We start from the raw sequence: 57671 nt of genomic DNA on the forward strand, positions 1-57671 counted from the left end.
GATAGTATGGGGCGGGCCGCACCCCACGATTTTGCCGGAAACCGTGGAAGAGCCTTACATTGATTTTCTGATAAGGGGTTACGGCTCAAAACCCCTGGCGGAGCTTATTGGAAAGCTGAGAGACGGCGAGGACGTTTCGGGAATAGACGGTTTATCGTACAAGATGGACGGCAAGGCCCTCCACAACCCCAGGGTCAAAGAGTTCGAGATACTCCATTACAGCGACATTCCCTACGACCTGATAGACGTGAACGCCGCCAAGTATATCCGGACCTACAACGGCGCCCGGAACTTCCCGATTTTCACCAGCATCGGGTGCCCATATCAATGCTCCTTCTGCGTCCACCCGGCCATCTACAAGGAAATTAACGGGCCCAAATGGCTGGCGCTGGAGGAGGACGAGATATTGGGCCACATCCAGCACGTCATGGCCCGCTACAACGTGAACCACATCGTGTTCATAGACGACACCAGCTTCCCGAAACTGTCGCGCATGAAAGAGCTGTTCACCCGGATAATCGAGAAGGGGCTCAACATTACCATGGAGTTCCGGGGCGCCAGGATAAACGAGATACAGAAGATGGACGACGAGTTCCTCAACCTCCTCGTCAAAGCCGGGGGCAGGCTGATGATGGTGGGGGTGGAGTCCGGAAGCGACCGGGTGCTGAAAGGTTTCCAGAAGGGAATCACCCGGGAGCAGATATTGAACGCCAACCGGAAACTGGCGCGGTTCCCGCAATTGACGGCTTACTATAACTTCATCTACGGCACGCCCGGCGAAACTTACGAAGACCTGCTGGAGACCAAAGACCTGGTGTTGACCATATTAAAAGAGAACCCCAACGCCTATTTCGGGTTCGGAGGCGACTGGAAGCCCATACCCGGCACCAAAACGCTGGAAGTGGCGGAGAAGGATTACGCTTTCAAAGGCCCCAAAACGCTGGACGACTGGATACAGATAGACTCCTCCGACGCGGAGGAAAAGATAACGCATCCATGGTACACCCCCGAGCACAACAATCTCATAAAGCTCATGCAGGTGGCCTCTTTCGTTATAGACGACAAGATCATCAAGGAGTCGCGGGGGAATAACAACATGTTCTTCCGCCTGCTCCGGCTGATGTCCCGGGTTTATAAACCCGTCGCCATGTTCCGCCTCAAGTTCAACGTCCACCAGTTTATGGTGGAGTACGAGCTGTGGCGGATGATGGTGAAAATAATGCCCCGGTTAAGGGCGGCGTTGAGCTGAAAATGGCCGGCAAAGGATTGGCCGAGTCCGCCAGGGTTTGGGCCAATGTGTACAGGCGCATACGCTTCTTCAAGAAGATGTATCCATTATCCGCCATAGTAAAAGACCTGTTCCTTTTCCCGGTGGATTATTTCATGGACGGCAAGGATGTCCACGCCGTCCGCAACATCACTTTCGCCATAACCCACGTGTGCAACATCCGTTGCGAGATGTGCTATTTCCACCTGGAACTGGGCAACAAGCGGTCGTTGCCTCTGGAGTCATACTCCCGCGTGATAGACGCCGCCGTCTCCAGCAGGCCGTGCGTCATCCTTTCCGGCGGCGAGCCGTTCGCCCACCCGGATATCCTGAAAATGGTGGAATACGCCAAGGGGAAGGGCCTGCCGGTGCAGATTTTCACCAACGGCACGCTGGTCACGCCGGAAAAGGCCGACAGGCTGGTGGAACTGGGGCTGGATTACATAGACTTCACCCTGTTGGGTGACGAGACCACCCATCCGCTGGTGGCCCACGCGCCCAAAAGCTACGAGATGCTCAAAAAGAACCTGGAGTATTTCGCCAGAAACCGTGGCGCAACCAAGATAATACTGAACTACACCATAACCCCCCGTTCCCTGCAAAGCATAGACCACGCTTTAAAGCTTGCCAACGAGCTTTCGCTGGACGGCATAAGGTTCCAGCACTATAACTTCCTGCTTGCCGGGGAGATGACCGCGCAGGAGCGGGCCATGCAAAACCTTTTCGGCGTGGAGTCGGGCGTGAACGAGATAGAAGGGGAGGAAGAGCTGGCTGGCGCCGCGGAATTCATCCGCGGATTCATGCGGCGGCTTAATGCCGGGGCGCCCCGGATGCCGGTCCAGTGGGCGCCCACGCTTACCGAAGCGGAGTTGGACAACTGGTATTCCAAAGATAAATACACGACAGCGCGCAAATGCCTGTACCCGTGGCGGGGCATTCTGGTGGACGCCGACGCCAGGGTTTATCCATGCTCGAAAATATATCTTGAGCTGGGCTCGCTGGACGACAAAGATCTTTTCGACATCTGGAACAGCGACCGTATGAAACTGTTCCGGGGGCATCTGAAAAACGGCGGTTACCCCGCCTGCTCCCGCTGTTGCAAGCTATGACCCAACAGGCCCATCCTTTACGCTATTCGGTCCACACCCGGCTCCGCCAGTTCCACCTGGGCCAGCTGATGCCCAAAGGGGGCGGCAGGCTGTTGGACGTGGGATGCGGCGTGGGCTATATGATGAGAGCCTTGGGGAACGGGTACGAATGCGTTGGGCTGGAGTATGATTTCGAGGCGCTAAAATCGAACCGGGAGAACGGCCTGCCAAACATGGCCCGGGCCAGCGCCGGGGAGATACCGTTCAAGACCGCTTCGTTTGATGTAGTGGTCTGCTCGGAATTGCTGGAGCACATGCCGGGGGACGAAGACGGAAAAGTTCTTTCGGAAATAGGCCGAGTCACCAAACCCGGCGGCAGGGTATTCATAACAGTGCCCGCGCTGGAAGGGCTCCGCGCCACAACCCCGTTGCGCAACCTTGGCCACGACATCCCCGGCTCAGGCGAGTATCACCACAAAATCGGATACTCATGGGACCAGATGAACCGGCTCATAGCGGATACCGGGGTCTTCCGGGTGGTGAACCGGCGGTATTCAATGGTTATCCTGTCCGAGCTTTTCATGGACCTTCTCAAGCTTGTTTACCTGAAGAAGAACAAGATGAAAGAACAGTCGGACCTGATGAAAATGAACGACTCGCCGCTGTTTAAAATATACAGGCTGGCGTTCCCCTTCCTGCACGCGGTTTTCGTGGCCGAGGATTTTATAGCCAGCCCGGCATTAAAAGGCCATATACTTGTGGTCGAGGTCGAAAGGGTATAAGCCTTAAGGGCGCCGGAATGAGCGATTTCCTGAAAGTAATCTTTAAAAACTACTCTATTAAAGACGCCCTGCGCGCCGAACTGGAGGAGGACATCGGTTTCCTCGTGCGCTCCATCCCGGGCGTGTTCGGGTTCCTTCTCCGCTACGCATGTTACAAAATGCTCTTCGGCAGGATAGGTTCCACCCCGTACATTTATCCCGGCGTCCGGTTCGTGTTCATGAAAAACATCCAGCTGGGCAAAGGCGTGCTGATAAATTCCAATACCTACGTTTATGGCAAGGGGGGGCTGGAAATAGGCGATAAAACGCTGATCTCGCCCAACTGCTCCATCGTGGCGGGGGACCATAACATGTCGCTTGCGGCGCCGATAATCGAACAGGCCTCCAAGGCGGATAAAATCGTTATCGGCAAGAATTGCTGGATCGGCGCCAATTGCGTGGTGGTGGGAGGGGTTACCATAGCGGACGGATCCGTCATAGGCGCTGGGGCCGTGGTCACCAAAGACACGGAGCCGTATTCCATCAACGTGGGCGTCCCCGCGAAGAAAATCGGCGAAAGAAAATAGACTTCCCTTCCATGCCATTATCACTTCTCCGCGACCTGGCCGATAAGCTCCTTCGCCTGCCGGAACTTAAAGGGTTTGAGGGAAAAGATTTCGACAGCGCCCGCGCGGCGGAAATAGAGCGCCAGGTGCTTCGGAAAAAACCGGCTCTGGCCACCCTCTACAACGAGTATTGCCGCCCTTTTGTGGAATCGGCCAATCGCGCCGGGCCTGGAGCGACAATGGTGGAAATCGGCAGTGGCACAAGCCCTTTGAAGGATAAAGTTCCGGGCCTCATCACCAGCGACGTGACGCAGGTGGGCTGGCTGGACCTTTCGATGTCCGCGTTTGAAATGCCCTTCAAGTCTTCCTCGGTGGACCGGCTGTTCCTGATGTTCGTCTGTCACCATCTGGGCCGGTTCGAGGATTTTCTAAACGAGGCCCGGCGTGTGTTAAAACCCGGTGGTGAAATGGTGATAGTGGATCCTGCCATAACGCCATTCTCGAAGCTGTATTACAAAATCCACGTGGATAAGATGGACGTTACCGCCAAAGAATGGGGTTTTGAAGGCGATGGCAGGCTCACCGACAGCAACATAGCCCTGGCGTGGATGGCCTTTTTCCGGGACCGGGAAAAGTTCCAGCGGATGTACCCTGAATTCAAAATAGAAAAAGTGGAATACAACACCTGCCTTTCGTTCCTGCTCACCGGCGGGTTCAGGATCCGCCAGCTTCTGCCAACCTTCGCCATCAACGGCCTGTTCGCGCTGGAGAACTGGATTATCCGGAACGTCACCAGCAAGATAGCGGTGACCATGGCCGTAACTGTTAAAAGGGTGTGATGTTTCAATAAATGTGCGGCATAACAGGGTTCATTAATCCCTCCGGCGCGGACAACGCTAAAGAACTGGCGCGCAAGGTGGAAGGCATGGCCGGGGCCATGATAAAACGCGGCCCCGACGCGGGCGGAGCATGGGTGGACGAACCAATGCAAGTGGCCCTGGGTCACCGGCGCCTGTCCATCATAGACCTCTCGCCCGCCGGGGCCCAGCCCATGGAATCCGCGTCCGGAAGGTACGTCATCGCCTACAACGGCGAGGTGTACAATTTCGCCGATGTCCGCCGGGAACTGGAAACTAGCGGCCCCGTAAAATGGCGCGGCCATTCGGACACCGAGGTGATGCTGGCCGCCATGGAGCGGTATGGGGTAAAAAAAGCGCTGGAGAAATTCAACGGCATGTTCGCCTTCGCCCTGTGGGACAGGCAAGAACGGACATTGACGCTAGCCAGAGACCGCATCGGCAAAAAACCGCTCTATTACGGCTGGATGAACGGGGCCTTCCTGTTCGCCTCGGAAATGAAGGCGCTCATGGCCTGGCCCGGCTTCCGCTCGGAAATAGACCGGGGCGCGCTGGCCTTGTTCCTGCGGCACAACTATGTGCCGTCGCCTTATTCCATATTCAAAGGCATCCACAAGCTACGGCCCGGCCATATCGTCACGTTTGAAAATCCGTTTTCGCAGGCGGCCGCCCCGGCTCCGGAACCGTACTGGTCGGCCAAAACCGTGTTCGACTCCGCCGAAACCTGCCTGTTCGACGCGCCGGAGAGCGAGCTTTTAGATAACCTCGAAAAGCTCCTGTTAGACGCGGTGAAGATAAGGATGATAAGCGACGTGCCCCTGGGCGCGTTTTTGTCGGGGGGTATAGACTCGTCACTGGTGGTGGCGCTGATGCAGGCCCAGAGCGCCCAACCGGTGAAAACCTTCACCATCGGATTTAACGAGGAAGGTTACAACGAGGCGGTTCACGCCCAGGCCGTGGCCCGGCGCTTGCGCACGGACCACACGGAATTATACGTCACGCCGGAAGAGGCCATGGGGGTGATACCCGATTTGCCCTCAATCTACGACGAGCCTTTCGCCGATTCGTCGCAGATACCCACATTTCTTGTATCAAAACTGGCGCGGCGGAAAGTAACCGTGGCCCTCTCCGGCGACGGGGGGGACGAAAGTTTCGGCGGGTACAACAGGTACATCTGGGCCATGTCCATCTGGCGTAAAATGCGCTTGGCTCCCCGGGGGGCAAGAAAAGTAATGGCCGGGATCATCGCCTCCGCGCCGCCGGGCGTCTTGGGGGCTTTATATGGCATGGCGGAATTCATCCTGCCCAAAACAGCCCGTGTCACAAACCCGGTGGACAAACTGTATAAACTGGCGGACATTTTGTCCCTCTCCGGCCCCATGGATATATACCGCTGGCTGGTGTCCCATTACAAAAACCCTGCGGAAATAGCCATCGGCGCCACGGAACCGCCCACGGCTTTGGATGACAGTTCGAGTTTCGTCAACACGGCGGATTTTACGCGCCAGATGATGTATATGGACATCATCACCTATTTGCCCGACGACATCCTGGTGAAAGTGGACAGGGCCAGCATGGGCGTAAGCCTGGAGGCCCGGGCGCCTTTGCTGGATCATCGCGTGGTGGAGTTTGCCGCCAGGCTTTCCACAGCCGCAAAGATAAAAGATGGCAATGGCAAATGGCTTCTGCGCAAAGTCCTTTACCGCCATGTGCCGCAAGAGCTCATCGAACGCCCCAAAATGGGTTTCGGGATGCCCATAGACGTGTGGCTTCGCGGGCCGTTGCGGGAATGGGGCGAAGAGCTGTTGAGCGAAAAGAAGTTGAGGGAAGATGGTTATTTCAATCCGGGGCCCATCCGCCGCCAGTGGGAAGAGCACGTTTCCGGCAGGCGCAACTGGCATTACGCCCTATGGAACATTCTTATGTTCCAGGCGTGGTTAAACGGTTATAATCACCACGTAAAATAAACTGGCCGGGCGTTTCTTGCCCTGGTCTAAACCAACTGCTGTATTTTCACTGTCTATACTCATACCGTTTTAAGGGCGCTTACTATGCGAGTGATGATTTTGGGCGGGGACGGTTATCTTGGCTGGCCCACGGCCATGATGTTCGCCAATAACGGGCACGACGTAGTTGTCATGGACAATTACCTCCGCCGTAACATGGCGCGGGAAACAAGCTCCGAAGCGCTCATGCCCAACCCGAACCTCAACGCCCGGGCGGACATTTTTAAAAGCGTCACCGGGAAAAGCGTAAAAGTGGTAATCGGTGATTGCGCCGATTACATGGAGCTGTCGCGGGTTTTCGCCGGGTTTTGCCCGGAAGCGGTGGTGCATTACGCCGAGCAACCCTCGGCCCCCTATTCCATGCTGGGGTTCAACGAGGCCCGGCGCACGCTGAACAACAACGTGAACACCACGTTCAACCTAATCTGGTGCGTTATGAAGCACGCGCCGGACTGCCACATAATAAAGCTGGGCACCATGGGGGAATACGGCACCCCCAACATAGACATCGAAGAGGGCTGGATAGACATTGCCCATAACGGCAGGAACGAAAAGTTTCTGTACCCCCGCCAGGCAGGGTCGCTCTATCACACCACCAAAGTGCTGGATACGGACCTGCTGTGGTTCTACGTGAGAGCTTACGGCATCCGCGTTACAGACCTTATGCAGGGGCCGGTTTACGGCCTGTCAACGCCGTTGGCGGACATGGATGAACAGCTGATACCCAATTTCCATTACGACGATATTTTCGGCACCGTGGTGAACCGGTTCATCACCCAGGCCGTGGCTGGCATACCGCTTACAATTTACGGAAAAGGTGGCCAGACCCGTGGGTATTTGAACATAAACGACACCCTCCAGTGCGTGGACCTGGCCATGGCCAATCCGGTGGGCAAAGGGGAATTGCGCATACTAAACCAGTTCACCGAGCTTTTCTCGGTGAACCAGCTGGCGGAAAAAGTGGCCTCGGTGGGGAACCGGCTGGGGCTGAACGTGAAAGTGGCCAACATTGAAAACCCCCGTAAGGAAAAAGAGGAGCATTATTACAACGCCAAACACAGCGGCCTTCTGGAGCTTGGGTTACAGCCCAATTACATGACCGACGATGTGGTGGCCGGAATGCTGGAACGGGTAGCCAAATACAAGGACAGGATAGACAAATCGAAAATCATGCCGCGCATGAGATGGTCGTGACCAGTATTTTTCCAGTCCGGCTTTTCTGGCGCCTGGCTCCGGGTGGATTTTAGGTTGTGTCTCAGTTTGCATCTCAAATAATGGACAGATCCTTCACTTCGCTTGCGCTTCGCTCAGGATGACAATGTTATCAACGGCTTTTATATTGTCATTCTGAGCGTAAGTGAAGAATCTCCCCTGTACTTTCAAACTGAGACACTACAATCATTAATAAATCATGAACACAAAGGCGCTTTTAATACAAAAACGGGATGACATCCTCCGGATAGCCCGGGAGCATGGGGCGCGCGGGATCCGCTTGTTTGGGTCGGTGGCGCGGGGGGAGGAGCTACCCGACAGCGATGTGGATTTCCTGGTGGAGCTGGAAGAAGGGCGTAGCCTGCTTGATCTTGGCGGAATGCAAATGGATCTTCAGGATTTGCTAGGCCGGAAAATTGATATTGTCACCGAAAAAGGGGTGCGCCCCCGAATAAAGGACAGGATTTACAGAGAAGCCGTTCCCATATGAGAGATGACCACCAGCGTTTATTGGATATTCCGGAGGCCATGGGAAAAATTGAAAAGTATTCCGGCGGTGGAAAAACGTCTTTTGAAAATAACGAACTGATCCAGACTTGGGTTATTTATCACCTGCAAATAATGGGTGAAGCCGCCAGCAATATATCAGACACCACAAAGGCAAAGTATCCATCCATCCAGTGGCGTAATATTACCGGTATGCGGAATATCCTTGAACACGGCTACTTCGGCCTTGATAGCGACGTGGTATGGTCTGTCGTGGAGAACGACTTGGCTTTATTAAAGGCAAATCTGCAATCCTGATTTATTTTAAACCGCCGAAATCCACTGTTTCTTCTTAAATGAATTTATTCCGCCTCCTTAAAAGCATCTACCGGAGCGTTCCCCCCTCGTTGCAGGACACGGTTAAGTCCTGCTATTTCGCGGCGCAAGATATGCGTCACGAACGCGCTCTGGGGGCGGGTTTGTTCGAATCCGTTTCAGGAAATAAATCCATAGCCATCACGCTGGCCGCTAAAAAAATAGCGCAGGATAACGCCACCCGGCATGGCGCAAGCCTTAAATACCCGGCGGAACTCGTCATCGTCAATTACATCGGCCAGCTTGGTTGCGGCGGGGCGGAGAAACAGCTTTTCTATCTGGCGGAAAGACTCACAGGGCTAGGTTCAAAAATAACAACCCTAACATCGTCGCCGTTATCGGGGCCAGCCGCCCATTACAAACCCGCGCTGGAAAAGCTTGGTGTGGAATGCCGCATGCCCCGGCCTGTTTTGGCGAAGGAGCTTTCATCCATCGCCGATGATTGGGTAATGCTTGTTCCGCCGTATCTGTCCAAATACGTTTACGCGCTGGCGCTGGAGCTTGCGCGTATAAAACCCGATGTCCTGCATTGCTGGCTGGACGACGCGAATGTCATCGGCGCTCTGGCGGGGCTCATGACTGGCGTTCCCAGAATCGTCATGAGCGCCCACAGTTTAAACCCATCCCACTTTCCGCACATCCGCGCGCCATGGCATAAACCTTGGTACAGCACGCTCCTGCAAAGCGGCCGGGTGACATTCACCAACAACTCCAGATGCGGCGCGGAGGATTACGCCCAATGGCTGGAAATTGACGCCGACAGGATAACCGTTATCCATAACGGGATGGATTTTACAGCCTTAAACGATGTGGATGATAATAAGTCCGCGCGGTTCCGGGAATCCATAAATGCCAAAGCCGGTGAGCCACTGATAGGCGGGGTGTTCCGCATGTCTCCGGAAAAACGCCCGTTCGATTTTCTTAACGCCGTAAAAAAAGCGCGGGAGCTGGTTCCCGTCGCGCGGGCGGTTGTCTCTGGCACGGGGCCGCTGGCGGTGGATTTTTCAAAAGCCATCGTCAGCCAAGGGCTTCACGACGTTGTGATGTATCTTGGCTGGCATGACGACGTTTATTCCCTCATGAAAGCCTGTGACGCAGTGCTTGTGGCCTCGGAAATGGAGGGTATCCCCACCGTCATTCTCGAATCGCAATATATGGGCACGCCGGTGGTAGCCACTAGCGTAGGCGGCATACCGGAAGTAATCGAAAACGGCGTAACCGGCATACTGGCCCCTGTGGGCGACAGTAACGCCATGGGCGAGGCGCTGGCGAAAATATTGAAAGACCCCGGTTTAAAACGCCGTCTGGGTCAGGAAGGGGCAAAATCCGCCGCAAAATTTTCCATTGAGAAGATGACGGAGACGGTTTTACGCATTTATAATGGCGAAGGCTAGGACTGCCGGAGGAACGATTGAAAAATAAAAATGTATTGGTCACCGGGGCTGGCGGGTTCATTGGAAGCCATCTGTGCGAGGCTCTGGTGGACGCCGGGGCCAGCGTAACCGCCATGATCCGCTATACCTCACGGGCGGACTGGGGGAACCTGGAGTTTCTGCCCGCCGATAAAAAGGCCAGGCTCCACGTGGTGGCCGGGAATATCGAGGATGGGGATTTCGTCTCCCGTCAAGTGGCCGGCAAAGATATCATCTTCCACCTGGCGGCCCTTATCGCCATTCCATACTCATACGTGGCGCCTCGAAGCTATATGCGAGCCAACGTGGAAGGAACCCTGAACGTTCTGGAATCAGCGCGGAACCATCAAGTGGCGCGGGTGGTTCACACCTCCACATCGGAGACATACGGCACCGCCCAATACGCTCCCATAGATGAAGACCATCCTCTGCAAGGGCAATCCCCCTATTCGGCATCCAAGATAGGGGCGGACAAGCTGGCGGAGAGTTATTTTCTTTCGTTCAACCTGCCGGTGGCCACCATCAGGCCGTTCAACACCTTTGGGCCGCGCCAGTCGGGCAGGGCCGTCATCCCCACCATAATCAGCCAGGCGCTTTACCGTGATGAGATACATTTAGGGTCGCTGGATCCTGTGCGGGACCTGACATTTGTGAAAGACACCGTTCGCGGCTTTATCAGCGTGGCCAAATCCGACGACGCCGTGGGACAGGTGATAAACATCGGTATGGGCTCCGGCATCACCATTGGCGACCTGGCGGCGGAAATACTGGCTATCATGGGGCTGGATAAACCGGTAATAGAGGACAAATCAAGGATCCGCCCGGCGAAAAGCGAGGTTTATAAATTGATCTGCGGCAACGCCAAGGCCGAAAAGCTCACAGGCTGGAAACCGGCATATTCCCTGAAACAGGGTCTTGCGGAAACCATAGAATTCGTCCGGGCCAACCAGAATTTTTACCGGCCCGGCGCCTACATGCTATGAGGGTGGATAGATGCAAGCCATAATTTTAGCGGGCGGGAAGGGAACACGGCTACGGCCATACACCACGGTTCTTCCCAAACCGCTTATGCCCGTGGGCGATTACCCGATTCTGGAGATTATCCTGCGCCAGCTCAAGCAGGCCGGGTTTAACGAGATAATCCTGGCGGTGGGGCATATGAGCCATCTGTTCGAGGCGTTTTTCCAGGACGGTAGCCGGTTCGGGGTGAACATCCATTACTCCTTCGAGGAAAAAGAGCTTGGCACCGCAGGCCCCATAGCCATGGCGGCGGACAAGCTGAAAGAAGATTTCCTGGTGATGAACGGCGACGTGCTGACAACGCTGGATTACGCCCGGCTTATGGGCAATCACAAGGCCCGGAAAGCGGCGGCCACTATCAGTACCTTCAACCGGGAAGTGAAGATAGATTTCGGCGTTCTGGAAGGGGGCAAGGACAACCGGCTGGAACGATACATAGAGAAACCAACCTATCATTTCACCGTGAGCATGGGGGTGAACGTTTTATCGCGGGACAAGGTTCTCCCCCATCTGCCTGTCAACCAGCGGATGGACATCCCTGAGCTGATGATGAAACTTCACGAGGCGGGGGAGCCGGTAATGCTCCATCACGAGCCCTGTTTCTGGCTGGACATCGGCCGTGTGGACGATTATCAGGCCGCCACGGAGATTTTCGAGTCCCGCAAGGCGGAATTTTTCCCCAACGGGAAATGAAAGCCCTGGTAACCGGCGCGGGCGGGTTTTGCGGACGGCGCCTCGTCAAAAGCCTCCAGGGCCGCGGGCTGGATGTTTACACCGCGGGAACGCGAAGGACCGGCCCGGAAAAACATTTCCATCTATCCGATGTGGCCGACAGCAAGGCCGTGGAGGCAATGTTGCGGGCCATCGCGCCGGATTACGTGTTCCACCTGGCGGGAGTGGTGACAGCCGGGGATCCCACGCTGTTTTACAAGGTGAACTGCCAGTTCGCCGTGGCGATCCTTCACTCCATGGCTTCTCTGGGAATGAATAGCGCACCCATCCTTCTGGCGGGCACATCCGCTGAATATGGCAACGTTACGGCGGATCAACTGCCCATAACAGAAGATACCGCGCCAAAACCTTACAACCATTACGGCATAAGCAAACTGGCCCAGACGTTGGCCGGGTTGTCGGCGGCGCATAAGCTTAAGGTTGTTGTGGCCCGGCCATTCAACATAATCGGCCCCGAAATGCCGGGCCATATTGTGGTACAGGCGTTCGCCAGCCAGATAGCGGAAATAATAAAGGGCCGGAGAGAGCCTGTTATCAAGGTGGGCAATCTGGCCAGTTCCCGGGATTTTATAGATGCGCGAGACGTGGTGGATATTTACTGGGAGTTGGCCAATAGCCCAAAAGCTTGTGGGCAGGTTGTAAACGTCTGTTCGGGCTCGGCGGTGAAAATTGCCGATATGTTGAAAACGCTTCTTGAAATCGCCGGGAAGAAAATTGAAGTGGTGGAAGACCCGGCGCTGTTAAAACCCGTGGACGTTCCGGCCCATTACGGCTCCACAAAAAAACTTTTCGGCGTCATTGAGCCCCGGTCGTTGCGGACAGTGAACGATACCCTGGGGGATATTCTTTCCCATTTGATAAAATGAGCGGGATTTTTACTGGCGAAAAACGCTACACCGGCAAAATGCTGTTTAGCCAGCAAATTACATATAACTTCCGATAAGGTGCATTATGTTAACTTTGGTTTCCGTGTCTAACGTAATTGATGGCAATGGCTGAGAACCCTCTCGTAAGCGTGGTCATCCCGGTTTACCGGGGTGAAAAAACCATCGGCCCTCTGGTGGAGCGGTTGATATCGGTTTTCGCTGGCAGACGGTTGCAGATAGTGTTAGTTAACGACGCCAGCCCGGACAACAGCCACGCCGTATGCCTGGAGTCCCACGAGAAACACCCGGACACCGTAAAGTATATACGGCTGGCCCGGAATTTCGGCGAGCACAACGCCGTGATGGCGGGTTTGAACCACGCCGGCGGCGATTACGTCATCATAATGGACGATGATTTCCAGAACCCCCCGGAGGAGGCCCCCAAGCTGTTGGAAAAAGCGCTGGAGGGGGATTTCGACATCGTTTATTCCCAGTACGAAGATAAAAAACACCATTGGTTCAGAAACCTCGGAAGCCGGTTCAACGACGCTGTGGCCAATTACATGCTGGACAAGCCGAAAGACCTTTACCTCTCCAGCTTCAAATGTTTAAGCCGGATGGCCGTGCGGGAGATAATTTCCTACAAAGGCCCATTCCCTTACATAGACGGCATCGCCCTCAACATCACCCGGAATATCGGCGTGGTCATGGCGCGGCACGAGGAGCGCGCCAGCGGCGAGTCGGGCTATACCTTCAAGAAACTTGTGCGTTTGTGGCTCAGCCTGTTCTTCAACTTTTCCATCATCCCGTTGCGTACAAGCCTCATCATGGGGTTTTTGCTCAGCGGATTAGGTTTCATCTTGTGCGCGGAGATAGTAATCGAGAAGATTTTTTACCCGGGTACACCGCTGGGATGGGCTTTCATCGCCACCACCATCCTTATTTTCTCCGGCGTACAGCTCATCATAATAGGCGTGCTGGGGGAATATGTGGGCAGGATTTTTCTGACCATCAACAACATCCCGCAGTATGTGGTAAAAAGCGCCCATGGAACCGGCAAGCGACCTTAAAGCCCGTTTCGGGGGTAAAAACGCCCTTATCACCGGCGGCCTGGGCTTTATCGGCGGCAACCTGGCCGTCAAGCTTGTGGAGCTGGGCGCGCATGTCACCATTCTGGACGCCATGCTGGACGGCCACGGCGGCAACCTGTTCAACATCGAGCCGGTTAAGGATGACGTTAAGATAAACTTTTGCGACATCAGGGACGAACACACAACCAAATATCTTGTGACCGGCCAGGACTATATCTTCCACCTCGCCGGGCAGAACGACCATGTGAAAAGCCTGCAAGACCCATTTTCCGACATAGACATAAACATAAAAGGCGCGGCGGTCTTGCTGGAGGCCTGCAAGAGCCACAACCCTTCCGCCAGGCTTATATATACCGGCACCCGGGGCGAATACGGCCCCGCCACCCATTTGCCGGTGGACGAGAACGCGCCGCTGAATCCCAAGGGCATCTACGAGCTGTCCAGCCTCACCGCCCAGCAGTTGTTCAAGATATATAACGATAACCACGGCATAAAATCGGTAACGCTCCGGCTCACGAATATATACGGCCCCCGGGCCCAGATGCGTCACAACCGGTTCGGCGTGGCCAACTGGTTCATACGTCTTGCCATAGACGATGAGACCATACAGGTTTTCGGCGACGGTTCGTTGAAGCGGGATTTCCTGTATGTGGACGACACCGTGGAGGCCATATTGATGTGCGCGGCGCTGGACGAGGCTTACGGCCAGCTTTTCAACTTGGGGAGCGACGAGGTAAGCTGTTTCCGCGACCTGGCGGAGGCGGCGGTAAACGCGGCGGGGAAAGGCCGGTGGAAGCTCACCCCCTTTTCCGCCGAGCGTGCAACCCTGGAGCCGGGCGATTTTTACTCGGACATCGGCAAGATAAAAAGAGTCGTCGGCTGGAGCCCCAAAACACCGCTTAAAACCGGGGTTCAAAAAACCGTGGAGTATTATATGGAACATAAAGGGATGTACTGGTGAGCCAGCCAACCATCCCTTTCTTTGAGCTTTCCCGGCAATACAGTTCGTTAAGCGGGGAGATAAATTCCGCCATCCAAACAACCTTGGCCCGGGGCCGATATATATTGGACCAGGAGGTGGCCTCCTTCGAGCGGGCTTTCGCCGGATACAACGGCGCCGCCCACGCGGTAGGCGTGGCTTCGGGAACCGAGGCTCTGCAAGTCGCCCTGTTGGCCCTCGGCATAAAACCCGGCGACGAGGTGATCACCGCTCCCAACACCGCCACCCCCACGGTTTGCGCCATAGTATCCGCCGGGGCCACGCCCGCGTTCGTGGATGTGGATCCCGGAACTTTTCTTATGGATCCGGCAAAGCTGGAAGAGCGCCTGGCCAACGGCAAAGGCCGCAAGGCCAAAGCCGTCATCCCCGTGCATCTCTACGGTCGCCCGGCGGATATGGAGCCTATCAACACCCTGGCCGCCAAGTACGGCCTGAAAGTGGTGGAAGATGTGGCCCAGGCCACCGGGGCGGAATTTTTAAACCACAAGGCCGGCGCTATGGGCGACGCCGGTTGTTTCAGTTTCTACCCGACAAAGAACCTTGGCGCCTACGGTGACGGCGGAATGATAATCACCAATGACGATGAAACCGCCCGGCTGGCCCGGATGATCCGCAATTACGGCGAGGAATCCAAATTCAACAACGTCATGCCCGGCATCAACAGCAGGCTGGACGAGATTCAGGCGGCCATCCTGAACGTGAAGCTCAAGCGGCTGGACGGGTGGAACGCCCGGCGGCGCAAACTGGCGGCGCTATATAGCGAGTCGCTGGCCGGTCTGGACTGGATAACAACTCCCGCCGATGACGGGCGCGCAAAAAGCGTGTATCACCTGTACGTGATAAAAACCGCAAAACGGGACGCGCTGGCGGTCCATCTGTCGGCCCACGGGGTCCATACCATGATCCATTACCCAAAACCTTGCCATTTGCAGAAAGCATTCGAGGGGCTGGGGTATTCCGCCGGGAGTTTTCCGGTGGCGGAAAAACTGGCGGGCGAAATACTGTCGCTCCCCATCTACCCGGAATTGGAAGAAACGGATGTGGCCTATGTGGCCGATACCATCCGCTCTTTCCGGTAAACCCGCGCCATGGAAGTAAGAGAGTACGAAACCATGTTCCTCGTGGAGGAGGGACACTGGTGGTATCAGGGGCTCCACAACCTGGCGGAGACCATGATACGAAGCGAGGCTCCCATAAAAATGCTGGACGCGGGATGTGGAACCGGCAAACTGTTGGACATTCTGGCCGACCTCAAACCTGTTGGATTCGATTTCTCCCCCGACGCCATAAAACTTTCGAGAAAAAGAAACGCCCCAAACCTGGCGCTGGCCTCGATAACGGACATTCCTTTCAAAAACGCATCTTTCGACGCGGCGGTCTCCATGGATGTGCTTTGCAACCTAAACGAGGCGGATGGCTTAAAAGCGCTTAAAGATATGCGCGCCACGCTAAAACCCGGCGGCCTGCTTTTAATAAACCTGCCCGCCTTCGAGTTTATGAGGGGCGATCACGACAGGGCCGTGCATATAAAACGCCGGTTCACCAAAAAAGAGCTGGAGACCATGCTGGAGGCGGCCGGGTTTAAAATAGATATGATCACTTACAGGAACATTTTCCTGTTCCCGCCCGCGTTCCTGGTGCGGACGTTCCAAAGGTTTTTCCCGGCCAAAAACCCAAAGTCCGACCTGGGCCTGCCGCCCGCGATAGTGAACGGATTTTTCAAAAACATCCTGTTCTTCGAGAACCGGCTTATCCGGCTCGGTGTGACGTTTCCTTTCGGCCTGTCGGTGTTCTGCGCGGCAAGGAAGGGATAAAACATCATCCCGCCAGTAGCCGGTTGAACATGGCGCCATGACGCGCCAGCCACTCGCCTTTACCAAACCGTTCCACCGCCCGAGCCCGCGACTGTTTCGACAAGACCTCGATATTGCCCGCTACCTTCTCTACCGCCGAGGCCAGTTCGCTGGCGCCGGGGAAGTAAGTTCGCTCCCAGCTTTGCGGGACATCTATCAGCGCGCCAGCTGAATCTCCCACCAGCTCACCCATCCCGCCGCTGGCGGAGCCTATCACCGGCAATCCGCAGGCCATGGCTTCTATCACCACCGTCGGGCAAGGGTCGTTGTATTTTGAATGAACAAGGATATGGCAGGAACGGTAAATATCCGCCGCCTGATTCTGTGTATATCCCCCCAAAAACTTCACGCGCCCATCGAGTTTCAGGTTATCTATCAATTTCCGCGTCTCCTGCTCCGCCCCCGGCCACTTAAGCCCACCGGCCACCCAGATTTCCACCTCCAGCCCCTTTTTCAGCAGCAACGCCCCGGCCGCAAGCAGGGAAATCACGCGGTAGTCCTGGTAATGGCTTCCCGCCGCCAATAGCCTTATGGGCCTGGCGGGTAGCGGTTCCGCCGGGGGGGTGAAAACATCCGTGTCCACGCAGTTATAGATAACCTCCACAGGGCACGAAGGTTTCATCAGCCATTTATCCGCGCTTTGCTGGCAGAACCGGCTTTGATAAGCCACATAATTGGCTTTGCCCATCACCGCCCGCATGGGGATATTAATCTCGTCATAATCCGGTCCGGCCCAGCCGGGATACCCCACGCCGTTCTGGTTTAGCGCCACCTTCGCGCCGCAATCCGCCGCCCAGTCCGCCAGAACATGGGCGTGAGGCGGCAGGGCGGAACTGACCAAATAGAGTATGTTGAAATTGTCCGTCTCGGGGTAGGCCTCTTCCAGATGGGCCAGTTTCACCCGGCCTCCATGCAGGAACCCTCCGGTGGAAGGGGCCTTGCCCCCATAATTTACCGCCGGGCCTGTTTTCGGCGGGGTGAACCGGCGGCCAGCCAGCGACCCGGCGAACCGTCTTTCTTCGATAAAGTCTAAAGCCGCCTTCAGCTTTTTCTTAAGCCCCAGCGGAACAGCCCGTTTCAACAGGGGCGGCAGATGAAGGCTCATGCCCCGCCCCCGCAGGTTAAAACAGCGCTTTCCCTCATTTTTCCAAGCCTATCCAGCTGTTGACGGTTTCCGGCCAAACGCGGCGTAAATCGCAGATATACCCTACCCTATCCGGTATTAATCCGCCAATAGCCGAATGGGGCAAAACGGCCTTTCCGGGGGCGCCCAAAAAATAGCTATGTACATTTTATAAAAACCTGCTAACCTGATGGTGTTGTTTGGACGCCAAATTTTGGCCGAAGCTGACGCTATTAACCTGCCTCAGATTTTCCTTCCAAGATTGGGCAACGGGCCGGGGCTTACCTTACGAGTCGCCTCGTCTCACATTTTTATTTTTTTTAAGGATCTATCGTACATGAATATCTTCGTTGGAAACCTCCCCTTCTCCGCTACTGAAAATGACCTGCGCTCGCTGTTTGAAGAATTCGGCGAAGTGGAGACGGTCAACGTGATTAAGGACCGTGAAACCGGCAGGTCCCGTGGTTTCGCTTTCGTCGAAATGAACAATTCCGACGCCGACGCGGCCATTAAGAACCTCAACGGTAAAGAGTTCCAGGGCCGCGCCATAAAGGTGAATCAGGCCGAGCAGAGGAAAGCCCGCGCTCCAAGACGCTCCTGGTAGTAACCACTCCCACACATGGATAAGCCCCGAAAGGGGCTTTCCCAACCTCTTTTTTTTGGAAACACCCTAAATGACCATTTCTTCGTTCTCCGAATTGGGCCTTATTGAGCCCATTCTCCGCGCCTTGCGTGACGAAAAGCACGAACAGCCCACGCCCATTCAGGCCCAGGCTATTCCGCACGCCGTACAAGGCCGCGATATATTAGGTTGCGCGCAAACCGGCACGGGTAAAACCGCCGCGTTCGCCATTCCCATACTCCAGCGCCTCACCGAGGGAAAACGCCAGGGGCAAAGGAACGCGCCGCGCGCCCTCATCCTCACACCCACCCGGGAACTTGCCGAACAGATAAACACCAGCGTTCGCGCCTATGGCAGGCATCTAAAACTTTGGCAGGCCGTGGTATACGGCGGCGTGGGAATGGGCGGCCAGATAAAGGCCATCTCCCGCGGCGCGGACATCCTTGTGGCCACTCCCGGCCGCCTGCTGGACCTTATGCGCCAGCGGGTGGTTTCGCTGGGCTCTCTTGAGATATTCGTCCTCGACGAGGCAGACAGGATGCTGGACATGGGTTTCATAACCGATGTCACCAAGATAATCTCGGCCCTGCCCTCCAACCGGCAGACCATGTTTTTCTCCGCCACCATGCCCCCTGCCGTCACCGGCCTTGCGGGCGAGCTGTTGAACGACCCGGTTTCCGTGAAGGTAAACCCCGTTTCGTCCACCGCCGAAAAGGTGGAGCAGAAAGTGATGTTCGTGGAGCGGCACGACAAGGAAGCCGCCCTGTTGAACCTTCTGAAAGATGAAGGCATCTTCCGGGCGCTGATTTTCACCCGCACGAAGCACAAGGCCAACAACATCGCCGAAAAGCTGAACCGCAACATGGTGAGCGCCGAGGCCATCCACGGCAACAAGTCGCAGGCGGCGCGCATGAAGGCGCTTAAGAATTTCTCCGCCGGGCGCGCCAGGGTGCTTGTGGCCACGGACATCGCCTCCCGCGGGATTGACATCAAAGGCGTCACCCACGTGATAAATTTCGAGATGCCCAACGAGCCGGAGAGCTACGTGCATCGCATCGGGCGCACAGCCCGCGCCGGCGAGGCCGGTTCGGCCATCTCCCTTTGCGACAGCGAGGAGCGCTCCATCCTGCGGGCCATCGAACGGGTTATAAGGATCCCCATCACGGTGGACGAGGACCATCCGCACCATTCGGCGCAAGTGGCCGCTCCCAGACAGAAGGAACCGCGCAACTACGGCGGTTACAACCGGAACTCCCGTTTCAAACCCCGCAACAGCGGCGCTGGCTACAGGCCAAGTTCGGGCAGATAACGTTTTTTCCCAGCCGGGCATGTTGCGATAACCGGCCCGGCTGGAACCGCGTTCCGCCTTCTTCAACGGGTAATACCCGTTGAAGGCGGGGCACGGTTAAATTTCCCCCATCAAACCAGCTTCCTCCGTATAAAATAGCCCCAGTCAACCATCTTCTACGGAACCAATTTACAAATGACCGTCTCTGAAAACGGGAAGTGGGCCCAGGGTCTTTTCTCAATCCCGGTTATTGTGGCCGCCTTGGGCTACTTCGTGGACATTTACGACCTTATCCTGTTCGGCATCGTGCGCGTGCCAAGCCTGAAGGCCATAGGGTTCGAGGGCCAGGCATTGCTGGACGAGGGTGTGTACCTTCTGAACATGCAGATGGGCGGGATGCTTTTAGGCGGCCTGGCCTGGGGCATTCTGGGTGATAAAAAGGGGCGCATAAAAATACTTTTCGGCTCCATCTTCCTCTACTCCATGGCCAATTTCGCCAACGCCTTCGTAAACTCCATAGAAAGTTACGCCATTCTCAGGTTCATCGCCGGGCTGGGGCTGGCCGGGGAACTGGGCGCGGGCGTAACGCTGGTGCTGGAAAGCCTGCCGCAAAAGTCGCGGGGTTACGGCACCGCCGTCATCGCCACCGTGGGGGTGGCGGGCGCCGTGCTGGCCAACATTGTGGCCAAGAATTTCGACTGGCGCACGGCCTATATAATCGGCGGTATTCTTGGCATGTTGCTTCTCATCCTGCGGGTGAGCATCTTCGAGTCCGGCATGTTCCGGCAGATGGAGGCTTCCGGCGTCAAGAAGGGGGATTTCCTGAGCCTCTTCAAGTCCAGGGAGCGGTTCGGCAAATATATGAACTCCATCATGATAGGGCTTCCCACCTGGTTCACCGTGGGGGTTATCATCACCTTCTCGCCGGAGTTCGCCAAGGCCATGAGCGTGCCGGAAGCGGTAAGCGCGGGCGACGCGATCATGTACTGTTACATCGGCCTTATTTTTGGCGACTTCGTGAGCGGCTTTTCCAGCCAGTACCTGGGGAGCAGGAAAAAGGTGGTGCTGGTGTTCCAGCTGATGTGCGGCTTTGTGATAGCCGTGTTTTTGTCGCTGGACGGCATAAGCGCCTCATTCTTTTATTTCATGTGCGGGATTATCGGCGTGGCGGTGGGTTACTGGGCCGTGTTCATCACCATCGCCGCCGAGCAGTTCGGCACCAACCTCCGCGCCACCGTGGCCTCCACCGTGCCCAATTTTATCCGGGGCACGGTGATACCCATCACTTACTCGTTCAAGATGGGCAAGGAGCATTTCGGCATCATCAACTCCGCCGCCCTTGTGGGGCTTGTGTGCCTGTTCCTGTCCATATACGCCCTGTTCAGGCTTGAGGAGACGTTCCACAAGGATTTAAATTACCTCGAGGAACATTAACCAGGCCTTGGGGCGGGTAGTGTCCCGGTTTGAAAGTGCAGGGGAGATTCTTCACTTACGGCCAGAAAGACAATATAAAAGCCGTTGATAACATTGTCATCCTGGGTGAAGCGCAAGCGAAGTGAGGGATCTGTCTATTATTTGGGATTCAAACTGAGACACCACCATGGGGCGTTTTATCGGGCAAATAGCCCGCCCGCCTGTTAGAATAAGCGGATTGCAAGCGCAAAACAGGGGGTTCCAAAGACTATGGACAACCACCGGATTCGCAAGACAAAGATTATCTGCACCCTCGGCCCCGCCTCCTCCTCCCTCGAAATGATCGTAAAGCTTGCCCATGCCGGGATGAACGTGGCCAGGCTGAATTTCTCCCACGGGACCCATGAATATCACAAGCTTTCCATAGCGGCCATCAGGCAGGCCAGCGCCCAGACGGGAAAACGCATCGGCATCCTGCAAGACCTGGGCGGGCCCAAGATAAGGCTGGGGGAATTGCGGACGCCCCAGATAATCCTAAAACCGGGACAACCGGTAACGCTTACAACCGGAGAAACCGCCGAGGGAAACGAAATTCCCGTCAATTACGCATACCTGGCCGAAGATGTCTCCCCCGGTTCCAAAATCCTGCTGGCCGACGGGCTGGTGGAACTGGCGTTGGAGCGCATAGAAGGGGGCAAGCTTAAGTGCGTCACCATAACCGGCGGGATACTTACCTCCCACAAGGGGGTGAACCTGCCGCTGTGCAACCTCAGGACACCGGCGTTCACCAAGAAGGACCAGGCGGACCTGGAGTTCGGCCTGATGAATGGCGTGGATTTTGTGGCCCTCTCCTTCGTGCGCGGCGTGGCGGATCTGCTCCCCGTAAAGGAGGCCATCTCCCGCTCACGAAGCGCCAAACCCATGTTGCTGGCCAAGATAGAGAAACCCCAGGCCGTGGAAAGCCTCAACGAGATATTGCCAATGGTGGACGGGATCATGGTGGCCCGGGGAGACCTTGGGGTTGAAACCCCTTTCGAAAGGCTTCCCATAATCCAGAAAAGCGTTATCACAGCCGCCCGCAGGGCCGGAAAGCCGGTTATCACCGCCACGCAGATGTTACGCTCCATGATAGACAGCCCCAGGCCCACCCGCGCCGAAGCCACCGACACGGCCAACGCCATCCTCGACGGGACAGATGCGCTGATGCTGTCCGAGGAGACCGCCGCCGGAGATTACCCCGTGGAGGCGGTAACCACTTTGGACATGATAGCCAGGGCAACGGAGGAGAGTTACGATTCGGCCAAATACATGGACGAGCCGGAATCGGCGTTCGTGCAGGATACCGAGGCGGCCATGAGCCGCGCCGCGTGCGGCCTGGCGCTTAAATTGGGCGCGGTCTGTCTGGCCACATCCACCCTTACCGGGCACACCGCGCGGATGATCTCCCGCTTCAGGCCTTCCATGCCCATCATAGGGTTTACATGCGACGAAGACACATTCAGAAAGCTCAATCTTTCATGGGGCGTCATACCCGCGCTGATTCCCCAGACACAGGATTTGGGGACGCTTTGCCGCACCGCTGAGCGGTTCGCCAGGGATAACGGCCTGGGCGCGGCCGGGGACAGGATAATAGTTACCGCCGGTTACCCGCTTTGGGTTTCCGGCTCCACCAACATTGTGGAGGTGATAACCATAAACGGTTCATGACAGGCGTTATTGTTCCGCCTTTTTGATGGTGAACCGGAATACGCTCCCTTCGCCCGGGGTGGATTCCACCCAAATATTCCCTCCCCCCATTTCCACGATCTTCTTGCACATGGCAAGCCCGACACCGGTGCCTATACGGTCTTTTGCGGGCCGCAGACGCTGGAACATTTTAAAGATGAGTTCATGGTATTGAGTTTCTATCCCCACCCCGTTATCCTTTATTGAAAGCTCTATTAACCCCTCGCGCTCCACCGCTTTAATCTCCACCTCGGGTTTCACGCTGGAATCCGTGTAGGTGATGGCGTTGGCTATCAGGTTATGGAAAACGATGGATAGTTGATCCGGATCCGCTTTAACCTTGGGCATGGCGCCCAGTTTGATCGCGGCCCCCGTCCGCTCCATCATTTCCCGGAGGCTTATAAGCGCGTTTCCGGCGCATTCCGCGGGATCCACGTTGTCCCGGGGATTAAAATGGGCCGACAGGCGCGAATACGCCAGAAGGTCCTGGATTACGGCCTGGAGGCGCCGGGCCCCGTCCACGGCGAAGTTTATGAAACTGTCCGCCTCCGCGTCCAGCTTGCCTTTGTAATTTGACGCAAGGATCTGAAGGTAGCTTGCGATAGTCCTCAAAGGCTCCTGCAGGTCGTGCGACGCCACATAGGCGAACTGCTCCAGCTCCTGGTTGGACCTTATAAGGTCTTCCGTGGTTTTTTCCAGCGCGTCTTCCCGCTCTTTTAAATGGGTGATGTCGTGGAAAACCACAAGCCCCAACTCTCCTATGGATGAATAGTTGAGGATAACTTCCCGTTTGGATCCCTCCTTCCGCGTGATGGACACCCGCACCGGCTCCATGCCCGCCATTTCCCGGTCCGCCTTCTCCATGGCCTCTTCCCATGTTCGCAAGACCCGCGTGCGATACTCCTCATCGGGGCAAGCCTTGCCCCACCACTGGCCGGTGTCGGCTATCTCGTTGGGCGCATAGCCGGACATCTCGCTGAACTTTTTATTGGAGAACACTATCTTTTGCTCTTTGTCGGTGATTATCATCGGCGTTGGGGACGCCTCCACCACCTGGAGCGTGCGTAGCTCGCTGGCGTGAAGCCTGCTTTCCACCCGCTCCCGCTGGGCCATCTCTTCCCTAAGCTGGTCATTGGCCCATTCCAGCTCCGCGCGGGTTTTATACTCGCTTTCAGTTGTGGCCCTTATTTTCCGGTAGCTCAACGTTAGCCCCAGAATACCAATTACCCATATCAACGAGTAAGCGATCGCGTGCCGCTCATTCTCCAGCCTCTGCCCCGCATAGTAGCTTTCCAGAGGCGCCGAGACACTTACGCCGCCCCTGATGTCCCCCACCTTGTACCCTTGCTCCGCATGGCACTTCAGGCACCCTTCTTTGGTATATATTGGCCGCATGAACCGCAGGAAAGGCTTTCCGTTCATCTCCGTCACCTCTGAAACCTCCTTCACACCCGCTTCAAAGGCTTTCAGGGCGCTCTCCTCCCATGGATCCGGCTTGTTTATGGGGTTTTTCAGGCTAAGGCTTGTTATATGGCCGAAAAACCTTTTGGTCCTTGCGAAATATTCATTTACCTGCCGCGCCATGTACGCCGGGTTCATGAGCGTCAGTTTTCTTCCCGAAGGTGTCGTGATGTCTCTCTCCGGTATATTGGAAAGGTAGATGTTTGGCGGTGTATTGGCGTCCACTGGCACATATACCCCGCCGTGCGAGGCGGCCCATTCCCTGAAAGCCACGTCTTTGGCGTAATTGGCCTGCGCCTCGTTCCTGGCGGTTTGCAATGTGAATTGGTGTATTTTCCACCTGTCCCACACCGCCAGCGATACTATAAGCAAAGACCACAGGACGAACGCCAGCGCCGAATACCTTTTCAGCGCCGCGCCCAGATGGTCTTGACGGTTTACCATGACTAGTTAGAACCCAGCTTTGAGCAATACCAACCCACTTCCTATTTTGGGGCATAACGCGCACAGACGCCAGAGTTGGTTAAATAATTAAAAGCGCCGCGCGGTTATATCAGCTTTCCGGAATGTCCCGTCGAAGCGGGATGGTGATGGTGAACACCGTGCCTTTGCCCGGCTCGCTGTCCACGGTAATGGTCCCATTGTGCTTTTGAATGATGGTGTGCGACAAGGCCAGCCCCAGCCCAGTCCCCTTCCCCGCCGGTTTTGTGGTGAAGAACGGATCGAATATCCGTTTCAGGTTTTCTTTGGACATCCCCTCGCCGTCATCGCGGACCTCCACCATCACCGTATCTTCCCCGTCGCTGGTGCGGACGGTTATTGTCCCTTTATCTTTTATCGCCTGGGCGGCGTTCACAAAAAGGTTCAAGAACACCTGTCCCAGCTGGTTTGGGATGCATTCCACTATGCTCGCGTTTTTCGATTCGTACTTCCGCGCAACCTCCGCCTTATATTTGATCTCGTTCCGCGCTATGTTGAGCGCCCCGTCTATTATTATGTGGACGTCCGTAGCCTCCCAATGCTCTTCAGACACATGGACGAACGGCTTTAGATCCTTAACTATCGTGATTATCCTCTGCGTCCCTTCCATGGACTCTTCCATGATCTCCCGGAACTCCTCCCTTAACGGGCGGGACTCATCCAGAAGCTTTTCCACGGCCTCCGGGCTGTCCTTTAACCCGTCTATCAGCCCGAAAAGCTTTTCCACGGCTTTCTTTATATAAATCTGGTTGGAGCTGACGAAGCTGATGGGGTTGTTTATCTCGTGGGCTATTCCCGCCGCAAGATTGCCTATGGAGGCCATTTTTTCCGACTGCAAAAGCATCTGCTCAGAGGTTTTTCGCGCCGTTATGTCTCTTAACAAGCCCACAGCCATCCATTTGCCGTGTATTTTCACGGCGGACAAGGACAACTCGGCGGGGAAGATGGAGCCGTCGCTTTTCTGGGCGCTTATCTCCGTTACTCTGCCTATCATCGCCCCGGTTCCGGTTTCACCGAACCGCTTTATCCATTCTTCATGGCGCTTCCTGACATCCGGCGGTATTATCAGCTCCGACATTTTCCCGCCCAGCGCCTCTTCGGCGGGGTATCCAAATATCCTTTCCGCCGATTCGTTCCAGGAACGGATTTTACCCTCTTCGTCTATCAGCAATACAGCGTCCTGGGCCGCCTCGGCGATAAGCCGGAATTTTTCCTCCGCCTGCCTCCGGGCGGCGCTCTCCCGGATGAAATTGATCCCAAACGCCATGTCCTCCGCCATTTCCTCGAGTAGCTCCACCTCATCGCCGCTGAAAGCTTCCGGCGATCCGGAGTAAACATTTATGATCGCCGCCACCGCTCCCCCTATCAATATTGGCATCGCCGCGTAAGAGGCGTATCCGCAGGCTTTGGCGTCCTGGATGGCCCCGTTACTTTCCTTTTTACCAAGTATGGCCCGGTCAATGAAAGCCGCTTTCGACTGGATAACCCCGGCCAGGGGCCCTTCTCCGGCTGAAAGCCCGGGCCACCGGCGCTCGATGGGTATGTCGTCCATTTTTTCGTATCCCGCGCTGGCCGCCACCCGAAGGGTTTTTGGTTCGCCATTATCAACGTAGCATATCCATGCCATGCGGTATCCGCCAACCCTGACTATCACCTGGCATATGGCGTTTAACAGGTCCCCCTCGGTGCTGGACCTTACAAGGACCCGGTTGCCCCGGCTGAGCATCCTCAACGCCCTGTTCAGCCTTATCAGCTCCTCCTCGGCATTCTTGCGTTCCGTTATGTCCAGCGCCGCGCCCACCATCTTTGCCCCGGCCTCGTTTTCTTCCCTGTATGCCCTGCATTGGGCGCTTATGTGGCGTATGGAGCCGTCGGGCCTCACAATCCGGCTTTCCACGTCCACCGGCTCTTTTTTCGTAAGGGCGCTTTCGATGACGGTTTTCACCAACTCCCTGTCATCCGGATGGGTCATCGAGATAAACAGGTCGAACGAGGGCGGGAATTTGGCGGGGCTTATCCCCAATATCACATACATCTCGGACGACCAGGTAACGTGATTCTTGTTTATGTCCATGCTCCAGGTTCCAAGCCGCGCCGTCTCCTGGGCGCGCCGCAGGGTCTCCTGGCTTTCCCGAAGCCTCTCCTCTATCTTTTTCCGTTCCTCCACCTCCGCCACCAGCGCCGCCGTCCTTTGCCTTACTTTTTCCTCCAGCTGTTCGTTGAGGGTGGCCAGCCCCTGTTGAACCTTGCTCAACTCCTTGTTCTGCTCTATGGCGTTTTCGTAGATGGACAGGAGCAGGCTCATTATCCGCTCCCGGTTGGAGGTAACGGTGAAACGCTTGCCGCCGTAAGTGATGGTGGTGGGGGCTTCTTCCCGCTTAGGCAAGACCTCTATATGGTTCTCCAGGAAATAAGCCACCTTGGAAAGCAGGAACGCGGGGTTGTAAGGCTTTGTGATGTAGTAATCCGCCCCGGCCTCCAGGCTCTTTATCACATCCTCCACTTCGGACAGCTGGGTGAGCAGGATGACCGGAGCCTTTACCTCTTCCTCCTTCTTTATCCGCATGCACATGCCCCAGCCGTCCATCTTGGGCATGAGCACGTCGCTTATTATCAGCGCGGGTTTGCGCCATTTGGCCATGGAAAGCCCCTCCTCGCCATCCCGGGCGCGGATTATCTGGAAACCCTCCTGCTCAAGGATCCGCTGTAAAAGGACAGCCTGAACGTCGCTGTCCTCCACTATCAGTATTTCCCTCTTCGGCATACCCGTGGGACTCATCGAATCACCTTTCCCTTTCAACCCTGGGGACCATGGATATAATGACGTCCGCTATCTGGTCCAGCGGAAGCACGTATCGGGCGGCTCCCCTGTCTATGGCGCTTCTCGGCATGCTGTGGACTACGCTGGTAGCCTCGTCCTGCGCTATGGTCATGCCCCCGGCGGATTCTATGGCTTTCATCCCTTCCGCCCCGTCATCGCCCATGCCCGTTAGAAGTATCCCCATGGCGGCGCTGGCGTACCTTTCCGCCACGGATTTAAAGGCAAGGTTTATGGATGGGCGGTGCCCAAGGTAAGGGGGTGTTTGCGCGTACCTGAACAGGCCTGCCTTGTCTATCAGCAAATGCGCCCCTTCTTGGGCAAAATAGGCGTGGCCCGGGAAAGGATAGTCCCCGTTCCCGGCCACGCTGATCTTGATTTGGCTGTTGGACTGCAACCACTCCACAAGCCCCTCCATAAACCCTTCCGTAATATGCTGGACGCAAATCACCGGCATGGGAAAACCGTGGGGCAGTTGGGAAAGGATAGAGTAAAGGGCCTGGGGGCCGCCCGTGGACGCCCCAATGGCCACCGCCCTTATGACCCCTTTGCTATTGATATTATCCCCCGGCGCGCCATATCCTTTTCCAGCTATCCCCATCTTCCGGATCACATGCACGCCGGCCAGTATTTTCACTTTGCTGACAAGCTCTCCGGACATATGCATGTATTCGGATTCCAAAGACGCGCGGGGTTTTGTGAAAACGTCTATGGCCCCCGCCTGCAACAGTTCGAACGCGTTGTGCGAATTTTTTTCCACCGACACGCTGACCACCAGTATGGGGCGCGGATATTTTTCTATGACCTGTCTGGTGAATTCCAGCCCCCCCATACCGGGCATGTGCAGGTCCGTAAGGACAACCGCCGGATCCAGCGCGGGAATCATCCTTAAAGCCTCCTCGCCGCTCTGCGCCATGCCTATCACCTCTATGTCCGGTGATGTGGACAACATCCTTCTCAACAGCGTCAACGCCACCATCGAATCGTCCACCAGCAGAACCTTGATTGTCCCGCCGTGGCGGCCGCTTTTGTTAGAAGCCACTTCCATTACCGCGCTCCTTGGGGTCAAGTCTAAGGAATGGAGACCGTGTCGCCAGGGGGAGGCGCTCCGTAGCCTTCCAAATACTTCTTATCTCTCAAATAAATCTCCTGAGGGTTTCACCAAGGATTTTCTGGTCGAACGCCGGTTTTGGGATATAGGCGTTTGCCCCGGCCTCCAATCCCTTCTTCTTGTCCTCATCGGAGGCGAGGGTTGTAACCAATATCACCGGCAGTTCCTTAAGCCTTGCATCCTGGCGTATCCTGGCGGTTAAGGCGAGGCCGTCCATGTTGGGCATCATGATGTCCGACACCACCACGTCGAACTGCCGCTCCGCCAGTTTGCCCCACGCGTCCATCCCGTCCACCGCCGTGGCCACTTCGTATCCAAAACCCTCGATAATCCTTTTTATCTGCGTCCGCGTGGTTATGGAGTCCTCCACCAGCAGGATCGCCCGTTTCGTTTCCCGCGCCGCGGCTTTCACCGGGGCCGGAGCCCGCGCCATGGCCTTTTTCCGGGCTGTTGATAGCATGTCCACCGGGTTTAGCGCAACGCATACTTCCCCGTTACCAAGGATGGTGGAGCCGGTCACGTTGCGCACCCGTTTCAGCAATTGGCTGTGGGGTTTTATCATTATCTCCTGCTCGTCCACCAACTCGTCCACCCGCAGGGCCATGATTTCATCCCCCGCCTGGATAACCACGCAGGGGAACGCCCCGCCCTTCCCGGCGGTCCCATTTTTCCGCCCCTTGCCGGCGGCGCCGGGCAGTTCCAGAATATCGCTGAGCCGGGCTATGGAGGTGGGGCGGCCGCTGAAAGATATGGTCTCCCGGCCTTCCATGGGAAACATTTCCTCGGGTGACACCATAATGGTCGAATTGGTGAATTCTATGGGTATGGCGTAACTCTTCCCCTCCGCCCTGACTATGAGGACCCGGGTGGTGGCCAGGGACACGGGCAATATTATCTTTATCACGCATCCAGCCCCAGCGGCGGATTCCACCCGGACGGAGCCTTTAAGCGATTCCGTTTTCGCCTTTACCGTGTCCAGCCCAACCCCCCGGCCGGAGATGTCCGTCACAAACGCGCTGGTGGAAAACCCTGGAGCGAATATGATGGATTTCAGCTCCTCGTCGGGCGTCTCCTCCGCCCCTTCGGCCGCTATTATCCCGCGCTTTATGGCCTCGCGCTTTATGGCTTCCGTGTCCAGCCCCCGGCCATCGTCGGACACTTCTATTATTATGTTCGTCTCGGTACGCAACGCTTTCAGGCGGATCGCGCCGGTTCCGGGCTTCCCCAGCCGCTCCCGCTCTTCCGGGGGCTCAATGCCATGGTCTATGGCGTTTCTTATAAGGTGCATGACAGGGTCTTTCATCTCTTCTATCACGCGCTTGTCCGCTTTCGTGTCGCCTCCGGTTATCTCCAGCTTTACCTCTTTGTTCCTTACCCGCGAAAGGTCCCGCGCCATTCTGGGGAAAAGGTCGAACAGCGTGGAGAATGGCAATAACCGGATGTCGCGGATCCCGCCCTCCAGCGCGCCGGAAATAAAATCCAGTTTTGAATTGTCTTCGTTAATGGCGTCCCGGAGGGAATTAAAGGAGTCTGTGGCGCGGCTGATCAGCTCCCCGGCCCGGGATTGGTTAACAAGAGACCCGGCGGATGATACGTTCCGCGGCTCCATCCTGCTGGCGTAAATCACCGGGGCCAGCTCTTTTACCAGCTCGTCCCACAGGTTCAGCGCGTCGTCCGCCTGGGAAAGCCTGTGCGCCATGCGGGTTTTCAACACCACAAGCTCCCCGGTCTGGTTCATCAGCTCGTCCAGCTGGCCGGTTTTAACGCGGACGGTGTCTATCTGGTATGGGGCGGAGTGGGATACCTCCGGCGCGACGGGTTCCGGCCTGTCCTGGCCGGATGCAGGTTTACCCGCTGGCGGCGCGGCAGTTGGCGGTTCTTCCGGGCCGTCATTTCCCGCCTCGCCGGTTAACCGCCGGATCACTTCCTCAACATCCACTCCAGCGGGGGCCTCGCCGGTGACGGCTTCGTTAACAAGTTTTTTCACGGAGTCCATGGCGGAGTACATCCGGTCGGCCATGGCATGGGTGAACACTTTTTCTCCGTTCCTGATTGGGGCGAGCATATCCTCCATGCTGTGCGCTATGCGTTCCACGCCCATGATGCCGAGCATTCTGGAGGAGCCTTTGAGGCTGTGGACCTCCCGGAGCAGGTCCTCATAAAAGGCGCTGTCAGCAGGTTGCCCGCTTTCCAGATGGAGAAGGTATTTTTCCATTTTGGGCAGGCGCTCATCGCACTCCGTCCGGTACAGATCGCGCATCTCCCTGTCTTTTATCATTTCCAACGGCTCCCCTTAAGACCGCGCGCCAGCGTAATCCCGATCCGCCTAAATCCGTTCTACCCTCACACAAGCTCCTTGAGATTTATCGCCGTTTCCTTCAGCTTCTCCACCCCTATTTTCGTCTGGCTCACTCCGGCGGCAGTCTCCCTTACCCCACCGCTTATGGAGTTCATGGCCTCCACCACCTGCCGCATGGCCGTGTCCTGCTGTTTGGCGTTGAGCATCACCTTTTGGGCGTTCTCGAATATGGACTTCATGGATTCGGAAATGCTGGTGAACACATCGGCCATTTCCCGGGACAGCCTGGCGCTGTCGTCTATGGTTTTCGTCCCCTCCTCCGAGGCCATCACCACGGAGTTGGTGGCTTTCTGGATGTCCAAGACCAGGGTGTTCACCCTTTCTATGGATTTCTTGGTCTGGTCGGCCAGTTTCCTTATCTCCTGCGCCACCACGGCGAAACCCCGCCCATGCTCCCCCGCCCTGGCCGCCTCCACCGCCGCGTTCAGCGCCAGCAGGTTCACCTGGTTGGCTATGTCATTCACCAGCGCCGCGATGCCGCCTATCTGGCCCGTCTGCTCGCTTAACCTTAGTATCTGTTCGGATATGATCCGCGCCTTGTCCTTGGTCCTCCCCATGCTCTCCAGCGTGCTTTGCACCGAGCCAAACCCCTTTTCGGAAAGCGTTACCCCCTTCTGGGACGTTACCGCCGCCGTCTCCGCCTGCTCCGATGACTGGCGGGAAGACACCCCCAGCTCCTCCACCGTGGCGCTGGTCTCGTTCACCGCCGATGCCTGCTGGTTGGCGGTACGCTCATGCTCGTTGACCGTGGCCGATATTTCCGTTGCGGCGCTGGTTATGGAGCTGACTATTTCGGTGACGCTCTTGAACGTCTCGTTGGATATGAAATAGGCCATCCCCATGGAGAAAGCCACCAATACAAACGCCCCGGCGATAAGCTCGTAAATTACGGACGTTATCGTATCGGCGACTTTATTCTCCTCCTCTTTCATGATCTCCATTTCCTTCTTGTTGAAATCCGCGGAGACTTTGTCTATCTCGTTTGTGACAGGTCTTCCTGCCAGTACGAGGGCCACTACATCCCCTTTTCTGGCGCCCTCGATGACGCCTATCACCGGCTCGGCTATCTCCTTCTCGTATTTTCCGGCAAGCTCCACAAGGCGGTTCAGGCGGATCCTTTGTTCCGCATTCACAAGGACTTTTTCCAGACTTTGAGCGCGGACATGTATTTCTTTCGAAGATTCCTCAAGCGATGTTATGTGGCCTTTATCATGGGTAATTACGTAACCCCTGGTGGCTCGCACCATCTTGTACATGTGGCGGGTCAGCTCGTTGGCTTGATTGACTTTCTCCAGGGTATCCGCGACCCTGCCGAAGCCATCCGAAAGCGATTGCAGATTGACAAACACCACCACCGCCATTATCACGAATATAAGGATTGGCGCGGAAAACCCGAGGAGGATCCGGTTCTTGAGTCTCATGTTCTTCCACATCGTCTGCCCCTTCCTTTTGCGCCGAACCGTTGGCCCGGGTTAATGACGGCGTTTACCGCTTGCCGTCAAACAGTTTCGTTTACCACCAGGTCCCCCTTCTCCAGCATCTTTTCCAGGTCTATTATCAAAACCATCCCCTCTTTAATCTGGAACACGCCCGTTAAATATTCCTCCTGCCCGGCCTCGCGGCCCATTGGCGCCGGAAGCGTTTCCGAGGGGCGCAGATACACCACGTCGCGGGCTTCATCAACAATCACCCCCACGTTCAGCTCCCCCGCTTTCACCACCATCACTTTGGTATCCAGCCCGGCGGGCGGAGCCTGCAGGCCCAGAAACCCCCGGATGTCTATTATGGTGAGGATATCCCCCCGCTGGTTCATGTTCCCGATCACGTGGGGCGGGCAACAGGGCACCGGCATGAGGCTTTTTAAGTTTGTGAATTCCAGTATCAGGTTAAGGTCCACCGCGTAGCCCTCGCCCGCCAGGCCGATCACGGCATAAGGCGTAAGGCCAATCTGCAAGGGCTCCACAATGTCTTGCTGTAAACTGCGGGCCCGCTCCCGGAAAACGGCCAGGTTTTCCGGCGTGACGGCCTCCACCGCGCCGGGGCGGGCTGATACAGCCAAGCCTTTCTCCGCTACCGCTCCGGCTTCCGGATATTCGACGCTTTGAGCCAGGCTCCCAAGGTTGAGGACCATCACTATTTTGCCGTCAAGTTTGGCCTCCCCTTTTACCAGTTTCGGCTGGCGCTGGCCTCCGGCAAGCGCGGCGGAAGGCGATGAGATATCCTCCGTGTCCAGATTTTCGACGGCAAGCGCCTCATTAACTATCAGGCCCACCATCGCGTTTTCAACCATCACCACCACCACCACGTCCCACAAGCAATAGGGTGATGGCGCGCGGCCAAAACGCAAATCCAGATCCACAACAGGTATTATTTTCCCTCGAAGGTTGAATAAGCCTTTGATATACGTGGGAAATTCTTCGGCGGGGATAAGCTCTGGAATCCAGATTACTTCAAGCACGGCTTGCGCCTCAACGGCGTACCATCCACCACGATGGCTCAGGATGAGATAAGGCTCGTTCTGCATATACCCAGCTCGACTAAGCTGAAGCCATTCCGGACCAACCCTTACTAAAAAATATTACTACACCGCCAGGCCCTCTTCCAGCATTTTTTCCAGATGGTTTATAAGCTCTTTGGCCGTCATGTTCCCGTAAGGCGCTATCAACGCCTTCTCCGGCCCCGCCTTCAGTACCGCCAGCGCGGACAGGCGCATTTTTCGCGCCCGGTCAAAATCGTTTTCATTTTCGTGGATGGCCGCCATGTCCATATACGCCGGGATATATTTCGGCGCCAGGTATATTACTTTATTAAGCTCCTCTTTGGCTTTCGCGCGATCCCCGTTTTCCTCGGCGATGTTCGCCAGCAGATAATGGGGCTCCACGGAGTTCCAGTCCGCCGCCACGGCCCTTTCCAGATAAGCGGCCGCTGTTTTATGGTCGCCGGTGTTGGCCATGGCCCGGGCGGCGTAACAAAGGGCTTTTACCGATCCCGGCGCGTCCCGCAGGATATTCTCCGCTTTCGCCGCCGCTTCCTGGTAACGGCCCTGTTCCAGCGCGGCTTCCAGTCCTTTAAACGGGTCTTGCGGGGATTCCGGCTCTGGAGCCGGATCTTCATTCCCTGCGGGCGGAACATACCTGACCGGCGCTGAGATAATATGCGGCTCCGGTATTTGTATGAAGTTTTGGAATACAGGCTCCCCGCGGGTTTTAGGCGCCACCAATGCCATGGATGGTTGGGCCTGGCCGGATGTTTTCTGGTAAACCACCGATTCCGGATATACCTTGTGGCTCAAGCCCTCAACCGGCGTGGAGAACAACTCGCCATGGCCCGTTATCAGATAACCGCCATCGCCAAGGGCGGCGGAGAGTTTATTTACGATGGCCGTCACGAAGTTCCGCTCGTAGTACAAGAGAAGGTTGCGGCACAGGATAAGGTCCATCCCTTCCGGGTAATCCGCGCCAGCCAGGTCTGCCGCGCGGAACGTGACCATTTTCCTTATATGGCCGCGTAGCTCCCATTGCCTTTCATTTAGCTTCTTGAAATATTTATTCCGGCCATCTTTGGAAATCGAGCGGAAAGACCATTCCCCGAATATCCCGCCCCGGGCTTTCGCCAAAAAATCCTCCCTCACGTCGGAGCCAAGGATCATCGCTTCCCACCCGGAATTTTTGGGTATCAGCTCATCCAACACCATGGCCAGCGAATACGGCTCCTCACCGGTGGCGCAACCGGCGCTCCATATCCTCAGGGTTTTATCTTCACCGCGCCGTTTTATAATTTCGGGCAATATCACGCTCCGGATAAGGGCGAACTGGCCCCGGTCCCTGAAGAAATATGTTTCCCCCACGGTGAAATGCGCGGCCAGCTCGTGGCGCTCCAGCTGGCCTTGCTCCGTGTCTGAATCCACCAGCTGGTAGTATTCTTCCGGCGAGCGTGATTTGCCGGACTTTATCCGGGTGAGGATGGCGGAGCGCAGGATGTTTTCGTCGCCCGGGCGCGGGCGCAACCCTATTTTGACCGATACAAGCTCCCCGAAGGCGCGCAGGAGCTTTTCATCAATATCCGGCATTACCAGGCGCCGAGTATGTTTTTACTTCCCTTATATTACGCCCAAACCGTTTTACGGGCCAGAAGGGAGAAAAGAGGTTTAATAACGGGTGGTAATGTCTGTAAGCCAAGCTGGCGACGCATTAGTCAGAATGCTTTCAATATGTTTATCGGCTCCGGATAACACGGCCACTCCGGTGGCAAGTAGCGTAATGCCCAACGCGGGTTTTAGCGTTCCTCCAGCGGAAGCAAGTTTGTTACGCAACCCAATCGCATAACGCCCCGCGTATGAAAGGAAAACAAGGGGAGTAACCGCGCCAAGGGCGAAAAATGCCATCACGGCAGAGGCATTTATCAAGGATTCATGGCTCATGGCAAGCCCGATGGCCGCGCCGAGCGTGGGCCCGGCGCAAGGCGCCCATAGCGCCCCCAATAAAACCCCAAGCGCAACCTGCCCCCCAATTCCGCTGGCGTTGAATGCGCCCGCATAGTTTTTCACACCAGCCAGCAACGGCTCGGCCATCTTCATAAACCTTAAATGCATTGCGCCGGCCAGCATGAAAGCTCCAGCCAGAAACAGAATGGCCGCCGCTCCTGCCCTGATTGTTCCCTGGCCGATTCCAATCAACTGGCCAGCGACCGGCAAAACCATTCCCATGGCTGTAAAAGAGATTACCAGACCACCCATCACCGCCAAGGGGCCAAGCCTGCCCTCTCGCATGGCCCCGGCCAATATCACTGGAGCCAGCGGTAACACGCATGGCGACAGTATTGACAAAACGCCAGCCGCATATCCGAGAATTATGGAAAGCATCAAATTCCCTTTTCAAACAGCGCGCGGATTTTCCCCGGATCCGTTTCACCCACGGAACGCCCCGCTTCCTTGTTCCCCTTAAACACTATCAGGGTGCTTTGATACGATATTTTCAGAAGTTTTAAGGCCTCCTTATCCGTGTCAAAGTTGACCTTGAACACAATTGCGGTGGCGAACTTGCCGTCTTTCGAAAGATTTTCGATTACAGGCTCCTGTTTTTTGCAGGTTGGGCACCAATCGGCATGGGCGCCCACAATGATTGTAACGCCGCTTTTTTGGGCCTCAGCGAATTTTTTGCCGTCGAATGGCATTATCTCCGCCGCGCCCGCTGTTTGGCCGGCCGATATTGAAAGCGCCACCATAAGGGGGACGGCCCTGGCAAAAAACCTCAATGAACCTCTTCCCATTTGTTCCCTCCGCATAATCAGTAGCGTTATACAAAACTCCATCCAATAAAGGCCACAATGGCAAGCCCTGCCATCACCAGCATCGCCTTCTCATGCTTGCATAGGCCTTTTTTGGCCTTGCACCCTTCCATATTGCACATAATAGACATGGGTCATCCGCCTCTATAATTGGGATTATTTAATCCATTCCTGGTTGAGCCTTATATAGGCTCTTATAGTTTAGTGATAACAGGTGGATGAATATTACAAACGGCTAGCGGCCATTACTGAAGCTCTATGGACCCGCTCCACAATTTGTAGGACGATTTGCCTGTTTCCGTAAGGGCTTGTGATATGAGCCCCATTGTCGGAGCGCTGGCGTTTTCCACCGTGGATTTGAAAAACCCATGGTAGAAATAATCCGGATACACCGATATTGAAAATACAATCCGCGATGCGGAGCCAATATGGCCGTCGTATATGTATTCCCTTTTTTCCCCTGGCGCCAGACGGGTGTCATATTCCTCCACGCTGATGTCCAGGCTCACCTTGCGCCCAATCTTATATTCCCTTTCGGATCCTGGGATCGTTTTCCCGGAAGAATCCTCCAAATGAGCCCTGATAATCACCAGCGGGGTTACATAAGTTGGGAAATAATGCCCCGCGCCGGAGTTTGTAACCGCAAGCGCCGCCTTTTTCCCATCCCACACCTGTTGTATATCCAGGGCGCTTAAAGTCATCCGCTTATCGTGAATCCCCTTAAAAAGATGCTCCCTGTTTGGCATATGGCAATTCTGGCACTGGACGCCATCCTTAGCCCAATTGCTTTTTTGCCATTCCGCGTAGGTATTAACAAGCAATTTGCCGTTTAGTTTATAACCATCATTCAGCTGGTGACACGCGGCGCAGAATTCCGATTTCCCGTAAAAATCCCGGGCGTAATAACCATTGTGGCCTCGCAAATCACTTTGCGCGGTTTCCAGTTTCCCATTTCGCGGCGGCCCGTAAACTTTTCCGTATCGCACATGGCATACGGCGCAACTGACGCCTGCATGTTTAAGGCGCCCATCATAGCCCCGGTTTGGCGCATAACCCCCGCCGCTTGCGCTTTTGAACTCTTGTTGCTCCGCCAGCGGAGCGTGGCAGAAATAGCATGAATTGGCGGTGTCCGGCTGGTTTTCGGGATCGAGTTGACCAAGAAGCCCCGGACCTGCGGCCCTTGCGTGTAATGACTCTTTCCAGGGGTCAAGCTGGGCCATATGGCAAGAGCCGCAGTCTTCCGGGTAAAGCGAATATATACTTGCCCCGCCACGAGCCGGGCGGCGCCAGTGGGAGTTAAGGGAAGAGCCCCCCTCCGCCGAAAAAGGAAGGGAGCCCCCTATACCCGCAAATAAGACGAGTGGAACAATCCAGCCTATTTTGCGCAAGGATTCTTGGCGCAGGGATTCTTGGCGCACGGGTTCTTGTCTCCCTGCTTTTTGTCACTGCTTTTCTTCTTTTTAGTGTCGCAAGGATTTGCCGCGCAGGGATTCTTTGTCTTGTTCGCGTCAGCCGCCGCGCAAGGATTCTTGGCGCAGGGGTTTTTATCCGCGGCCATGGCCGGAGACACACCGGCGAACCCAATTCCCGTGGCGATTACCGTAGCAATAAGCAATTTCGTGATCTTCGTCATAACAAGTCCCCCTTTTTTGGATTGATTGACAAGTGAATAACACTACAACCTGATTCCCTCCAGGTCATCGCGCCTCAGCGCCTTTTGTAAGAAGCCGTATATTCCCGGTAATACGCCGCCATTGCCGTCATTTCCACCGAGTTGGGATCTAACGGGTTTGCGGCCATGGGATTTAACATGCAATAGTTGACCATCTGGTCAAGCGTCAGAATGTCCCCAGTCATTTTTACGTGGTGCGGCCACCCTTTAACCTTGTCGAGGTTCAGGTTCTCATGGTCCGCATGGCATGACATGCACGATAGGCCGCTGGTCCCCAGTGCTTCGGAGTTCCAAAGCTTCTTCCCCATGGACACGAGCTTTTCGTAATCCGTGATCCTCTCCAGTCGAATGTGTTTCCTGTCATCCGATGACACCGCGGCTGGGGCGCATGGGTTGGGGGCGCTTCTTGAAGCGCCGCAGGGATTCTTGTTTTCTGCGGCCGCATTATTAGCGGCCCCGATACAAGCCGCCACTGTAATCAGGATTACCGTCAACGTTTTTACCATTCCCGCCTCGTGTCTATAATGTGGTGGTTATCTGAATAACCGGCATTGATAACGCCGGGCAGGCTCGGATGCCCTTTATGCGCGCCTTCCGGCGTAATCCCCGGCCTTCAGCGTCATCTTTATTGCCCCATATCCTTTTAACTCAAAGAATAATTTATTATACGCATTATGAGGTTTTGTCAATTCATTCACCCAAAATGCGCCACGGCCCTCTTTTTGGCGTTTCACGTTTTCCCTAACAGCCTGGCGATAATCCTGTCCTCCAGGCTTTTGCTTTCCGCGTCCGTGAGGGATGGCCCGTCAGAGAAATATTTCCTTACGGCGCCGCGCAGGGCTCGCATGTGCCCCCAATATCTGGAACAGGGGCCGCACATGAAAAGATGCGCCATCTGTTTCAACTTACCCATATGGGAAAGCTCTTTCCCGGAGCCAAGGTTTTCGACAACTTCCTTGCACGACATCATGACTTTTAGCTCTTCCAGCCCGATTTTACCTCGAGGCACTCCCGCAACCTGTTTCGCGCCCTGTAAAGTAGCACTCCAAGATTAGTGACGGTAATCCCCAGGGTATTACAGATTTCTTCACTCTCCAGGTCGTCCACTTCCTTCAGCGTGAACGCGGCCCGCTGGGTTAATGGAAGCTTTTCGAGACACGCATGGAACTTTTCCGATGTCTCCGCGGCTAAAACAAATTCCTCGGGGCTGGCGGGCGGCCTCACCCAATGGCCCCGTAAATCGAACCTCGCCGCCACAACATCGTCCACGGGGTCGTGTTTCCGCAGTTTCGCCAGCTCCCGGCACTTCTCAAGCCCCTTCCTGTAAAGAATGGCGAATATAAACGTGCGGACGCTGGAACGCCCCTCAAAGGCGGGTACCTTCTCATAGAACGTGATCCAGGTGTCCTGAACCATTTCCTTGGCGGTTTCCGGGTCGAAACCCATCCCCACCGCCGCGTTATGCAAGTGCCTGGTGTAAGCCCGCACCAGCCGCTCAATGGAGGCCGCGTCTTGCGCCACCACTTTTTTAATGAACCCGGCCGAGCTTACATCCCACGCTTCCGCCATGTCCCCCGTCACACATCCTCTTGGCATTTGCCGTTATGGCGCGCCCTATTTCTAATGAGAACGCCGCCTGTCCTTAAGACAACCCCGGCTCCAGCTTTCCGTTGAGGCCGATATATTTACCCGTCCGCAGATGCTTTTCCAGCCCGTCAACAACCTGGCCCAGCATCTTCCTCATCATCGGTCTCATCATCACCGGCCCCATGATCTTCCCGAATATCCCGCCTTTCATTTCGAAATGGACAGACAAGGTGAGCAGGGTCTTGCCCTGCCCCGCGTCCTTCAAATCGAAATGGACCACCCCCTCCTTTAGGGGCATGCTTCCGTCCCTTATTGCTACGGTCATGGATTCGCCCTCTTTCCATCCGGTCACCTCTTCATCCACATGCCCCTGGCCGTTATAGAACTCGCAAGTCCTCTTGGCGCCAACGCCGCATTTAACGGCGCTATGTAACGTGGATTTCTCCACCATGGGGTGAAACACATGAACGTTGCCGAAATCGGAAAGCTTTTGCCACACTTCGCTCCGGGGCGCGTCCACCAGTTTCTCAAGCTTGAACTCCGTCATGGCTCCTCCTGAATTTATTGGAAGCGTTATCCGCTTTTAACGTGGCCTAGTTGCGGCAATATTTCTCCAAACCCAGAAGCGAAGCCCCCAGGGCCTCCCTTATCATCTGGCGCATTCCCTCGGCCACGTCCGCCCCGGCGGCGTAAGCCGACCACCAGGTAACCTGGGTGGCCCCGCCGTCCACGGCCTTCACCTCTATCGTTCCTTCGTAACCTTCCACCGGCAAACCGCTGGTGATCCGGTATTTGAACCGTTTATGGCTCTCGTCTATCTCGTCCACAACTTCGTTCAGTTTTGTCCCGTCGCCCATTTCGCAGAACCTTTTGGAGCCGGGCCCAGCCCCCTCCACCCTGCAAGAAGTGATCATCGGCGACCATTTATCCACACCCCCCACGGAAGCGATAACCTTCCACACCTTCTCGGCCGGAACCGAAAGCTTAACCATCACGCCCACTATCTCTTTCATTTCCCTCTCCTCTTTTTAAGGGTAATTCGACCTGTTTAGCCAGAGTCTCCCCTTGTTAGTGGCGGGAGCCCCTGAAATCTTACATAGCAAAACGCACGTTTTGTTTTATGGCCCAAAAAATCACCCCTCCAGCGCGGACAGGGCGGTTTCCACCACTTTATGAATCATCTTCCTGTCCTTAACCACCCTGCCGTAGATACTCAACCCCTGGACCACCATTAAAAAATAGTTGGCCAGCGCCTTCGCGTTTTTGCCCGAAGCTATTTCGCCTTTCTTCTGGGCGGCCTTGATGGCGTCCTCCAGCAGGCCTGTCAGCTCCGCGCAAAAACCCGCCACCCGGGTGATGGCCCTGTCGTTCACCACGCTCTTTTCGGTCAAGGTGTTCACATACAGACAGCCCTTGTAATCCCTGGTGGCCATTATTGGCGGGAACGCGAAAAGAAACTCTTTGATGGACGGCAACCCTGGAGTTTCCCGGAGGCCGTTCACGGCCCGCGTCAGCACGGTGTGGTAATAGCTGTCAAGCGAAGCCTCGAAAAGCCCTTCTTTACTGCCGAACTCCCGGTACATGCTGAAGGTGTTCAGCCCCGTGGCGGCCACCAGATCGGCCATGGAGGCCGCTTCGAACCCTTTGCTCCAGAAAACGAGCGCGGCCTGTTCCAGCACCTCGTCCCTGTCGTATTCTTTAGCTCGCGGCATTTCCTGACCCTCCGGCCATTATTATATAAACGTTCATTTTGATATGTCAATTCCCATTTATCTTCCAACAGCCGGGGGCCTCCCATCCGGGTTTTTCAGGCGCAACAGTCCTGACGCCACGCTGTCAGGAGCGGTCTGTTACATTCCCTCATGTCGTGACTGTTTTTAACCGGAAATCCTTTGAAGGAGGTCAACGTTATGGGCTCAAAGAGGGGTCATGTGGCGGTTTGGTTCGAAATACCCGCCGCCAATTATCAGCGCGCCGTAGGATTTTATGAAAAAGTCTTCGCCGTTAAACTAAAGGAAGAAACCTTCGGCGGTATGAAAGGGGCTGTTTTATTGGGGCAAGGTGTGGACGATTTTAAACGCCAGCGCTCCGGCGAATAGTTTAATTACCAGCGCCAGCCACCGTCCGCATCCTCCTTAACATACAAATTAAAGACCGGATTAACCGCTTCTGCTACCATATCGAAAGGGGGGATATATCTCATGCCTTTTGAAATCGGAGAACGCATCGGGGGACGTTTCGAGATACACCGGATTTTCGGGGGAGCCGGAAAATCCGGGATGGGCGTGGTCTATGTTTGCTACGACCACGAAAAAGGGGGCGTGCTGGCCCTCAAGACCTATCAGGAGGGCTTCTTTTACGACAAGGCCCTTCTGGACAGTTTCAAGCGGGGCGCGCTGGCGTGGATCCATCTGGACAGGCACCCCAACGTGGTACAGGCGTATGGCGTATTCCAGCTGGGCGGGCGGCTTTACCTGGGCCTTGAATACATTGCCCCCGATCAGGAGGACCGCAACAACCTTACCCATTATCTCCGTGGCAAGATATCCCTGGAAAAAGCTTTACGGTGGGGTGTGCAGTTCTGTGACGCCATCGAACACGCCCGGTTGAAGGGGATCACCCCCCACCGGGACATCAAACCCGATAACCTGATGGTCACCCGGACCGGGGATCTGAAGGTCAGCGATTTTGATTTGGCGGGGATTGGCAAGCTGGCCGCCCCGCCCGCGGACTCCCAAGGCTCTCCCCAAGCCGCGCATGGGCTTTCGTTCATAAATGCCGGTAACGGAAAAGTGGTGGCGGGCACCCCGCCATGGATGGCCCCCGAGCAGTTCGAAGGGGAGACGGATGTGCGGAGCGACATATACAGTTTTGGCGTCACTCTCTATCAGATGGCGGCTAAGGGCCAGCTTCCGATAGTATCCGATGACGGCGACTGGCGTTCGGCCCACTTAAAACAGACCCCGGAACCGCTAAAAAACATGCTTTGGCCCATAATCCAGCGCTGTCTTGATAAAAATCCGGCAAAGCGTTTCGGCGGGAGCGACCCGGCCAGCGGGTTTGTGGAGCTTAGGGACACGCTGGTTCAGCTGTGGGAGCGGGAAATGCCCAACATGCCCGTGCCGGAGCCGCCGGTTGGCAGGGTGTTCGAGGCGAAGGACCATTGCGAAAGGGGAGTGTCCTTCGCGGAGCTGGGCCTGCACGACCAGGCCTTGAGGGAATACAAGAAAGCCATAGAGCTGGATCCGGATTATCCCGTGGTCTATCTGAACGCCGGGGCTTCGCTGGCCCACAAGGGAATTTACAAGGAAGCGGTAAAGGCATACGCCAAGGCGCTCAAGCTGAACCCGGACATGGCGGAGGCCTACGCCAACTACGGCGCTATCTTAAAGGAAGAAGGGAAACTGGACGAGGCGGAAAAGGCCTATCGCAAGGCCATCTCGCTCAAGCCGGAGCTGGCTGGAGCGTACGAAACGCTGGGGATCATCCTCTCCGAAACGGGCCGCAACGAAGAGGCCATCACCATAATCCGGAAAGCGGTGGAAAAAGACTCCTCCAACCCCGGCCACCATTACGCTCTGGGCGTATCGCTGGAGAGGGGCAAAAAACCCGAGGAGGCGTTCCTTTTTTTCCAGCAGGCGGTGAGGCTTGCTCCCAGCAATCCGCATTACCTTTACGGGCTGGGCAATTCATTCAGGATGCTGGGGAATATGCAGGGCGCGGTGGAGGCCTGGCAGGAATGCGCCGCGATGGATCCGAAACATTCAATGGTCCGGTTCAACCTTGGCATTGCTTATGAGAGGGCGGGGTATCTGGACGGCGCCTGCTCATGGTACGAAGCGGCCATCAAGGCCGATCCGAAAGACCCCAGCGCTTATTACAATTACGGCCTGCTACTGGCCAACGCCACCATTTATGGCGATGCCGCCGACGCTTTCGAAAAGTTCGCGCAATACGCCACGCCGGAACTGGCCCAGCATGTGGAAACCGCGAAAGGGAACGCCGCCAGCCTTCGCGGCGAGGAAGAGCGTTACCAGAAGCTGATGGCGGACATGCCCGAGGCGGTGTACAACCGGGGGCTGGCCAATCTCAACCTGGGGCGGCTGGCCGCGGCAAAACCGTTTCTGGACAAAGCCAACGCCATGCGGCAAGGCTACGGGCCAGCCCTGTGCGGGCTTGGCATCTGGCATGAGAAATCCGGCGATTTTACGAAAGCCGCTGAATGTTACCGCCGCTCGATTTCCAGCGCCCCGGATTATGTGGTGGCCTGGAACAACCTGGGCTGGGCCAGCTATAACCTTGGCGATTTGAAGACCGCCAGGGAGGCTTACGAGAAGTACCTGGCCGTAGCGCCACCGGAACAGAAAGCCTGGGCCGACGGGGCGCGGCAGGTTCTGGCCGAGATTAAAGCAAAGCTGGCCCAGGCGAGGTAACACGCCCGATGAAGATGCTTCCCTATTCGCCCGGTGTGGTAGCCGCATGGCAAATAGCGGTGATGGAAACCACCGGCGCCCGCATGGCGCGCATCGCCCCGGAACAATATCTTTGCGGCCTGATGAAGCTTGCCGAGGCCGCCGGATATATTGAGCGCTCGGGCCAGCTTGCCCCGGCGGACGAGCAGATATTGCGCATGGAGGTGGAAACCGTAAACCGCCTGCTCTCCCAATCGGGGATAGACCGGGTGGCCGCAAGACGCCGGTTGCGCCAGATTGTGGGAGTCGGGGCTTACGATTGGTCCGGCGAAAAGGTGGTCCACCGCGACGCGCTCCTCAAGAAAATGTTCGACCGTGGAAACGCCATCGCCACGGCTTTCCGGGCCCCGGCTGTAAACACCGTACATTTGCTGGAAGCCGTTTGCGAATCCCCCACGCCAATTATCAAACGGCTGTTCCGGGAACTGAACGCGGAGCTTCCCGCGCTGGAACGGCTGGCGGAACAGGCCAACGGCGCTCTTGCTCCACCTCCCCAGCCCGGCGCGGAGCCGTTATCGCAAGATACGGTGTCACCGGGGGAAGCTCCCGCAGGGTCCGCCGAGAACGACCTTAGAACGCTCGGGCGGGACCTTACGGCGCTGGCCAAGGCGGGCAGGATAGACCCTCTCATTGGCCGCCGGGAAGAACTTTCGCGGATCGAACGGGTCCTTACGAGAAAGACGAAATCCAACCCCGCGCTTGTAGGCGAGGCGGGCGTGGGCAAAACCGCCGTGGTGGAAGGGCTGGCGCTCCGCATCGCCCAAGGGGCCATAACCCCGGCGTTGCGGGATTGCAGGGTTGTGGAAATCCGCATGAGCGCCCTCATCGCTGGCACAAAATACCGGGGGGATTTTGAGGAGCGTTTAAACCGCATCGTATCCGCCGCCGAGGCCGACCCGAAGCTTATCCTGTTTCTGGACGAGTTGCACACCCTCATAGGCGCCGGGGATGGCGGCGGAGGCGGGCTGGACGCGGCCAACATATTAAAACCGGCGCTGGCCCGGGGTTCCATGCGATGCATCGGGGCCACCACTTTCGACGAATACGAGCGGCGCATCGAGAAAGACCCGGCGCTGGCGCGGCGGTTCATGAAGGTGGTCATCAACGAGCCGTCGGAAGATGAAGCCCTGGAAATCCTGCGCGGGGTAAAACCTGCGTTTGAGTCTCATCACGGGATGGTGATAGAAGACACAGCCGTGGAAGCGGCGGTGCGCCTTTCGGCGCGATATTTAAAGGACCGGCGATTGCCCGACAAAGCCATAGATCTGCTGGATGAAGCCTGCTCCATGATAAAGGTGGAAACGCTTGGCCCTTCAACTGGCGCTAAACCCCTGGGGCCTGTCACGGCGCGGGCCGTGGCGGAAGTTGTGGCCGAGCGCACAGGGATAAACGTTACGGAAGCTGAAAACGGCCAGTCCGCCCGGTTTCTTGATCTCGAAGAAATCCTGCTGGCCCGCGTTGTGGGGCAGGACAATGCCGTGAGGGCCGTATCAGCCCGTTTGCGCGTTTCGGGCGCGGGCCTGCGCGACCCAGGCAAACCGGTGGGTGTCTTTCTGTTCATGGGGCCCACCGGAGTTGGCAAAACATACCTGGCCGAACAGTTGGCCATGGCGCTCTTTGGCGACGAACGCGGCATGATACGCATAGACATGAGCGAATTCATGGAAGCCCACACCGTGGCGCGGCTGACGGGCGCGCCTCCCGGCTACGTGGGGCACGATGAAGAGGGGCAGTTGACCGGGGCGTTGAAGAAGCGCCCTTACTCACTGGTGCTCCTTGATGAGGTGGAGAAGGCCCATCCGCAGGTGTGGGACCTGTTCCTGCAAGTCTTCGATGACGGGCGGTTGACCGACGGCAAGGGGCGCACGGTGGACGCTTCCCACGCGGTGTTCGTGATGACCAGTAACATCGGCTCCAACAAGGTTCGGGAACGACCCTTGGGATTCACCAGTCATGACGTGGAAAACGATGATAGCCGCAAGGGTTACTTGATGGCCCTGGCGGAACGCTTCCGGCCAGAGCTGATCAACCGTATAGACGACGTGGTGGTGTTCAATCCACTGGATGAAGATGGCATCCGCTCCATCGCCCGCATGGCCCTGTCGGGCATTGGCGAGATTCTGGCGCGACGTTCCATTGCTTTTAATGCGGACGATGACGCTATCAATATTATCGCCAGCAAAGGGTTCGACCCAACCTATGGCGCAAGACATCTGCGCCGCGTCATGGAAACACTGGTGGACAAACCTTTGAGCGAATATCTTCTAAAAGGCGAGATAACCGGCGGCGACACTATAACTATGAAGGTCCGGGGTGATGAAATAACTTTCGTTAAAACAGCGAAGCAAGCGGCGGAGAACGCTTGATGGATAGATGCGGGGGATTGAAATGATTTGGCTCCCTAAGGCATTTAACCCGTGCCACATGATGGGCAATAATAATTTTAGTGGGATGTTCCGTTCTGAGATATCAGACCGGGCCGGGTGGAAGGCCTCCCGCCACTTTATCCTTTAACGCCGCCAGGGTTTCCGCGATCGCCGCCGAACCCGGATTTTGCCGCAAACCCTCGGCCAGCGCCTTAACGGCTTTTTCGAGGTTCCCCCTCTTCAGCGCGTCATCGGCCACGCTCAACGTGGCCAGCTCGTCGAACACCCCGGCGGCGTGGTTGCCCACGCGAAGAAGATAACCGTTCGGGTTAAGGGTGAACATGAAACGCTCCCGGGCAAGATCGGTAACGAAATCCAGATTAGCTGAAAGGAAATCCTCGATGGCTTCATACGGCCCTTCGCCATGCTCAGGTAATACGGGATGGCCGTTCACATTGGAATCCTCAACGATAAGGTACTGCCCCACGGAAACCAAAGGAGCGTAAGCGGCCAGCTCGGCGTTAACGTTTTTCCTTGAATGGTCGGAGTCCAGGATGACCATCACGGTCTTCCCCTCGCACTCTTTTTGTACCGCCTCTACGATAGCCGGATCCGTGGAGAAACCTCTCATGTAAGTGATCAGCGGATGGACCGGGCGCCAGCTTCCCACTGTCTGCTCGCCTTTAACGTCCACGGTTATCACCCTGCCTTTTCCCAAAAGCTGGCATATGCACGCCATGAAATAAGCGCTTCCGCCCATCAGGGTGCCTGTTTCCAGAATTATGTCAGGCTGGCGCTCGGTTATTATTTCCTGATATATCCAGAGATCCAGCGGATTTTTTATGGCGAAATAGCCCAACCACGAAACGTCAAGCGTAAACCTTCCGTCTCTCCACACCCGGTAATAAAGCTTGTGAAAATCCTCAACAATGCGGCGCTCGTCATTGGTAAGCGCCCTTATCTCGGCGGGTGGAGTATATACCACTTTTTTTTCCGGCATGGGCCTCGCAAATGAAAGTAATTTTCCATTGATTATACATACGCCGGGGAAAATGTTGAATGTGTTGTTAAACCCGCCGTCTTTCCATTCATCGCTGGTGGGGGGGGGTGGATTACCGCATCGTAGATTCAAATCACGGATACCCTTCCTAATTTCCGTAACACGGGGGAATTGTGAAACTGGAGCCAAGCGCCCAGTTTGGAGGTGTCTTGGTTCCCTAGGAAGGGAGAAAACGGGCAATGGAAGGTGGATTGTCAGGGCTTTAAACAGCTTTTTGAATCTTAATAATCCAGTTCCAGGATCCTGGTAGTGTCTCAGTTTGAAAGTACAGGAGAGATCCTTCACTTACGCCCAAAATGACAATATAAAAGCAGTTGATAACATTGTCATCCTGAACGAAGCGCAAGCGAAGTGAAGGATCTGTCTATTATTTGAGATTCAAACTGGGACACCACCGGAATCCTTGCGTGCTATTATGCTTTCCATTATAATCTATTCCATGATAATAACGTTTGCCTGCAAACGGACCGAAGCATTTTTCCGGAAAGGAAAAGCGTCGGGACTCCTTGCGGGGCAGATACAGAATGCCGCATCAAGAAAGTTGCAGATGCTACATTTCGCCGTGGATGTGAATGACCTTAAAGTTCCACCGGGCAACCAGCTTGAGGCGCTTAAAGGGAGCCGAAAAGGTCAATACAGCATCAGGATAAACAACCAATATCGAATATGCTTCCGGTTCGAGGGAAGCAACGCTTACGACGTGGAGATAGTGGACTATCACTAAGCCATGAGGAGACAAGGGAAATGATTGGATTGAAAGTCGAACATCCCGGGATAATTCTCCGGGAAGAGTATCTGGAGCCCCTGGGTATCACGCAAACCCAGCTCGCCCGGGAAACCGGCATCAGCTATCTGCGGGTGAACGAACTGGTCAACGGTAAAAGAGGGATCACCCCCGACACCGCCATGCGGCTGGCGAAATATCTGGGAACGTCCGCTGAATACTGGATGAACTGGCAATCGGCCTTCGACCTGCAAAAAGCCGAGACCGAACATCACAAAGAGTATGAGCGGATTCCCGCTTTTACGCCACAGTTGATCACTCGTTAAGAAGAGAATCCATCGTTACACGGTAAATGATTTCCGCCAGCAGGTTGGAAAAGGTTCTGCGGCCAAGATTTTGAATGGCTCCCTAGGAAGGGAGAAAATGGGCAATTGACCTTCTCCCAATTTTCCGGAGCGCGGGCATCTTCCGGTTGCGGCGTTTCGTCCGCAAGGATAGCCCCTCCTCGTGGTATATCCGCTCGCTCCGTTTGTGGTTTGTCTCCAGCCCCTCCGCCCGTAACATCGCATGCAACCTGGGCAAACCAAACCGCCGGTTCCTGGCCGCCAGTTCACGCATCCGTTTCCGCAACGTGTCGTCCTTGCCGGAATCATCAACCTCATAATGAAACGTGGAACCGGCGATTCCAGCCAAACAGCATGCCCGGTAATGCCGCGCTGGCGGCAAAGGTATTATGTTTTTTTTGCCAGCCTCGGATTCCTTCAATATCCCGATGATCCGCTCTCCCGTTAACCGTTCCTTCATGCGAATCCTCCTTTAAGTATTCTAAGGGCACGCGCCTTGAAAACGCTCCAATCATCTGGTGAAGGTCATAATATCCCGCCAATTTTGGGATATACGCTCGAATAATATCTACTTTTCCTGAACATCTTTACGCGGTATGTCCGGTTGCGAACAAGACCGCCACACCTGTTCTTCCTTTTCAACGATACAAGCACTATGTTTGTTTCAGAATATGTGTTCGTTATTTAACTATTGTTTGGAGGACTAGGTATGACCGCCGCGCCGGACAAATTACGCTTTATTTTCCACGGTCTGCTTTTGGCGACTCTTTTAATCGCGGCTCCCGCCATTGCGGAGAACCATACGTCCGCCGTGAAGGCAAGCGCTAAAACGGATGTTCTGGTTGTCAACGCCAGCGGATTCATACATGACCGAGGCGTGGCTGTCGCAAACCTGTTCCGCGAGGGGGAGGATATATTCCGGAAGCCGTCAATCCGCGTAATGGCGAATATTTCCAATGGAAAGGCCGTTTTCGCTATTCCCGATCTTAAATACGGAACCTACGCTGTCACTGTGTTTCACGACGAAGACGGCAATGGCGATCTGGATCACAACATGCTCCACATGCCGGCGGAGCCGCTGGGATTTTCAAACGGTTTTAAGATGTCGCTGTTCTCGGGATTGCCAAGCTTCGCAAAACTTAAGTTTGCTTTCGCGCCAGGCGGCAAACCACTGGATATCACCGTCCGGTGACGTCGCATAAAGGAAGATACGGATCATGACATTTCTAAAGATCGCATTTGGCAATCTCAAGCGCAATCGCAGGCGGACATTGTCCACGATAGCCGTCATCTGCGTTGGCGTTAGCATGATGGCTCTCACCAACGGGTTTACAGACGGCGTAACCGCCAGCATGTCCGGCTCGCTGGTAAACCAAATTGACGGCCACTTGAGAATAGAGCACCGCGACTACAAGAAATACGCAATCACGGATCAGGAGAAGATTCTGATTAAGGATTTTCGCGAGCTTGCGGACGAGGTGGGGCGAAATCCGCATGTTATTGCCGTCATGCCGAGAGTTTTGACAGGCGGGTTGATTGGCAAGGACGACAAGAGCACAACTTTCTTTGCGACTATCTCCAGTTTTGAAACTTTAAGCAAAGTGCTTCCCGACTACGCAAATAACCTGACCGCCGGGGAACCATTGTTACCCGCCGATCCCGATGGAGTATTGATCGGAAAGGCGCTTGCGCAGAGCCTTGCCCTGAACATCGGTGATGAAGTGGCTCTATTGTCCAAAACTGTTCATGGAGAACAAAGTAGCGCGCTTGCTCATATCCGGGGGATTGTGACTTTCCCGCAAGACCCCATAGTTGAACAAAGCCTGATAGTGGCCGGGATGGGCAAGAGCATGAAAGAGAACCTTCTGGATATAGGCGAAGGGGCGACACAACTGCTGGTTCGGCTGGACGATATCAATAACGTTCCTGAAGTCGCGGAGAGCCTGAACAGGCAATTTGAATCGCAAAACCTGCCTTGGAGAGTTGTTCCCTGGTACGAGAGCAAGACCTACAGCCAGATTGTGGGAATGCTCAATGGAATAAACGTGGTGATCATGTTCATTCTGGCGCTGATGCTTGGAGTAATAACAAGCAATGCGCTCCTGATGGCGTTCTTCGAGCGTATAAATGAAATCGGCTCACTGCGCGCCATTGGAATGCGCAAGCTGGAAATCCGCCAATTGCTTTATTACGAGGCGGCGATTACCGGAGCTGTTGGAACGCTGGCCGGGCTGGCCCTTGGAGCGGCGCTGATTTTCTCCGCGTCTCATTTTGGCGTCCCGCTCGGGAGTTTTTTGAACCAGCTGGTGCGCCCAACGCTGACGGCAATCAGTTTCGCCGCGTCGGCTGTGGTTCCAATTATAGCCATCATGGCGGCAGCCACCGCGCCCATCCGTTTGGCAACCAGGATGAGCGTAATCGAATCCCTCAATTACCGCTGAAAGGAGGCGGCCGTGTTTTTTGAGCTTGCATACAAGAATCTTTGGCGCAACAAGCGCAGAACGATTCTGGCGGAAATATCCATCACTTTAGGTGTGTTGGTGATTATCTGCACCGGAAATTTTTTAAATGGAATGCAACGAGGCTGGGCAATGCTGGAAATCAACTCAAACACGGGCGCGTTCCAGGTGGAGCACAGGGATTACAAGGAAAAAGGCAAGGCCGAACCGCTGAAAACGACGCTGGAGAACAGCGCCGCGCTCATAGACGAGATCAGCGTGGCGCCCGGGGTAAGCGGCGCTTTTGGAAAACTAAAATTCACCGGCATGGTCAGCAGAGGGCTTAAAAGCACGTTTTTCGATGGGGTGGCGGTGGATGTAACGCGGCTGAAAAATACTCTCACCCGGCAGGAGGATATGATTACAAGCGGGAAGCCTTTGGATGAAACACCGGGCGGAGTTGTTTTAGGGGCCGATCTCGCCGACTCGCTTGGAATCAAAACCGGCGATCCGGTGACCATAGTCGTGCAGACGTTCCACGGCGGTTTGAACCTCACCTATGGCGCTTTGGCTGGAGTAAAAAACGGACGCCACTTCCCGTCATCCACCTATCTGGAAATGCGTTTGGACGAGGCTCAAAAGCTACTCCGGGCGCCAGGCCGCGTATCCCAGATCGTTGTGAGAGTAAATGATTTCGACAAGATTCCAGATGTAATTGACCGCGTGACCTCAGTGATATCAAACAAGGGTATTCCATTCACCACGCGGGCCTATCCCGAACTCATCCAGATGTACGCCACCGCGAAAGCGTCATTCAATTTCATATCAAGAATTGTTGGCCTTGTCCTGCTTATTCTGGTCGGCGGTGGAGTCGGCAACGTGATGGCAATGGCCGTTATGGAGCGCAAAAGCGAGATTGGCGCCATGCGCGCCATGGGTATGGAGAAGGGGCAGGTACGGCGGCTGTTTCTCACCGAAGGTCTCATCATTGGCGGAGCCGGGGCTTTGGCAGGTTTTTTGGTGGCGACAGCGTGGACGTTCGTCATGGCGGCTCACGGAGGGCTACATCTGCCGCCGCCGCCCGGAACAAGCCAGGATTTGGCCATTATCCCACTGGTGGATCCGCTGATAACAGTTTATGGAATTGCGATGCCGCTTATCGTCGCGTTGATAGCGTCATGGTGGCCAGCGTCGGAGTCCGCCGAAATCAGCCCGGTTCAAGCAATCACGGAGGTGTAATCATGAAAAATAATCAATTGTTCACTATTCGCGCTGTGGCTCGCGTTATGGCGGTTATTCTCACGGCGTTTTTTATCTCTGGCCCATCGGTGGCGGGCCACGCTGGCGAGCGTAAGCTTACCGCCTTACAGATACTCGATCTGGCGGACGACCATTGGGATTTGAAGCTCAAGAATTCCATCGTGGAGCTTGACATGCTCGTCTATCGGGAGAATGAACTGCGGACGACATATAAAATGAAGCTTAAATATCAGGACAATTATCACGTGCTGGCCGAGACTCTTTATCCTCCCCGCAATGAGGGGGAGAAGATGTTGCAATCCGGCAGGAAAAATTATTGGCTGTTTTTGCCAAACATCAACAAGGCCATGAAAATATCCGAATCCAATAGCCTGTCAAACAGCGATTTTTCCAACTCCGACCTGTTGTCGCCACGCTTAAGCCACGAGTACACGGCGGCTCTTGCTGGAACGGAAACACTGCGGGATGTTGAAACGTACAAGCTGGAACTGCTGGCGAAAGACGAAAGCTCTTTATACGCAAAGATCGTTTACTGGGTGAGGAAAGGCGATTTCTTCCCTGTGCGCCGCGATTACTACACGTTCTCCGGGCAATTGTTAAAGCGGCTGGACTTGAAATGCTCATCGCCGGAGTTGAAGGGAATGCTGGACACGTTTGTAATGAGCAGTGTGCTGGAAAAGGACAAGAAGACTGTTCTCTGTTACACCAGGCATACTCCAAAGGTGACTTATCCGGATGACACTTTTTCGCCCAGCGCCCTGATGAAACGATGATGGAAGCGAGATAACACGGAGGATTCAATGAAAGCAAGTTACCTGCTCTTCGCCGCCGCATTGATTGCTTCGCAAACGAGCCGGCCGTCTCTTGCGCATGCGGCTGAAACCTTGTCCGCTTCCGGCGTTCAGGAAGATGCGTTTGGAAATGACGATCCGTTCGCTGTGATTGGCGCCGAAAACAAATTGCCGCATCAAGACGCAGTGGAATCAGGAATAGCCGGAAACAAACCGCAGGCGAGGGCCGAAGTGTTCTTCAAGGCGTATAACGCTGATATCAACATGAACTCCAGAGTCAATCCAGGAAACCGGATTCAGAAACTTAAAGAGATCACAGGAGCCGCCGAAACCAGAGTGACCATTTCCGATAGTATGGCCGCTGAAAACACGCTTCGCTGGCTTTTTAAAGGCTTCGCCGCAGGGCCAGATTATCACGAAGCGGACGGGACGCAACGCGGCAAGGAATCCCGGATTGACGAGCTTTTCGTTGACTGGAGGAGCGAGCGGTTATTCGTGAGCGCCGGCAAGAGGCGCGTCAACTGGGGGCACGCGCAGGGATTCAACCCCGTGAATGTGGTTGCTCCGCAAAGAGACCCGCTAAATCCCGGCTATCAATCCGAAGGCCAGCCGTTGGTTTGGGGCAGTTTCAGCGGCGCAATTGGAGTGATTGACATCATCCTCACCCGCAACTACGACGAGAATTGGAACAGCGATAAATATCGTTGGGGGCTGAAATTGGGCTATTCAGGCTCCGACATTGATTTCGCCGTTTACTATTTTGACGGAGAAGAATATTCAGCCGGTAAGCCTTTTGAGAGGATGCTGGGCGCTTCCTTTGCGGCAGAGGCCGCGCCCGGCGTGACGCTATACGCCGAAGGGGCTCGGGTGGCCCGTAATTACAGGCCGTATTACTCGGCCGCAGGCTCCGCGCTGAACACAGGCGAAGGCTATTTCCAGGGAGTCATAGGCTCGTCAATCAGCCTTGGCGGCAAGTCCAGCATGTTTATCGAATACTTATATAACGGCCAAGGGTATTCAAACGATGAGCGGGGCAACTATCTGCGGGCGGTTGATGCAATGCTGGCCAACAGCGCCGCACAAGCTATATCGGGTGATTTCACCCTCGCCGGATTAAACAGGCGCTATCTGCTGGCAAGCGTCAAGAAAGAGTATCGCGAGAAATACAACTTCGGCATAAGCGTGATTGTGGCGGAGGATAAATCCAACTCCACTCGAGCTGAAGTCTCTTATGCCATCTCGGATTATTACGAGGCGCAGGTCTCTTATCTGGATTACTCCGGCGGGATGGACTCCGAGTTCGGCGCCAACCCGTACAGGGGATTGCTCGAAATCAGCTTAAAAGCCAGTTTTTAAATGGGGAGGAAAGTATGAACATCCAACTAAAATCGGTCGGCAAAGAATACACGCTTGGAAAGACAACGGTGAGCGCCTTGCGAGACGCGTCGCTGACCGTTGAGCAAGGCGAATATGTGACCATCACCGGCCCTTCGGGCAGTGGCAAGTCCACTTTGCTGCATCTTATGGGCGCGCTTGATCAGCCGACCTCCGGCGAAATATTGATGGACGGCGAGCCGGTGAACAAGCTGGACGACAGTAGCCTGGCCCGGATACGCCGCGACCGGATTGGGTTTATTTTCCAATCGTTCAACCTGATTCCGGTGCTGAGCGTCTATGGGAACGTTGAATTCCCGCTTATCCTGAAAAAGACACCGAAAAAAGAGCGCAGAGACCGGGTGCTCGCGATTTTGGACCGCGTGGGCCTGGGCGACAGGGCGGACCATAAAACCGAGGAGTTGAGCGGCGGGCAACGCCAGCGTGTTGCCATAGCGCGAGCGCTTGTGACAAACCCAAGCGTCATCCTCTCTGACGAGCCGACCGCTAACCTGGATTCAAAGACAGGACGCGAGATTATCGAACTGATGCAAACTCTCAACGATGAACAGAGGGTTACATTGGTCTTCGCCACCCATGACCGCGGCATTGTCGCGGACGCGCGGCGTGTTATCAGCGTGCTCGACGGAAGGATCCTGGAAGACAAAATAGTGTCGAAGGAAACATGCGCAAGTGTTGGCCAGCGCTGTTCCCGGTGACGGTTGGCAAGCTTGCCATCCCCCGTGTGGAAGCATATGGATATGACAGTTATAAAATGGAGGAAGCGTTAATGAACCAAAGAGTTAAAATAATCGCGATATCAATAGCGGTTGCGGCGGGCCTGATGGGAATCGCCTATTTTGCGGCGGCGCAAGTCATCGGCTTCATGGCAAAGATGCATGGTTCCTGATGGATTTCTTTCCGCAGGAATGACATTCGCCGTGTCCACGCGGCTTAAATGCCGCCGGCTTGTTTCATGTCACGCAATACTTCTGGTAAGATGCCCAGCAAGGCAAATAACGGCGCTAGGAACGGAATAATGGATTCGAAAAATCCCGATAGGCGGGTTCAAAAAACACTGGGCCTTTTGAGCCATGCGCTAATCGCCCTTATCAAGGAACGTAGCTACGAATCCATCAAGGTGCAGGATATTTTGGACCGCGCAAATGTGGGCAGGTCAACGTTCTATTCCCACTTTAAGGATAAGGACGATTTGCTGATTAAGGGGTTTGACAACTTGCGCCGCCTCCTTAATTCCGCCCACAACTCCGGCAATGATTATCCTGGTTCAGCATTAATTTCATTTAGCGGCGCGATGTTCTCCCATGCGTACGATCATAGGCAAATATATCAAGCCACCGCAGGAGGGCAAACCGGCCTTCTTATCATGGGCCAGATGGAAAAGATAATATTTGAAACAATTGCAGAGCGCCTGAAAACGGAGAAAAAGCGGCGTGGGAAATTCGCAATTGAAATTCCGGACGAATTGTTCTGCCATCACCTTGCCTCGGCGTTCACCTCGGTTATTAAATGGTGGCTGGACAGAAGAACGCCCGTGTCCGCAACCAGGATGGACGAATATTTCCAGGCATTGGCAAAACCATTGCTGGAAAGATCGTTCGGGAAGAACTGATATACGATTGCCAGAGCAGTTTCTGCGGAGCGCAACGGACGCCACCTGCAACGCATTTAGCGTCAACATAATAAGAATGGCTCCCCGGGACGGACTCGAACCGCCGACATGGTGGTTAACAGCCACCCGCTCTACCGACTGAGCTACCGGGGAAAACACGAACCTAAAATTTAATCAAATCCACCCTTCAATGTCAAAACGTATTTTAATGGGGTGGTGTCCCAGTTTGAATCTCAAATAATAGACAGATCCTTCACTTCGCTTGCGCTTCGCCCAGGATGACAATGTTATCAACGGCTTTTATATTGTCATTCTGAGCGTAAGTGAAGAATCTCCCCTGTACTTTCAAACTGGGACACTACCCCAGCTGTAAAAAGCAATCCGCCTCATGCCAACTCCCTGAAAAATACAGCGCTTTTTCGCCTTCCAGCGCCGCCCGCTAAAAAGGTTCCCCCGCCATTTCCACCACCCGGCGCCCCATGGTATGCTTTCCGCCATGGAAAACGAGATCACCCAAAAACTCCAACTTCTAAGAAACCGGCTGGAAGCCATCATGCGCGGCGCCGAGTCTGCCGGACGCTGGCATAAGCCGCTTATGGCGCTCTCCACCCTTTACGGCTCCACCATGACGGCGCGAAACCGTTTGTACGATAAGGGAACCCTTAAAACAGGCCGCGCCCCCTCGGCGGTGATCAGCGTGGGCAACATCACCATGGGCGGCTCGGGTAAAACGCCGCTGGTGGAGCTTATTTGCCGCAAACTATCCGGTCATAAAACCGGTATCCTCTCCAGAGGCTATGGCGGTAGCGCCCCCGGCCCGTTTTACATGGTGGGCGGGCCCGAGGGGATTTTAGGCGAACCTCCGCCCATTTCCGCCGACGAGCCGTACATGCTGGCCCGCAGGCTTCCGGGCGTTGTGGTGGCCTGCGCGCCCAACAGGCTTTACGGAGCGCGGAAAATGGCCGAAAAATACGGGGTGGACACGATAATACTGGATGACGGATTCCAGCGCCGCTCCATAGCGCGGGATCTGGACATCCTCGCGCACGACGCTTTCACCCCGCTGGCGTCCAACTTCGTTTTCCCAAGGGGAACCCTTCGGGAGCCTCTGGATGGAATAAACAGAGCCGGCATTATTGTGATCACAGCGCCGGACGGCGCGCCGGAGACCATTATCTCCCAAGCTGTGGATGAAGTTAGAAGTCTCGCCCCCGGCAAACCTGTGGCCGTAGCTTTGGGCTCCATAGCCGGATTCAAAAGCCTTAACGGTCAGCAAAGCGTAAACGTCAACGGCCCGGCGCTGGCGTTTTGCGGCGTGGGCGCCCCGGAAAGGTTCAAGATGTCGCTGGAAAAAACCGGGGTAAAGGTTTCGGAGTTTATTACCTTCCCGGACCATCACAAGTACCAGGTGGGCGATATAGAGCTAATCCGCAAAGCCGCGGCGGATATGGAGGCGGAGTTCATCGTGACCACGGAGAAAGACGCCGTGCGCCTGATAAGGTTTATGGGCGCGTTGGCCAGCATGCCGGTTTGCTATGCGGAGTATGGCCTGCGGATAACCCGGGGTGAAAGCGAATTGAACGCCGCGCTGGCGGGGGCTTTAAAAGGAGCCACCGGCGCCGGGTAACATCAGTCGAACTTCCAGTCGGTCGCCGCGCCCTTTTTTATGGGA

56 protein-coding genes and 1 tRNA gene (2 of these 57 cut by a window edge) are annotated in these 57671 nt (G+C 55.5%); 35 read left to right on the plus strand and 22 right to left on the minus strand.

Going from position 1 to position 57671, the window contains the following annotated elements; translation table 11 throughout:
* The 17 genes from HY751_01935 to HY751_02015 form a co-directional block, all read left to right on the plus strand.
* Positions 1–1249 carry the 3' portion of a B12-binding domain-containing radical SAM protein gene (locus tag HY751_01935; protein ID MBI4665150.1) on the plus strand. The gene continues 281 nt to the left of window position 1, outside the view, so the window shows 1249 of its 1530 coding nt (coding positions 282–1530); the start codon falls outside the window, past its left edge; the stop codon is at positions 1247–1249.
* A gap of 2 nt (positions 1250–1251) precedes the next feature.
* Positions 1252–2376 carry a radical SAM protein gene (locus HY751_01940; GenBank protein MBI4665151.1) on the plus strand — a complete coding sequence of 375 codons (1125 nt, stop codon included), beginning with the start codon at positions 1252–1254 and terminating at the stop codon, positions 2374–2376.
* Positions 2373–3137: a class I SAM-dependent methyltransferase gene (locus tag HY751_01945; GenBank protein MBI4665152.1), complete on the plus strand. Its 765-nt coding sequence runs from the start codon at positions 2373–2375 to the stop codon at positions 3135–3137. The genes HY751_01940 and HY751_01945 overlap by 4 nt, the downstream gene beginning before the upstream one ends.
* Before the next feature lie 17 nt (positions 3138–3154).
* Positions 3155–3703, plus strand: a complete 549-nt coding sequence (locus HY751_01950; protein MBI4665153.1) for an acyltransferase — start codon at positions 3155–3157, stop codon at positions 3701–3703.
* A gap of 11 nt (positions 3704–3714) precedes the next feature.
* Complete coding sequence (locus HY751_01955) at positions 3715–4521, plus strand: class I SAM-dependent methyltransferase (protein ID MBI4665154.1); 807 nt, start codon at positions 3715–3717, stop codon at positions 4519–4521.
* A gap of 11 nt (positions 4522–4532) precedes the next feature.
* Positions 4533–6506: an asparagine synthase (glutamine-hydrolyzing) gene (gene asnB / locus HY751_01960; GenBank protein ID MBI4665155.1), complete on the plus strand. Its 1974-nt coding sequence runs from the start codon at positions 4533–4535 to the stop codon at positions 6504–6506.
* An 84-nt stretch (positions 6507–6590) separates the two neighbouring features.
* The gene (locus HY751_01965) at positions 6591–7739 is read left to right on the plus strand and encodes an NAD-dependent epimerase/dehydratase family protein (protein MBI4665156.1); all 1149 of its coding nucleotides are present in this window, start codon (positions 6591–6593) and stop codon (positions 7737–7739) included.
* A 217-nt stretch (positions 7740–7956) separates the two neighbouring features.
* Positions 7957–8247: a nucleotidyltransferase family protein gene (locus HY751_01970; GenBank protein MBI4665157.1), complete on the plus strand. Its 291-nt coding sequence runs from the start codon at positions 7957–7959 to the stop codon at positions 8245–8247.
* Positions 8244–8561: a DUF86 domain-containing protein gene (locus HY751_01975; protein ID MBI4665158.1), complete on the plus strand. Its 318-nt coding sequence runs from the start codon at positions 8244–8246 to the stop codon at positions 8559–8561. The genes HY751_01970 and HY751_01975 overlap by 4 nt, the downstream gene beginning before the upstream one ends.
* A gap of 38 nt (positions 8562–8599) precedes the next feature.
* Positions 8600–10012, plus strand: coding sequence for a glycosyltransferase family 4 protein (locus HY751_01980; protein ID MBI4665159.1), 1413 nt, complete (start codon positions 8600–8602; stop codon positions 10010–10012).
* Positions 10013–10029: 17 nt separating this feature from the next.
* Positions 10030–11013 carry a GDP-mannose 4,6-dehydratase gene (locus HY751_01985; GenBank protein ID MBI4665160.1) on the plus strand — a complete coding sequence of 328 codons (984 nt, stop codon included), beginning with the start codon at positions 10030–10032 and terminating at the stop codon, positions 11011–11013.
* A gap of 10 nt (positions 11014–11023) precedes the next feature.
* Complete coding sequence (locus tag HY751_01990; GenBank protein MBI4665161.1) at positions 11024–11743, plus strand: NTP transferase domain-containing protein; 720 nt, start codon at positions 11024–11026, stop codon at positions 11741–11743.
* Positions 11740–12648 carry an NAD-dependent epimerase/dehydratase family protein gene (locus HY751_01995; protein ID MBI4665162.1) on the plus strand — a complete coding sequence of 303 codons (909 nt, stop codon included), beginning with the start codon at positions 11740–11742 and terminating at the stop codon, positions 12646–12648. Before HY751_01990 ends, HY751_01995 begins: the two co-directional genes overlap by 4 nt.
* A gap of 125 nt (positions 12649–12773) precedes the next feature.
* The gene (locus HY751_02000) at positions 12774–13718 is read left to right on the plus strand and encodes a glycosyltransferase family 2 protein (GenBank protein ID MBI4665163.1); all 945 of its coding nucleotides are present in this window, start codon (positions 12774–12776) and stop codon (positions 13716–13718) included.
* On the plus strand, positions 13696–14700 hold the full coding sequence (locus HY751_02005; protein ID MBI4665164.1) for an NAD-dependent epimerase/dehydratase family protein: 1005 nt from the start codon (positions 13696–13698) through the stop codon (positions 14698–14700). Before HY751_02000 ends, HY751_02005 begins: the two co-directional genes overlap by 23 nt.
* Before the next feature lie 11 nt (positions 14701–14711).
* Positions 14712–15818 carry a DegT/DnrJ/EryC1/StrS family aminotransferase gene (locus tag HY751_02010; GenBank protein ID MBI4665165.1) on the plus strand — a complete coding sequence of 369 codons (1107 nt, stop codon included), beginning with the start codon at positions 14712–14714 and terminating at the stop codon, positions 15816–15818.
* Between the two features lie 9 nt (positions 15819–15827).
* The gene (locus HY751_02015) at positions 15828–16553 is read left to right on the plus strand and encodes a methyltransferase domain-containing protein (GenBank protein MBI4665166.1); all 726 of its coding nucleotides are present in this window, start codon (positions 15828–15830) and stop codon (positions 16551–16553) included.
* Between the two features lie 4 nt (positions 16554–16557).
* Here HY751_02015 and HY751_02020 read toward each other — a convergent pair whose 3' ends face one another.
* Complete coding sequence (locus HY751_02020) at positions 16558–17697, minus strand: glycosyltransferase family 4 protein (protein ID MBI4665167.1); 1140 nt, start codon at positions 17695–17697, stop codon at positions 16558–16560.
* A gap of 355 nt (positions 17698–18052) precedes the next feature.
* Here HY751_02020 and HY751_02025 point away from each other — a divergent pair, with 355 nt between their 5' ends.
* The 4 genes from HY751_02025 (at position 18053) to pyk (ending at position 22745) form a co-directional block, all read left to right on the plus strand.
* Entirely contained in the window at positions 18053–18319 is a 267-nt protein-coding gene (locus HY751_02025; GenBank protein MBI4665168.1) for an RNA-binding protein, read from the plus strand.
* A 70-nt stretch (positions 18320–18389) separates the two neighbouring features.
* A complete protein-coding gene (locus HY751_02030) occupies positions 18390–19646 on the plus strand; it encodes a DEAD/DEAH box helicase (GenBank protein MBI4665169.1) in 1257 nt (418 codons plus the stop codon).
* 174 nt (positions 19647–19820) lie between these two features.
* Complete coding sequence (locus HY751_02035) at positions 19821–21059, plus strand: MFS transporter (protein MBI4665170.1); 1239 nt, start codon at positions 19821–19823, stop codon at positions 21057–21059.
* Positions 21060–21308: 249 nt separating this feature from the next.
* Positions 21309–22745, plus strand: coding sequence for a pyruvate kinase (gene pyk / locus HY751_02040; protein ID MBI4665171.1), 1437 nt, complete (start codon positions 21309–21311; stop codon positions 22743–22745).
* Between the two features lie 6 nt (positions 22746–22751).
* Here the strand turns inward: pyk and HY751_02045 are convergent, their stop codons facing one another.
* The 17 genes from HY751_02045 to HY751_02125 all read right to left on the minus strand — a co-directional run bounded on the left by HY751_02045 (position 22752) and on the right by HY751_02125 (position 41249).
* Positions 22752–24668 carry a DUF3365 domain-containing protein gene (locus tag HY751_02045; protein MBI4665172.1) on the minus strand — a complete coding sequence of 639 codons (1917 nt, stop codon included), beginning with the start codon at positions 24666–24668 and terminating at the stop codon, positions 22752–22754.
* Positions 24669–24777: 109 nt separating this feature from the next.
* Positions 24778–27483, minus strand: coding sequence for a PAS domain S-box protein (locus HY751_02050; GenBank protein ID MBI4665173.1), 2706 nt, complete (start codon positions 27481–27483; stop codon positions 24778–24780).
* Between the two features lie 4 nt (positions 27484–27487).
* Entirely contained in the window at positions 27488–28570 is a 1083-nt protein-coding gene (cheB, locus tag HY751_02055; GenBank protein ID MBI4665174.1) for a chemotaxis-specific protein-glutamate methyltransferase CheB, read from the minus strand.
* An 88-nt stretch (positions 28571–28658) separates the two neighbouring features.
* A complete protein-coding gene (locus tag HY751_02060; GenBank protein MBI4665175.1) occupies positions 28659–30911 on the minus strand; it encodes a hybrid sensor histidine kinase/response regulator in 2253 nt (750 codons plus the stop codon).
* A 65-nt stretch (positions 30912–30976) separates the two neighbouring features.
* A complete protein-coding gene (locus HY751_02065; protein ID MBI4665176.1) occupies positions 30977–32425 on the minus strand; it encodes a methyl-accepting chemotaxis protein in 1449 nt (482 codons plus the stop codon).
* A gap of 65 nt (positions 32426–32490) precedes the next feature.
* Positions 32491–33516: a chemotaxis protein CheW gene (locus HY751_02070; GenBank protein MBI4665177.1), complete on the minus strand. Its 1026-nt coding sequence runs from the start codon at positions 33514–33516 to the stop codon at positions 32491–32493.
* Positions 33517–33573: 57 nt separating this feature from the next.
* Positions 33574–35061, minus strand: coding sequence for a tetratricopeptide repeat protein (locus HY751_02075; protein MBI4665178.1), 1488 nt, complete (start codon positions 35059–35061; stop codon positions 33574–33576).
* Positions 35062–35139: 78 nt separating this feature from the next.
* Positions 35140–35853: a cytochrome c biogenesis protein CcdA gene (locus HY751_02080; GenBank protein MBI4665179.1), complete on the minus strand. Its 714-nt coding sequence runs from the start codon at positions 35851–35853 to the stop codon at positions 35140–35142.
* Positions 35853–36260 carry a thioredoxin family protein gene (locus HY751_02085; GenBank protein MBI4665180.1) on the minus strand — a complete coding sequence of 136 codons (408 nt, stop codon included), beginning with the start codon at positions 36258–36260 and terminating at the stop codon, positions 35853–35855. Before HY751_02085 ends, HY751_02080 begins: the two co-directional genes overlap by 1 nt.
* A 263-nt stretch (positions 36261–36523) precedes the next feature.
* On the minus strand, positions 36524–37498 hold the full coding sequence (locus HY751_02090) for a hypothetical protein (GenBank protein MBI4665181.1): 975 nt from the start codon (positions 37496–37498) through the stop codon (positions 36524–36526).
* Between the two features lie 155 nt (positions 37499–37653).
* On the minus strand, positions 37654–37911 hold the full coding sequence (locus tag HY751_02095; GenBank protein MBI4665182.1) for a hypothetical protein: 258 nt from the start codon (positions 37909–37911) through the stop codon (positions 37654–37656).
* A gap of 74 nt (positions 37912–37985) precedes the next feature.
* Positions 37986–38456, minus strand: coding sequence for a hypothetical protein (locus HY751_02100; GenBank protein ID MBI4665183.1), 471 nt, complete (start codon positions 38454–38456; stop codon positions 37986–37988).
* A 224-nt stretch (positions 38457–38680) separates the two neighbouring features.
* Positions 38681–38959 carry a hypothetical protein gene (locus tag HY751_02105; protein ID MBI4665184.1) on the minus strand — a complete coding sequence of 93 codons (279 nt, stop codon included), beginning with the start codon at positions 38957–38959 and terminating at the stop codon, positions 38681–38683.
* The gene (locus HY751_02110) at positions 38926–39546 is read right to left on the minus strand and encodes a sigma-70 family RNA polymerase sigma factor (GenBank protein ID MBI4665185.1); all 621 of its coding nucleotides are present in this window, start codon (positions 39544–39546) and stop codon (positions 38926–38928) included. Before HY751_02110 ends, HY751_02105 begins: the two co-directional genes overlap by 34 nt.
* A gap of 46 nt (positions 39547–39592) precedes the next feature.
* Positions 39593–40084: an SRPBCC family protein gene (locus HY751_02115; protein ID MBI4665186.1), complete on the minus strand. Its 492-nt coding sequence runs from the start codon at positions 40082–40084 to the stop codon at positions 39593–39595.
* Between the two features lie 46 nt (positions 40085–40130).
* Positions 40131–40550: an SRPBCC family protein gene (locus tag HY751_02120; GenBank protein ID MBI4665187.1), complete on the minus strand. Its 420-nt coding sequence runs from the start codon at positions 40548–40550 to the stop codon at positions 40131–40133.
* Between the two features lie 120 nt (positions 40551–40670).
* Complete coding sequence (locus tag HY751_02125; GenBank protein ID MBI4665188.1) at positions 40671–41249, minus strand: TetR/AcrR family transcriptional regulator; 579 nt, start codon at positions 41247–41249, stop codon at positions 40671–40673.
* 198 nt (positions 41250–41447) lie between these two features.
* On the opposite strand from HY751_02125, the gene HY751_02130 reads away from it, so the two are divergent.
* From HY751_02130 to HY751_02140, 3 genes are all read left to right on the plus strand, one after another.
* Complete coding sequence (locus HY751_02130; protein MBI4665189.1) at positions 41448–41636, plus strand: hypothetical protein; 189 nt, start codon at positions 41448–41450, stop codon at positions 41634–41636.
* A 102-nt stretch (positions 41637–41738) separates the two neighbouring features.
* Complete coding sequence (locus tag HY751_02135) at positions 41739–43970, plus strand: tetratricopeptide repeat protein (protein MBI4665190.1); 2232 nt, start codon at positions 41739–41741, stop codon at positions 43968–43970.
* Between the two features lie 8 nt (positions 43971–43978).
* Positions 43979–46375, plus strand: coding sequence for an ATP-dependent Clp protease ATP-binding subunit (locus HY751_02140; GenBank protein MBI4665191.1), 2397 nt, complete (start codon positions 43979–43981; stop codon positions 46373–46375).
* Between the two features lie 103 nt (positions 46376–46478).
* Here the strand turns inward: HY751_02140 and HY751_02145 are convergent, their stop codons facing one another.
* Positions 46479–47375 (minus strand): hypothetical protein, encoded by an 897-nt coding sequence (locus tag HY751_02145; protein MBI4665192.1) that lies wholly within the window; start codon positions 47373–47375, stop codon positions 46479–46481.
* A gap of 499 nt (positions 47376–47874) precedes the next feature.
* Here HY751_02145 and HY751_02150 point away from each other — a divergent pair, with 499 nt between their 5' ends.
* Both HY751_02150 and HY751_02155 read left to right on the plus strand, forming a co-directional pair.
* Positions 47875–48159 (plus strand): type II toxin-antitoxin system RelE/ParE family toxin, encoded by a 285-nt coding sequence (locus HY751_02150; protein ID MBI4665193.1) that lies wholly within the window; start codon positions 47875–47877, stop codon positions 48157–48159.
* Between the two features lie 20 nt (positions 48160–48179).
* Entirely contained in the window at positions 48180–48485 is a 306-nt protein-coding gene (locus tag HY751_02155; GenBank protein MBI4665194.1) for a HigA family addiction module antidote protein, read from the plus strand.
* 82 nt (positions 48486–48567) lie between these two features.
* Here HY751_02155 and HY751_02160 read toward each other — a convergent pair whose 3' ends face one another.
* Positions 48568–48963: a transposase gene (locus tag HY751_02160; protein MBI4665195.1), complete on the minus strand. Its 396-nt coding sequence runs from the start codon at positions 48961–48963 to the stop codon at positions 48568–48570.
* 249 nt (positions 48964–49212) lie between these two features.
* Here HY751_02160 and HY751_02165 point away from each other — a divergent pair, with 249 nt between their 5' ends.
* From HY751_02165 to HY751_02200, 8 genes are all read left to right on the plus strand, one after another.
* Entirely contained in the window at positions 49213–49695 is a 483-nt protein-coding gene (locus HY751_02165) for a DUF2141 domain-containing protein (GenBank protein ID MBI4665196.1), read from the plus strand.
* A 25-nt stretch (positions 49696–49720) separates the two neighbouring features.
* A complete protein-coding gene (locus HY751_02170; GenBank protein MBI4665197.1) occupies positions 49721–50944 on the plus strand; it encodes an ABC transporter permease in 1224 nt (407 codons plus the stop codon).
* 12 nt (positions 50945–50956) lie between these two features.
* Entirely contained in the window at positions 50957–52180 is a 1224-nt protein-coding gene (locus tag HY751_02175) for an ABC transporter permease (protein ID MBI4665198.1), read from the plus strand.
* 2 nt (positions 52181–52182) lie between these two features.
* On the plus strand, positions 52183–52974 hold the full coding sequence (locus HY751_02180; GenBank protein ID MBI4665199.1) for an outer membrane lipoprotein-sorting protein: 792 nt from the start codon (positions 52183–52185) through the stop codon (positions 52972–52974).
* A gap of 27 nt (positions 52975–53001) precedes the next feature.
* Positions 53002–54348 (plus strand): hypothetical protein, encoded by a 1347-nt coding sequence (locus HY751_02185; GenBank protein MBI4665200.1) that lies wholly within the window; start codon positions 53002–53004, stop codon positions 54346–54348.
* A gap of 14 nt (positions 54349–54362) precedes the next feature.
* Positions 54363–55085 (plus strand): ABC transporter ATP-binding protein, encoded by a 723-nt coding sequence (locus HY751_02190; protein MBI4665201.1) that lies wholly within the window; start codon positions 54363–54365, stop codon positions 55083–55085.
* A complete protein-coding gene (locus HY751_02195; GenBank protein MBI4665202.1) occupies positions 55082–55276 on the plus strand; it encodes a hypothetical protein in 195 nt (64 codons plus the stop codon). The genes HY751_02190 and HY751_02195 overlap by 4 nt, the downstream gene beginning before the upstream one ends.
* A gap of 129 nt (positions 55277–55405) precedes the next feature.
* Positions 55406–55999 carry a TetR/AcrR family transcriptional regulator gene (locus HY751_02200; GenBank protein ID MBI4665203.1) on the plus strand — a complete coding sequence of 198 codons (594 nt, stop codon included), beginning with the start codon at positions 55406–55408 and terminating at the stop codon, positions 55997–55999.
* Between the two features lie 77 nt (positions 56000–56076).
* On the opposite strand, the gene HY751_02205 is transcribed toward HY751_02200, so the two are convergent.
* Positions 56077–56152: transfer RNA gene (locus tag HY751_02205), tRNA-Asn, on the minus strand.
* A gap of 331 nt (positions 56153–56483) precedes the next feature.
* On the opposite strand from HY751_02205, the gene lpxK reads away from it, so the two are divergent.
* Complete coding sequence (gene lpxK, locus HY751_02210) at positions 56484–57626, plus strand: tetraacyldisaccharide 4'-kinase (GenBank protein MBI4665204.1); 1143 nt, start codon at positions 56484–56486, stop codon at positions 57624–57626.
* 2 nt (positions 57627–57628) lie between these two features.
* Here lpxK and HY751_02215 read toward each other — a convergent pair whose 3' ends face one another.
* A protein-coding gene (locus HY751_02215) for an SGNH/GDSL hydrolase family protein (protein MBI4665205.1) crosses the window boundary here: on the minus strand, positions 57629–57671 show its 3' end. The gene runs 1196 nt beyond the window's last position; 43 of the gene's 1239 nt are visible here — the last part of the coding sequence; the start codon falls outside the window, past its right edge — the gene reads right to left on this strand; it ends in the stop codon at positions 57629–57631.

This window comes from Nitrospinota bacterium, assembly GCA_016208975.1.
GTDB lineage: Bacteria > Nitrospinota_A > UBA7883 > UBA7883 > JACRLM01 > JACQXA01.

Excerpts from the sequence above, each read along its gene's own strand:
- HY751_01940 (MBI4665151.1), top strand. The coding sequence starts at position 1,252 with ATGGCCGGCAAAGGATTGGCCGAGTCCGCCAGGGTTTGGGCCAATGTG.
- HY751_01945 (MBI4665152.1), top strand. The coding sequence starts at position 2,373 with ATGACCCAACAGGCCCATCCTTTACGCTATTCGGTCCACACCCGGCTC.
- HY751_01950 (MBI4665153.1), top strand. The coding sequence starts at position 3,155 with ATGAGCGATTTCCTGAAAGTAATCTTTAAAAACTACTCTATTAAAGAC.
- HY751_01955 (MBI4665154.1), top strand. The coding sequence starts at position 3,715 with ATGCCATTATCACTTCTCCGCGACCTGGCCGATAAGCTCCTTCGCCTG.
- asnB (MBI4665155.1), top strand. The coding sequence starts at position 4,533 with ATGTGCGGCATAACAGGGTTCATTAATCCCTCCGGCGCGGACAACGCT.
- HY751_01965 (MBI4665156.1), top strand. The coding sequence starts at position 6,591 with ATGCGAGTGATGATTTTGGGCGGGGACGGTTATCTTGGCTGGCCCACG.
- HY751_01970 (MBI4665157.1), top strand. The coding sequence starts at position 7,957 with ATGAACACAAAGGCGCTTTTAATACAAAAACGGGATGACATCCTCCGG.
- HY751_01975 (MBI4665158.1), top strand. The coding sequence starts at position 8,244 with ATGAGAGATGACCACCAGCGTTTATTGGATATTCCGGAGGCCATGGGA.
- HY751_01980 (MBI4665159.1), top strand. The coding sequence starts at position 8,600 with ATGAATTTATTCCGCCTCCTTAAAAGCATCTACCGGAGCGTTCCCCCC.
- HY751_01990 (MBI4665161.1), top strand. The coding sequence starts at position 11,024 with ATGCAAGCCATAATTTTAGCGGGCGGGAAGGGAACACGGCTACGGCCA.
- HY751_01995 (MBI4665162.1), top strand. The coding sequence starts at position 11,740 with ATGAAAGCCCTGGTAACCGGCGCGGGCGGGTTTTGCGGACGGCGCCTC.
- HY751_02000 (MBI4665163.1), top strand. The coding sequence starts at position 12,774 with ATGGCTGAGAACCCTCTCGTAAGCGTGGTCATCCCGGTTTACCGGGGT.
- HY751_02005 (MBI4665164.1), top strand. The coding sequence starts at position 13,696 with ATGGAACCGGCAAGCGACCTTAAAGCCCGTTTCGGGGGTAAAAACGCC.
- HY751_02015 (MBI4665166.1), top strand. The coding sequence starts at position 15,828 with ATGGAAGTAAGAGAGTACGAAACCATGTTCCTCGTGGAGGAGGGACAC.
- HY751_02020 (MBI4665167.1), bottom strand. The coding sequence starts at position 17,697 with ATGAGCCTTCATCTGCCGCCCCTGTTGAAACGGGCTGTTCCGCTGGGG.
- HY751_02025 (MBI4665168.1), top strand. The coding sequence starts at position 18,053 with ATGAATATCTTCGTTGGAAACCTCCCCTTCTCCGCTACTGAAAATGAC.
- HY751_02030 (MBI4665169.1), top strand. The coding sequence starts at position 18,390 with ATGACCATTTCTTCGTTCTCCGAATTGGGCCTTATTGAGCCCATTCTC.
- HY751_02035 (MBI4665170.1), top strand. The coding sequence starts at position 19,821 with ATGACCGTCTCTGAAAACGGGAAGTGGGCCCAGGGTCTTTTCTCAATC.
- pyk (MBI4665171.1), top strand. The coding sequence starts at position 21,309 with ATGGACAACCACCGGATTCGCAAGACAAAGATTATCTGCACCCTCGGC.
- HY751_02045 (MBI4665172.1), bottom strand. The coding sequence starts at position 24,668 with ATGGTAAACCGTCAAGACCATCTGGGCGCGGCGCTGAAAAGGTATTCG.
- HY751_02050 (MBI4665173.1), bottom strand. The coding sequence starts at position 27,483 with ATGAGTCCCACGGGTATGCCGAAGAGGGAAATACTGATAGTGGAGGAC.
- cheB (MBI4665174.1), bottom strand. The coding sequence starts at position 28,570 with ATGGAAGTGGCTTCTAACAAAAGCGGCCGCCACGGCGGGACAATCAAG.
- HY751_02060 (MBI4665175.1), bottom strand. The coding sequence starts at position 30,911 with ATGATAAAAGACAGGGAGATGCGCGATCTGTACCGGACGGAGTGCGAT.
- HY751_02065 (MBI4665176.1), bottom strand. The coding sequence starts at position 32,425 with ATGTGGAAGAACATGAGACTCAAGAACCGGATCCTCCTCGGGTTTTCC.
- HY751_02070 (MBI4665177.1), bottom strand. The coding sequence starts at position 33,516 with ATGCAGAACGAGCCTTATCTCATCCTGAGCCATCGTGGTGGATGGTAC.
- HY751_02075 (MBI4665178.1), bottom strand. The coding sequence starts at position 35,061 with ATGCCGGATATTGATGAAAAGCTCCTGCGCGCCTTCGGGGAGCTTGTA.
- HY751_02080 (MBI4665179.1), bottom strand. The coding sequence starts at position 35,853 with ATGCTTTCCATAATTCTCGGATATGCGGCTGGCGTTTTGTCAATACTG.
- HY751_02085 (MBI4665180.1), bottom strand. The coding sequence starts at position 36,260 with ATGGGAAGAGGTTCATTGAGGTTTTTTGCCAGGGCCGTCCCCCTTATG.
- HY751_02090 (MBI4665181.1), bottom strand. The coding sequence starts at position 37,498 with ATGGCCCAGCTTGACCCCTGGAAAGAGTCATTACACGCAAGGGCCGCA.
- HY751_02095 (MBI4665182.1), bottom strand. The coding sequence starts at position 37,911 with ATGACGAAGATCACGAAATTGCTTATTGCTACGGTAATCGCCACGGGA.
- HY751_02100 (MBI4665183.1), bottom strand. The coding sequence starts at position 38,456 with ATGGTAAAAACGTTGACGGTAATCCTGATTACAGTGGCGGCTTGTATC.
- HY751_02110 (MBI4665185.1), bottom strand. The coding sequence starts at position 39,546 with ATGCCAAGAGGATGTGTGACGGGGGACATGGCGGAAGCGTGGGATGTA.
- HY751_02115 (MBI4665186.1), bottom strand. The coding sequence starts at position 40,084 with ATGACGGAGTTCAAGCTTGAGAAACTGGTGGACGCGCCCCGGAGCGAA.
- HY751_02120 (MBI4665187.1), bottom strand. The coding sequence starts at position 40,550 with ATGAAAGAGATAGTGGGCGTGATGGTTAAGCTTTCGGTTCCGGCCGAG.
- HY751_02125 (MBI4665188.1), bottom strand. The coding sequence starts at position 41,249 with ATGCCGCGAGCTAAAGAATACGACAGGGACGAGGTGCTGGAACAGGCC.
- HY751_02130 (MBI4665189.1), top strand. The coding sequence starts at position 41,448 with ATGGGCTCAAAGAGGGGTCATGTGGCGGTTTGGTTCGAAATACCCGCC.
- HY751_02135 (MBI4665190.1), top strand. The coding sequence starts at position 41,739 with ATGCCTTTTGAAATCGGAGAACGCATCGGGGGACGTTTCGAGATACAC.
- HY751_02140 (MBI4665191.1), top strand. The coding sequence starts at position 43,979 with ATGAAGATGCTTCCCTATTCGCCCGGTGTGGTAGCCGCATGGCAAATA.
- HY751_02145 (MBI4665192.1), bottom strand. The coding sequence starts at position 47,375 with ATGCCGGAAAAAAAAGTGGTATATACTCCACCCGCCGAGATAAGGGCG.
- HY751_02150 (MBI4665193.1), top strand. The coding sequence starts at position 47,875 with ATGATAATAACGTTTGCCTGCAAACGGACCGAAGCATTTTTCCGGAAA.
- HY751_02155 (MBI4665194.1), top strand. The coding sequence starts at position 48,180 with ATGATTGGATTGAAAGTCGAACATCCCGGGATAATTCTCCGGGAAGAG.
- HY751_02160 (MBI4665195.1), bottom strand. The coding sequence starts at position 48,963 with ATGAAGGAACGGTTAACGGGAGAGCGGATCATCGGGATATTGAAGGAA.
- HY751_02165 (MBI4665196.1), top strand. The coding sequence starts at position 49,213 with ATGACCGCCGCGCCGGACAAATTACGCTTTATTTTCCACGGTCTGCTT.
- HY751_02170 (MBI4665197.1), top strand. The coding sequence starts at position 49,721 with ATGACATTTCTAAAGATCGCATTTGGCAATCTCAAGCGCAATCGCAGG.
- HY751_02180 (MBI4665199.1), top strand. The coding sequence starts at position 52,183 with ATGAAAAATAATCAATTGTTCACTATTCGCGCTGTGGCTCGCGTTATG.
- HY751_02185 (MBI4665200.1), top strand. The coding sequence starts at position 53,002 with ATGAAAGCAAGTTACCTGCTCTTCGCCGCCGCATTGATTGCTTCGCAA.
- HY751_02190 (MBI4665201.1), top strand. The coding sequence starts at position 54,363 with ATGAACATCCAACTAAAATCGGTCGGCAAAGAATACACGCTTGGAAAG.
- HY751_02200 (MBI4665203.1), top strand. The coding sequence starts at position 55,406 with ATGGATTCGAAAAATCCCGATAGGCGGGTTCAAAAAACACTGGGCCTT.
- lpxK (MBI4665204.1), top strand. The coding sequence starts at position 56,484 with ATGCTTTCCGCCATGGAAAACGAGATCACCCAAAAACTCCAACTTCTA.